The sequence below is a fragment of the Vibrio sp. Vb0888 genome (genome assembly GCF_033338835.1).
In the GTDB taxonomy this organism is placed as follows: Bacteria; Pseudomonadota; Gammaproteobacteria; order Enterobacterales; family Vibrionaceae; genus Vibrio; species Vibrio alginolyticus.
In genome coordinates, this window is sequence record NZ_JAWOTL010000001.1 from 674,308 (window position 1) to 731,978 (window position 57,671).

Here is a 57,671-nt window from a genome sequence, read left to right on the forward strand (position 1 = left end):
CAGGTGAGATGTGGTCGGTGAAATGCCCGGTTTAGGTTCGAGATCGGCAATCTGCTTCATTCCGAGCCAATCGTACAAATAACGATACGTCGCGTGATAACCGACAACTTGCTTACCCTTTAAAGCAGCCCCTTTCTCATTCCATTCTTTAAGCTTTTTACGCCAATGAGCACGAAACTTCATACCATTCACTTGGTAACTTTGTGCGTTGTCGGGATCAATCGCTTTTAGGCGCTCCGTGACTTTACGAGATAATGGAATCATGTCATTTGCCGCAAATTGAACATGTGGGTTACCGTGAGCGTGTATATCTCCCATGCTACGGTCAACGTGAGCATGAGTATCTAACATGCGCACGAAGTCCGTCGCGTAGATCATGCTCGGCGCACCATTTTGCACCGCCGCATTGCTGCTACGAACTTGCAGCATAGGTAACCACCCCACCTCTAGCTCTGCGCCCGAACACATTGCCATGTCCGCTTGGCGCATCTTCGCAATCAAAGAAGGACGAGCTTGTACGTAATGTGGGTCTTGCTTAGCCGTTGTCGCTGAATAAATACTGGCATCTGGCGCGTGGCTTTCAAGAAAGGCTTTCCATTCTGGCTCACAAACGAAAATGTTTAGAGCCGAAGCAGGCGAAGCAATGATGGCAGCTCCTGCCGCCATCATCACCAAACTGCATTTATTTAATGTCAGCTTAGAACGCATGAGCACCGTGCGCTCCAAATGTCATCACGTATTGCAGAGTGAACACGTTGTCTGTCTCACTGTCTTGGTTATCAATGCGAGTGTATTGCGCACGGATAGTACCGAAGTGAGAAGAATCCCATGCGATCATCGCATCCATTTCTTTATCATTCAGCTCAGTAAAATGCATGTGGTCGCCATGTGCATGACCATCGTAGCTTTCTGCTTCGCCGTAACGTAGACCTGCTGACCAGCTTGGGTTGAAGCGATAAACACCCGAAACATAGTAAGCGCTTAAGTTGTTTGGTGACTCTGCATCGTTTTTATATTTGCTATCTACCACACCGTCTAACAGCATGTATTCAGCCGATAGCGTGAAGTTGCTGTATTTGTAATTACCGTCTGGTGCCCATTTCCAAACAAAATCAGCACCGTAAAGGTTCGCACCTGTCACTGCTGCGCCATGATGGTGATCGTGCTCATGCTCTTCTTCATGACCGTGGTCGTGATCTTCGAATTCTTTAACCTTGCCGTTTTCGTTACGCAGGTAACTTAAACCAAACTGCCAACTTGAAGATTCGGAGAAGTCACTACCAAGCTTCAGCGTCGTGGTGTACACGCCAACTTCAGAACCATCTTCGACAGAAGACATTTTGCTACCACTGAGCGCTTCTACACCAAGTTTTACATAAAGGTCGGTTGGCAACACGATGTTTGCACGTACACCATCATCGTAGTAGTGCGAGCCAAGGAAAGTACGATAAGCAATTGGACGCTCAACAAAGCTATCGGTGTGCATGTGTTGGTTGTTCAGGTAACCAAAGTCAGATAGGAATCGGCCAGCGCGCACGTTTACACCATATGGCAATGCCAAAGTTTCGATGAATGCCTCTTCAAGCTCTAATTCTGTCTCATCACCATGACTTTCAAGAACCGCGGTCAATGCGCCGTAAAACTTGTCGTCGATATTTGATGAGAAGTTTAATTCCGTATGGCCTAGACCAAAGCCTTCTTCGCGCTCAGAATTATGACGTTGGCCATCTTGGTAGTAGCCATCAACAACAACACCAATCTGTGGGTTCGATAGTGTGTCGGCAAAAACAGGGGATGCAAAAATGCTACCGATCACGAGAGACACCAATTTCTTATTCACTACTTTTTCCTTTTTGTTATGTTATAACATTTAATTTTGCGATGTTATAATATAACAATTCTCATTACACAAGCAGAAATTTAAATTAGGTTCCGATTTCCTGTTCGTACTCAATCCATGAATTGGGCTATCAACAAATGAATCAATTGATGTTTTTTATACGTATACTAATGAGAATTAGTAATTAAATAAGTAACGGAATTTCAATATGTTGAATATGGATTTTTCAAAAAGAATCGTGATAGATACTGCTCAACAGGAATGGATAGCCAGCCCTTCCAAAGGTGTGTGGCGCAAACCTTTGGAACGAGAAGCCAAAGAATCAGGGCATACCACCAGCGTCGTTAAGTACGAGCCAAATTCGCAGTTTTCGACTCATCCTCACCCTCAAGGAGAAGAAATATTGGTGCTCGAGGGGGTATTCTCTGACGAATACGGTGACTACCCTGCCGGCACTTACCTTCGTAACCCTCCAGGAAGTCAACACGCACCATTTAGCGAAGAAGGCTGTGTGATTTTAGTTAAACTAAATCAGTTCGAATCTGAGGATCTTGAAACAGTTCGCATTAATACAAACCAAGCGAGCTGGCAGAGTGGTGTCGGTGGGTTGCAAGTCATGCCGCTGCATAATTTTGAGCACGAACATGTCGCGTTGGTTAAATGGCCAAAAGGTGAGAAGTTTCAACCACACCGTCACTTTGGTGGTGAAGAAATTTTCGTATTGTCAGGAGAGTTTAGAGACGAGCTCGGTACCTATCCCGCTCTCTCTTGGATCCGAAGCCCACATATGAGTGAGCATTTTCCTTTTGTAGAGCAAGAAACGATCATTTGGGTAAAAACAGGCCACCTGCCACTCCAAGCTCCTGCTCAGCAATCCTAATGTTTGCACACTGGCATCGTCCATTGGAACTAAAATCGGCCCGCAATTTACGAGCCGATGATCATTTCGTCACTAAGAACCCATTATTCGCGAGTGGAGCCAGTCTTTGAGCTCAGCCCGGTTATGTTTTAACACGTTCATTTCGTGATCATCAATCGGGCTTCCTTGAAGTTCTAGTACGCGGATTTCCTTATCTAAAGCATTGTAGTTTTTAACGGTTTCAGCAAATGATGCATCGTTTTCGGTAAGCTGAGTAATGGTATCCAAATGTTCTGGGAATTCATGAGTTAATGAGTGATTTTCACCTAACATAGAGACCTCTTGGCTATTATTTGAGTACAAACTAGTGCCTAATTTTCGAGCACCACATGTATAACCGTAGCATCTAATGAGACGTTAATTCGTCGCACCGCCCACAAAAAGAACAACAAAGTTATTTTCAATTTTTCCTAGAAAGTGTTTTCTTTTTAGTCTCAATAGTCGAATGCAATAGATGCCACTATGATCGTTCTATAATAACCCTCAACAATGAGAGCGATCATGCGAAAGACAATTCTAGTTACTGGATCTACTGACGGTATTGGTTTAGAAACCGCGAAAATGTTAATTAACCGTGAACAACACGTAATAATCCATGGCCGGAATATAGAGAAAGTTCAACAAGTTGAGCAAAGTTTGAGGGAGATGAAAAGTGGTAAAGTTGAAAGCCTTGTTGCTGATTTATCCTCTCCCAATGCGGTAAAACAGATAGTGATGGAGATAACAGAACGGTTCAATCATTTAGACGTCATCATTAACAATGCTGGTGTGTACGCAACACCAAATCCAAGAACTAAAGAGGGTCTTGATGTACGCTTCGCAGTCAACACCATTGCTCCCTACTTACTCACTAGAGAGCTATTGCCGTTGCTCGGAGATACGGGTCGTGTGGTTAATTTGTCTTCAGCTGCACAAACAACAGTGAACACTAGCGCTTTAGTCGGTAATAAACCATTGTCAGATGGCGAAGCATATGCCCAAAGCAAATTGGCATTAACGATGTGGTCACGAGCAATCGGACTAAAGCTTAAGAACACTGGCCCTATGTTGGTATCAGTAAACCCAAAATCATTCCTAGGTAGTAAGATGGTTAAAGATGCTTATGGGGTTGCTGGTGGTGATATCCGCTTAGGGGCAGATATTCTAACTCGCGCTGCGCTATCAGAAGAGTTTGCTCAAGCGCATGGTATGTACTTCGATAATGACATTGAAGCATTCGCGCCCCCACACCCTGATGCATTAGATCAAAGCAAAACACAGCAGATAATTGATACTATTGAATTAATCTTAAGCAAACTCTATTAATAACAATTAAGAATTATCTTGAGGTTCGTTTTTATTCGGACCTTAAAAACAATGTATTCGATAAGTGAAACTTGTTATCACTTTTCCGCAAACTCCCAATAAGGTGGCGTGCCATAGTATTCAGCAAAGTAATCAATAAAGGCACGCACCTTAGGCGCAATTAAACGAGAGCTTGGGTACACAGCCCAAATCCCAGCATCCATCGCTAAAGGGTGATCTTCGAGTACTTCCACTAGCTGACCACTTTGTAATTCTTGATAAACACTCCAAACCGAGTTGATAGAAATACCTAACCCGTTTACCGTCGCGTCTCTCATCGCATCACCATTATCGGTTTTAAAACGACCAGAAGTTCTTACATTGAACATTCCATCTTTTGTATTGAATGACCAATTATTCATTCCAACTAAGTTAATACACTCATGATTCGTCAAGTCTTGGGGCTTGTTGGGTCTCCCAAATTGTTCAATATAATCTGGTGATGCAACGATAATACGACGATCTGGCGCAAGCTTTCTTGCGACCAATGAAGAATCTTTCAACTCAGCGACACGAATGGCGACATCAAAACCTCCCTCAACCAGATCCATAATGGAATCAGAAAATCGGCAGTCCACGGTTAACCCTGGGTAACGCGCCATAAAACCTTTTAATGCGGGCACAATATGCAAGCGACCAAAAGTTGCAGAGGCGGTTATACGTAATACTCCCGTTGGCGCGCTCTGCCCTGAGCCAACAGCTCCCCTTGCTGCCTCCACTGTTGCAAGGACCTCCTCCGCGTGAGGTAAAAATGCCTGCCCCTCTTCAGTTAAGGAAACTTTGCGTGTGGTGCGATGAACTAAACGAACTCCTAAGCTGTCCTCAAGTTTATTGATGTGTGCGCTAGCGACAGCAGGAGAAAGTCCAAGCTCCTGACCAGCCATGCTGATGTTGTGTGTCGAAGCCAAACGGACAAATAGCTTTACATGATCGATGTTCATTTAATTTTCAATTATTTGTAAAAAATCACCATATAGAGCTTAGCATTTTCTTCCTTACGGATAGTAAATAAATACTCCAGTTAGAAAAAGCTGATGGGCAGATAGAAGTCCAGCTCAAACGCCTCATCATGGCTGAGGAAATGGTTTTTATGATAGTGAACATAAGCGGGAGTAGAACGCTGCTTAAAGCCTGAATTCGGCAACCACTTTTCTAACACCATACTCAATTGAGGAAGAAGCTCTCCATATACCCCTGTTAAGCGAAAAACAGCATGCAAACCACCCGGAATCGTCATTTGATTCACGACACCGCGTACTTTAAGCGGCTTATCAATCGCCATACAAGCCACATAGCGACACTTATCGAGCTCAACCCAAGCGGGGTTGGAGTGATGCAAACCGTATTGAACCGAAAAGTCCCGATTCTCAGAGCTTGCCCACGCCTTCAAAATCAGCCACGCATTGCGAATAGAACGGCTATAACCCTCATGTCGCACATAAGCCGCAAAGCGTTGTGGAACCTCCATAATTTTAGGTTCTGGCAACTCGCGTTTAGCAACCCGATGATAACCCGCAGCCACTTCCGGATCTTTTAGATACGGCTTTTCTGCGACTTGTAAATCATGCTTTCGCCACGCGCCAGGAGACATAGCGAACGTTGCTTTAAATGCTCGGCTAAAAGAAGATACCGAGCTAAAGCCGCACTTGTTAGCAATGTCTAACACCGACGAGCTGGTATCAAACATCAGTTGATTGGCGGCGTATTCCATTCTTGTGCGACGGATATATTGATGGACAGACTCCCCTACCACATCTTTAAAAATACGATGGAAGTGCTGTTCAGAATAGGCTGCTACATCTGCTAGCTCTTTAGCCGATAAATCTCTGCTAATGTCCTGGTGAATGTAAAACAGCACGTCATTGATCCTAGAAACTTGTTGGTGGCTCACGGAGTAAATTTTCGCTTAAATAGCATAAATGGACATGTTTAACAGCATAAATGGACACACCAAGCTTGGCAATTTACCTATACTATTTCTGACATAAAAAAGACAATTACGAGAAGCACAGCACATGGAAATCGCACAGTCATTACAACAAACTAAGTCATCCTACATCCGAGAAATCCTCGCAGCAGCGAGCGATAAGAACGTCATTTCTCTTGCAGGTGGCTTACCGGACGAAAAAACCTTCCCGATCGACTTAATGAAACCGACGCTCGAAAACCTCGCTAATATGCCAGAGGTGTTTCAATACGGCGCAACAGCAGGCTACGCCCCGCTACTTAACTTTTTTACCGATTATTACCAGCTGCCAGAATCTCATTTGGCGATGATCACAACGGGCTCTCAGCAAGGGCTAGATTTGATTGCGCGTGCGTACGTGAATCCGGGCGATAAAGTGGTGATGGAAGCACCGAGCTACCTTGGTGCTATGCAAGTATTCGGTCTAGTGCAAGCCAACATCGTGACCGTTTCACAAACCGAGTGTGGCCCAAACCTTGAAGAACTCGAACAATGCTTTGCCACGCAGCAACCAAAAATGTTCTACGCCGTACCCGATTTTCACAACCCAACGGGCGTATGCTGGGCGCTAGAGACTCGCCAAAAAGTTGCCGAGCTTTGTATACAATACGACGTGGCGTTCATTGAAGACGCACCATACCGCGAGCTGCGTTTTTCTGGTGAAGCGCTTCCACTGGTTTCGGACTTCTGCCCACAGCACTCCATCGTATTGCGCTCTTTCTCCAAAATAGCTTCACCAGGCTTGCGTATTGGTGTAGTTACGGGCAAAAGCAGCTACCTTGAGCCACTTATCAAAATTAAACAAGGTGCCGATCTGCACTCTAGTATTCCTATGCAAGCTTTGCTGTATGGCCTGCTGCAACATGACAACTTCGAAACGCACATTTCAACCATCTGTGCGCTTTACAAATCACGTTACGATGTCATGTTTGCTGAGCTGCAAAAACAGCTGCCAGAAAGTTGCGTAGTCAAACCCGTCGATGGTGGCATGTTCGTTTGGGTCGAGATTCCAGAATGCGACACCTTCGAACTGGCGAAAAACCTTCTCGCAAACAGGGTTGCTGTAGTGCCGAGCCCGGTCTTTTATCCAGAAGGTTCAAAGGTAAAAGCCGCTCTGCGTCTTAACTTTACCAATGCCACACCAGAAGAACTGACGACAGCTGTCTCTCGACTCGCGGATGTCCTCAACACGTTGTAATTGAACGCGAGTGTAAGAACCTGCCTTTGAGATTCGAAAAAGTCTCAAAGGCAGCATCAAAAAAGTTCCCCAAAAAATTTATATTTTTCCTTCAAATCAACTCTCTACAGTAAGTGCCTGTTTTCTCTTGAACCTCTCACTCATATAAAAATGAGAACTCAATCACGTATTTGATGGTTAGAAAAGTTACGTCTATCTTTCAGTCAAAGACATCAACTTCGCAGCGTTAATGCTCTCAATTTCAGACACTTTATCAATCGTGGCTTAGCGGTTGATAAACGACTAAAAAAGCATCTGTGGGCAGACCCACTACGAAGGGTTGACCAGAACCATTCTGAATGTCGCGAGCCAATCTTTTGATTGGCAATTACGTCAGTGAATCGCACCAAATGACAGAGGGGTTATCAGGATGAATACTCGAACCACGACAGGACTCGTCACCATCGGCTGGTCCGTTACACTTTCACTTTTTACCGCATTCGCCGTGTATGCCAATACGTCGCCAAACTGTAGTGACGTATTAGCGGGCAACACAACCGCCGCATCGCAAAAAATGATGGTTTTATTGGGCGAAGACATCACCAAATCCAACCGTATAACTACGGTGATTCCAGCCGAAAACAATCCATTTGTGACCGAAGAACTGGTTTCGGTTTCTAACGACGTATCGCCAAACGGTCGTCTTTCACAAAAGAGTTTGGAAGAGATTCGGAAAGTCCGCTCAAATCTAGAGAAAGCAGCACAGGAAGTAAGCCGATTACAAGGCACTTTTGAAGTGGCTTTCATCAGTTTGATTGATGGTTACTGCCAATTTTCTAATCATAAACGTACTCAACATGCCAAAATCGACTTTGACCATTTGGAAGGCCTCACTTTGTATTCAATCCCCGCTTTAATAGCAATGGTCGATCAGTCGTACTACATGGCAAAGAATCGAATCGCTAATGAGCAGAAACAGTTAAGCGACATTGAAAAAGAGAAACAGCGGCAGAAACAACAAGCAACTGCGGCAGCAGCCGCTCGTTACCAAGACGGTAACGTACTCGTAAGAGTCGAGAACTTTGATGGCGCTAATGTGACATTTTCCGTTACTAACATTGGATCACAAGGATCGTTACAACCAAATTTCAACACGTTTAATGCATATCGCACAGAAAGTGGAGAATTAATCTACAAGTCAGAATCTTTATTACACCTGGCGGATACTGCAGGTAACACACTTGAAACAATGGGTATCGCTGAGCTCTCATCACAAGGTGGAAGTGACATATCGATCTCTCCTGGAGAAACCCGAAAATTCGTTACTAGCATTGCTTCAGAAGTCGCGCCACATACGCAGTTGAGCTTAGAGTTTCCAGCCAAAGTGCTTAATACCGAACGAGACTTTACATTGTCGTTTTCTGATACATCAGCGGTGGCGACAGCAAACGTCAATTAACGCAAAGTCTCCAGTATTTGTAGAGCGCATCAAAGACAGGCGAGCAGCGCCTGTCTTTCAATTATGATCAAGCCAATAGCTACTGTTTGCACTTGTAAGCATTTGCAAACATCGTCACTGACGTAGAAAAGCTCAACGGTTGATATAAGTACAAGGTATCTGCGCCTAAATCTGCCGCCTTGAGGCGCATTTGGTTTAACGTACCCCAAACCATGTCTTTATCGGCGTGAAGCCAATAGTCGTAAAAGTGTCCTTCTGAGCCGATCACGGTACCCATTAGTTCACAGTTTTCAATCGCATTCACATTGTCCCAAAGCACCTGTACTTGCTCAGATTCTTGAGTTGGGAACGTCACACATCCCGTTAATGATGCCGCTAACGCGAGAGTCATCACTCGCTTTTTCATACTTATATCGCCAAAAATTTTCATAGATGGCAGATTTTATGAATGGCTGATGTGATGACTAGCAAAAACTTTTTATCGCGTGTTCAAGCAGAATTAATGGACAACGGAAAAGATCCAAAAGGTGATCATGCAGCTAGCGAGCAAAAGCCTAATCACTCAGACCTAGCAATAAAGCTGTATCTGAGATACAACAGTAACGATTAAATAGCCGCGAGGGATAGAGTTTGGTTGCTAAAAATAAGCTAATTCGCTACACAGCTACGGAAGTCGCTGATGCATTTGACAAAGAAGATGAGCTCATTAAACAAGTTCAGTCCAACCAACTCTCGCAAGTGCTATTGCTTTGGCAAGTAAAAAGTCCAACGCTCGTGCTTCCCGCGGGTAAGAAATGGCCAGTGTCTAATGAGTTAGAACATGCGTTAAATACGTCTGGCTGGAAGCTCTTTTCTCGTAAAACCGGTGGTGCCCCAGTCCCTCAGGTGCCAGGTATTATCAATCTATCCCACATTTACCACTGGCCAGAAGGCGAGCCTTACAACATCAAAAAAGCGTATCTCGATTTATGTGCAATATTAACGGTTTTCTTTAAACAGCTCGGCGTGAAAGTGGATGTTCATGCTACGCCTTATTCCTACTGCGATGGCGAGTACAACCTCAACATTGGCGGGCAAAAAGTCGTGGGAACCGCGCAGCGTGTTTTACTTAAAAAAGGCGGCGGACAAGTGGTATTGTCACAAGCATGCATTCTGATTGATGCCGACGTCGAGAAGATTGTCGAACCAGTACGAATGTGTAATCAGCTTTGCGGTCACAGCGATGATATTCGTGGTGATGTCCACACACCGCTCTTCCATCATGTATCCGACCGCCCATCGGTAGATTCGCTCTTTCAGCAATTGACGAGTGCGTTTTTAACGCATGCAAAAGCGGAGTAATGAAAGGAGCAAGCCTCCCCCACACTCCGAACAGCATTTGATAAACTAAAACTGCATACCGTGATAGCGATGTAAGAATGGGCATCGCCAACGTAAAACCATTCAATCGATCGACCAAACCAGTTATCAGTTTTGCCTGCCAAAAAGAAATGAGATCCAGTTCAAATATTTATCCATGACGGAATTAGTTGAAGCCTGCGCGTAAAAGCCTCAGAATGTCGCACTTTTCGCACCGATTTGTTTTCGGCGCGTTGTTATCTAACTCTACAATTGAGAATCATACATATGGGTTTTACCTCGTTAGGTCTATCTGCTCCAATCCTTAAAGCTATTCAAGAGAAAGGCTACGACACCCCTTCGCCAATTCAGGCAAAAGCAATTCCTGCTATTTTGGAAGGGAAAGACGTAATGGCAGCAGCGCAGACTGGTACAGGTAAAACTGCAGGCTTTACGCTACCGATTCTTGAGCGTTTATCGAACGGCCCTCGCGTTCGTGCTAACCAAGTTCGTGCACTTATCCTGACGCCAACGCGTGAACTTGCGGCTCAGGTGCAAGAAAACGTGTTTATGTACGGCCGTCATCTTCCACTAAGCAGTGCGGTTGTTTTTGGTGGTGTGAAGATCAACCCGCAAATGCTGCGTCTTCGCAAAGGTGCGGATGTGTTGGTAGCAACACCAGGCCGCCTGATGGATTTGTACAACCAAAATGCGGTGAAGTTCGACCAACTAGAAGTACTGGTACTGGACGAAGCAGACCGCATGCTGGACATGGGCTTTATCCGCGATATTCGCAAAATCCTAGCCCTGCTACCAAAACAGCGTCAGAACCTACTTTTCTCGGCGACTTTCTCGGATGAAATCCGCGACCTTGCGAAAGGCTTGGTGAACAACCCGGTTGAGATTTCAGTGAACCCGGCGAACTCGACAGCGAGAACGGTTGAGCAAAGCATCTACCCAGCAGACGTGAAGAAGAAAGCACCGATGTTGGTTAAACTGATCAAAGACGGCGATTGGAAGCAAGTGCTGGTGTTTACGAAAACGAAACACGGCGCAAACCGTCTGGCGAAGTTCCTGATCGAACAAAATCTACCGGCTGCTGCCATCCACGGCAACAAGAGCCAAGGCGCACGTACCAAAGCACTGGCGGATTTCAAATCGGGTGAAATTCGTGTGTTGGTCGCGACGGACATTGCTGCGCGCGGTATCGATATTCCTCAATTGCCGCAAGTGGTGAACTTTGAGCTACCTAAAGTGGCGGAAGACTACGTTCACCGTATTGGTCGTACTGGCCGCGCGGGCGAAGTAGGTAAAGCGATTTCACTCGTGTGTGCGCTAGAAGCATCTGAGTTGTTTGCGATTGAACGTTTGATTCAAGAAGTACTACCACGTAAAGAGCTGGAAGGTTTTGCGCCAACCAATGTGGTGCCAGAATCTAAACTGGATACGCGCCCAATCAAACCGAAAAAACCTAAGAAGCCGAAAAAACCAAAAGCGCCAAATGCTGCGGGTGAAAACGCTCCAGCAACCGAAAAGAAAGCAGGCAATGGTGCAAACAAACCTAAACGTCGCTTCAACGGTGGTAACAACGGCAACAAAAACAGCACCAACCAAGGCGGTGCGGGTAAGCCTAAAGGCAACCGTGAAGGCCAAGGTCGCGCAAACAGCAAACCAGATGACCGTAAACCTAACGGCAATAAACCGAATGGAAATAAACCAAACGGTAATAAGAGTGGCAACGCTGGTAAACCGTCTGGTAACCGCAAGCCAAACAATGCTAAGCCAGCAGGAAACAAACCATCAGGTCAGCGCCGTAAACCTCGTCCGCAGGCGGCAAACTAATCTGTAAACGGCCCCGATAGCAAATACAACAAAGCCGCTGATAATCTCAGCGGCTTTGTTTTTCTTAGAACACAGTTTTTTAGAACACAGCTTTATTAAAACAGCCTACATTATAGGTGTGATTCGAATATCTGCGATTTGCGCTTCGTTCTTTTCACCCTCAATACCACCAGCGTAGATGTAGGTTTCATTCGATGTGAGGTAACTCATATTGAAATGATCCTTCAGCGCGATCTGATAGGTTTTCCCCTGCTCCAACGCCACTTCAATTGGCGTTGAGTAACGCATACCTTGGTTTTCACCAATATGGCCCATCTGCAAGTAACCTTGACCAACCACTTTACCTGCATCATCCAATACCTCTAACAATTTCACGGTGTTCGTGATGCCAGTATTAAGTTGCCCTAGGTTATTGTTGTACCAAGCATCGAACTGGTAAGTGCCCGTTACAGGAGCTGTAAACGACTCTGCACCTTTTACGATACCACTGTCTTTGCTCACCGTAACCACTGAGACATTGTCTTTGAGTGGCTGATATTCGCCATCAAGTTTGATGCGGATCTCTTCACCGACACAAACCGGTTGGCTTGGGTTAGAACGGAAGCCTTTATCGTTAATGCTTTCAGCCAAATAACAAGCAAAACCAGTTGGCGTATCGGAATAAGATTGAGCAATCACGTTCTTTTGAATCAGCTCGCCATTGCGATACAAGTTCACGTTGTACTTGCTCGTCACGTCAATCGAAACCGAATTATCAACGCTTTTTACTACCAGTTTTGGCTCTTGCGGAGAATAAACGCGGCTGTCTTCACTCACATACGGTTTCACACCAGAAACTAAAGTAATGCTGCTATCTACATTCACAAGCGCGCCCAGTGTCACGTGGAAATGCCCCTCTTCGTCCATCGTGACATTTTCAACTGGGTAGTAGCCTGTTTCATCTTTGCTTACTTCAGGCAAGTCAATCGTTACCGAGTAGTTCTTTCCTTTGAAGGCAAAGTTTTCCAACGTGATTTGTTCAGACTGAGCCAACAAGTTATTGCGCACCCAACTTGTGATAAATGGCTTCACTTCCAACTTACCTGTTTCGGTATGGATGCCAAATAGGGTCTCTACCACCATGTTCAAGTAGCCACCCACAGACCAAAGCTGACGCTGAGAGTTAATCACTGGGCCATCCAAGCTCGGATCTTCGCCATGATCACTATGGATGATGAATGACTTACCAGAAAGCCACTCTAAGTTTTCCATGTTGGATAAATTGGTCGCTGTACCACGAACCAACGATTGAATGGCATTGTTCGCCGCAGCCACGTTTTGTGTTTGATGCGCGGCGCGCAAGCTGTACGCGGTAACAAATGGCCAAATTGCGCGGTTATGGTACACAGGCACATCCGGTTGTTGAGGGAAGTAAACCGGCACGCCAAACTCACTGTGTGGGTAATTGGCCATGATTTGTTTCGCCTGCGCATCACTTGCCACGCCACTGATGATCGCCAACGCTTCACCCAACATGTCGTATTTGTCGACCGCGATGTCTTTGCCATTGTCAAACAAATAGCTTACGTACATACCGCGTTCGGCATTCCAAAACTGGTCGTTGATAGCGGTTTTTAACTGCTCAGCCCACTCGGTGTATTTGACCGCGTTGGTTGAATCGAACTTCTCTGCCAACTTAGCCGCGAGCTGAATCGCGCGGTAGTGAACCACGTTTGTCGATAACGCTTTGCTGCTACCAATCGCATTGACATCGTTTGGCGTCCACGTTGAGTAAGTTTGCTCACGCCAATCGAGGAATGATTGCTCACCAGTGTATAAACCGGATTTCGCATCAAAAGCCGCCAGGCGATCGGCTTCAAGTGTATTACTGATAGCGTTATATGCGCGCTCAGCAAACTGGTTGTACTCTTCTCCATCCAATGCCGAAAGTAAGCGTTCTGCACCAAGCGCCCAAGTCGTGCGGTCGGTACTGATTGGCCAGCTGCCGCCAGTGCCCGTGTCTTGCACAATCTGCTCGCCATCGTATTGCTGATCGGTCGTGTCGCGGAAAGCGGACAATTTGAAATTCAAACCATTTTGCACGCGAGTTGGATTCATCAATGCAAGCGAAAGGTCTGCTGCGTACGCCAAATCACGCGTCCATACGTAATGCCACTTCGCGCCCGTCTCAAAAACTTCCGCTTTGATTGGGTTGTTGTAGTTGTAATTGCCGTCTTTGATTTCAGAAACAGCAAGCTGGTCTAGCTCTTTCATCGTCAACGCAAACAACGCGTCAAACGCGACATCACCCGATACCACTCGCGGCCCTGTTTGTTCATTAATCACTAAGCCTTGGTCGAGCGCATCACGCAATTCTGTCGTCGTTGAAATACCAAATTCACGCAGCTCAGCTTTAGGATCTTTCACCGAGAAAATCACGGTATCACTCGAGTCATCGTAATTGGCGAACAGTTTCACTTCTTTACTCTGATGCCCTTGATGCACCATTGCAGGGTCGAGAATCGCATCAGAGTAGTATTTTTCCGCTTCTTCTTGCGTTGCTTTCGTCACAGTCATTGTCGCGCGACTTTCATCGGCAAAGCTCACAGAAAACTTGTAATACCCTTTGTCTTCAAACGTGATCTCAGAGTTGCAATCATCGTTCATACACGCTTCATTCGTGTCCGGTTTTGGCAGGTACTCTTGAGCTTTATCGAACGCCGCGGGCTCCTCAAAATAGGTGTATTGGATCTGCCACCCCGGATCAGCAATCTTGAACTGATTGCTACCTCGAGCGACGCGCAGTACGGTTTCGTACTCGTTATTACCCAAATAGTTTAGCTTGGCATGCTCTGCCGTGCCCCAATCCCCATTTAAACCACGTAAATATAAGTCGGCTGAAATAATTGGTTTGTCGACCGGCACTGGCGCATCAGAAGAATCTGACCCACATCCAGCAAGACCAATACAAGACGCGACAGCAAGCGCAATAAAACTCGGTTTCATGTTCATCCCTTAGATTGTTGTTTTGGCGACAGTCTAAAGAACACCCTTTTGAGGGGAAAATAGGAAGTCAGGAGCGAGCTATAGATAACATCTATACGTCAAACCCCAACAGTGATGTAGATCTATGAAATGCGCATAATTTCAATCAAATGAGATTACAGATTTGTGATTTATAAATGAAATTGTGCAAAATACCCCTCGTTCTTAGAGGGGAAAGAAAATGGACAAATCTCTGCAGCAATTTTTACTGGTTGCACGCTGCCAAAGCATCAGTGCTGCGGCAAGAATGGCAGGGTTAAGCCAGCCAACGGTAACAAGCAATTTAAAGAAGCTGGAAGAGAATCTCGGCGTGACGCTGTTTGAACGTCATCCTAATGGCATGGTGTTGACCGAATACGGACGCATCCTCTATCGCCATAGCAACGCGATGCAGCATGAATACAACCAAATGATGCAAAGCATTGATGAACGGAAACAGTATCAAGTCGGAAAAATTAAAATGGGTACTGGCGATGCGTGGTGGCCGCTGTTCGTCAAACAAGCACTCAATGAACATCTGACCAAGCAGCCATCGGCATCTACACACGTCGAATTTGGCAACCACTTAGGCTTGATGGATTCATTAATCAACGAACAGATTGAATTCTTCATCGGCCACGAGATTGTCGGCTTGTCGTCTAAATGCGATGTTACGTTTATTCCGTTATTTCAAACGGTTGATGCCTATTTTGTTTCCCCAAATCATCCACTGCTAGGTAAAACCGTCACCGAAGAGATGCTGCACGAATACCCCGCTCTTTCGGTCACTTATGACGCTAAGAAATTCGCTCACGTCATCGATAACCCAATCCCGAAACAAAATGAACGCGAAAGGCAGCAACTGGATGACAGACCGACTTACGAAGTGGATTCTCTGCTCGCCAGCATTGATGTACTGAAAGAAAGCGTCGCGGTGATGTCTTATACTCGCCATCTGCAACCGTATTTGGAATCCTTTGGCTTACGATGCTTAACCATGGAAAAAGAACCAAACCCTGGCACCGTCGGGATTTATCGCCACCGCCGAGAAACCTCTGAATCGCATCTAGAGCTGATTGCTGGCATCACTCAGCGCGCTAAATTGCTCAACTAGAAAGTCCAAAAACAGGCGAACTCTTTTCGGTTGATATTGACGGCTCTGATAAATGACATGCAGATCCGCTTCAGCGCCTTGCGAGAAGGCGCTGAAGTTTTTCATATACCCATCCAAAACCGTTACTAAACGTTGTTGTTTGAGGTCTTGCTGAATATCTAAAATCGATTTCAACGCAATCCCCGCACCGTCCAACGCCCATTGTCGAATCACTTCACCATCATCAGAAAAGCGCTTCGGCGTGACCGTGATCGTTTGGTGAGACTCTTCATCTTTAAAGTGCCACGTTTTTAATTCTTCATTGCTGCGCACCATGGCTAAGCAGCGATGAACCGCGAGATCTTGTGGGCAGTTTGGGACACCTTGCTTCGCCAAGTAATCAGGTGACGCGCACAGCACGCGTTGACTCGACGCCAGCTTGCGCGAAATGAGATTACTGTCCGCTAACTCACCGTAACGAATCACTAAATCGAGCCCCGATTCAGCCAAGTTCGATAAATTGTCATTAAGATAAAGATAAGGCGTCACATCCGGATATTGCTCAGAAAAAGCCGATACCATCGGCGAAATAATTTGTTTGCCAATATCTCGTGGAGCTGAAATTTTCAACGTTCCGCGCACTTCCGAAATACCCGTTTGCAGTAAGTTTTCCGTCTCTTTCACGCTATCAATGATGTTCAGACAAGCTTGATGGTACATTGCCCCTGCGTCCGTGAGTGATACGTGGCGTGTGCTTCGGTTGAGCAGCTTTACGCCATAGCGTTCTTCTATCGCTTGCAGTCTTGCCGTTACCGTAGCCGGAGATAAACCTAACTCCCTTCCCGCCGCTGCCAGACCTTGATGTTTAACGATGCTAACAAACAACGTCATATCCGAAAACTTATCCACCTTCGTGCCCTTATTATTTGGAAAAACTGAATAATCAATTCAGATATAACCCAATTATCAAATTAAGTCGAATCCATATACTGACCCTATCGACATTGTTTAGACCCAGAACGTTATGTGACAGGGTAAAGTTAAACGCCGTAACGCTGTTCAACGCACAACAACACGCCCTACCCAGCCAAGAGATAGGAAACAAAAAATGAAACTGTACATTTATGAACATTGCCCCTTTAGCGCACGCGTCCGTTTTGTTGCAGGCATACTGAATATTCAGCTCGACGTCATCAACATTGCTTATGACGACGAGAGCACCACCACAAACATCATCGGCGCAAAACAAGTTCCTCTTTTGATCAAAGACGATGGTGAAGCGATGGCGGAAAGCTTAGACATCATCAACTACTTCCTTGAATTGGCATCTTCAAATGAAAGCAGCCAACCCTCAGCACCGGTTTTAGACTGGCAAAAACAAGCGTTTTTACCGCTACAAAAAGTCGGATATCCGCGTTGGTCAAACATGACGTTACCGGAATTTACAACAGAAACCGCTAAACAAGCATGGCGTGCAAAAAAAGAAACCGAAGCGTTAAATTTTGAAGCCTTGATTAACGATACACCTGCGATTGCGAAAGAAGTCGCCGCTTTGATAGAACAAACCAAACCCTTGCTCAACCTAAGTTCAGAAAAGCAAACGTCACTGGTTGATCAAGCCATTATGTTTTCCATTCTACGCGGCTTTTTCAGTGCGCCCGAAGTGCAATGGGATCCAGCCGTACTTCACTGGATGGCAACCGCTCGTAAAGCGACCAACGTGCCTGTACTTATCTGAGGAGCGCAACATGCAACAAAGAACAAATAAGCTGTTTGAACCAGCTCAACTAAAAGCGTTGTCACTACAAAACCGTATTGTCATGGCACCAATGACTCGCGCACGCACCACTCAGCCGGGCAACATCCCGAATGAGATGATGGCAACGTATTATCAACAGCGCGCTTCTGCCGGGCTGATCATTTCCGAAGCCACGCAAATTTCGGACGATTCTCAAGGCTATTCGTTCACCCCTGGCGTTTACACCGATGCGCAAGTGGCGGGCTGGCAAGGTGTGACCCAAGCGGTCAAATCACAAGGCGCAGCGATGTTTTGTCAGCTATGGCATGTGGGCAGAGTGTCTCACCCAACATTCCAAAATGGTGAACAGCCTATCGCACCATCTGCGCTCGCTCCGGTAGAGACGCAAGTTTGGATTGCAGATGAACAAGGCAACGGCAATATGGTCGATTGTGTTGAGCCTCGCGCCATGACACAAGCGGATATCAACCGAGTTGTCGGTGATTTCGCGAACGCAGCCAAACGCGCCATTGAATCGGGTTTTGATGGTGTAGAAATCCACGGCGGGAATGGGTATCTGATCGATCAGTTCTTAAGAACTAATTCAAACCACCGAACAGACAACTACGGCGGTTCACGAGAAAATCGTATCCGTTTTCTTATCGAAGTAGTGGAGGCAGTTATCGCCGCTGTTGGTGCGCATCGAGTTGGAGTGAGATTGGCACCATTTATTACGTTTAAAGATATGGACTGCCCAGATATCGTGCCAACAATCTTGGAAGCATCAAAACAACTGCAGGATCGTGACATCGCCTACTTGCACTTGTCCGAGGCTGATTGGGCCGATGCACCAACGATTCCAGAGACGTTCCGAATCGAACTTAGAAAGCGCTTTCGCAACGCTATCATTGTCGCAGGTCGCTACGATCCTCAACGAGCAAACGAAGTGTTAGAGAAAGGCTACGCGGATCTTGTCGCATTCGGACGGCCATTCGTAGCAAACCCAGACTTAGTCTCTCGCTTACAACATCACCATCCGTTGGCAGAACTCGATGGCTCAACGTTGTTTGGCGGAAACGAACGAGGCTACACCGATTACCCTGCTCTGCAACGGGAATGCGCAGAACAAGCCTAACAAAAAAAGCCCCAACCTAGCTGCTACGGTTGGGGCTGTCACCAAACTAAAATTGGTTTTAGCTAGCTTAATCTGGCTAAGAGTTAAATCACTTCTAACGCGCCGCAGCGCCAAGGTTCAATAACGACTTTGATGTGGTCATTTGGCGTCATTAACTGTGTAAATGCGTCTTCGACACCGTCGATTCCCACTTTGGCGGTGAGCATTTTCTGCCAAGGCAACTTATGTTCGGCAATCGCTTGTAGGCATTGCTCAAACTCGTGCGGTTGGTAGTAGTAAGAGAATCTCAAGTCGAGCTCTTTTACCGTCGCGTACGCGTAGTTAATGATTGCGGGTGTCGTATGGATACCCGAGATGACGATTCGCGCTCGGGCAGGGGCGCGGCGCATAAAATCGTCAATCAAGGTATGCTTGCCCACACATTCATAAATGACCAGACGTGAGTTCATCGCGTACTGCTCACCAACGGCGATCTCGTCTTCCTTGGTCGGGTTGATCAATCGATTTGCGCCAAACTCGCTGGCAAGTTGCAGCTTTTCTTCCTGAAGATCGACCGCAAGAATATTGCTGACGCCACGTTGTTTCAGTGCAGCAATCACAGCCAGCCCTATAGGACCGCAACCGACAACCAGCGCTGTTTCTTCCGTCTCGATTTCACTGCGATTGACCGCGTGCAAACCGACCGCCAGTGGTTCAGTCAGTGCCGCCGCCTCAGATGGCATTCCGTCTGGGACAGGTAGCAATAACGCTTCATCAAGCAGGAAGTACTCAGAGTAAGCGCCATAAGTACCCGGAGTAACACCAACGCCCGCGCCATTTTGGCTGAGCAACATCGGCACTGAGGTGACTCGGCTACCAACGGACAACGTTTGCTGCGTATCGGCACCGTATTCGATAATTTCCGCGCAGAACTCATGCCCCAACATCACTTGAGCGTGCTCACCGGCTTCATCAGGCATCAACCCGAGCTGGTGGAATACATCAAATACCTCATCCGCGTGTCGAGTAATGTGAAGGTCGGAGCCACAAATGCCACAGGCGAGACTACGAACCAACACTTGTCCCGCTGCAGGTTGAGGGATTGCGACTTGCTTCAGGCGGACACTACCATCCTGCATTATGATACTGTTCATCTGTTGCATGGGGTTACTCCGCTAGCTCATCGCTTAGGCCAGCAATCGCACCCGGTTTGATGTAGCGCGCAGTGAAGCCTTGTGCTTTCGCTGTTGCAATAACAACTTGCTCAATCCAACCTGCATCCATGATGTTGATGAAGTTACCCTCGTCGTCAAAGTTAATGTTCGCACCTTGGATCACCATAAAGCCATCTGCACCACCCGACTCTTCTGGACAGTGAAAGGTATGAATCGAACCACCTGGCTCATACAAATAACTACCAGCGGTTTGGACTTGTTTTGGGTATTCAATGTAGTGCCAAGCGCCACTCAGTGTATAGAAATGCACCACACCAGTGTGGAAGTGCTTAGGTAAAGTCACGCCCGGTTTGAACTTGGCGCGAATCACCCAAGTCCCGTTTTCTGGATCAAGAAACAGGGGATAAACATCCACACCCGGTAATGCGTCTTTGATGATCGACTCTTCATTGGTATTAAGAGTTAATAAGAAATCTTGGTGCTGAATAACTTCTGGTAATGACATAACTTACATCCTCGCTATTGCTGTAATGTGGCGTACTCGCCTATCCCATAAGTGGGTACTTAAAATTCTCGAAACCGTCAGATGCGCTGATGGTACAACCGTTGATACAGTTGGCTTTCTCGCTGACCAGAAACGCCACCACATCAGCAATCTCTTCTGGTTGTGTGAAGTTTTGACGCATCTGTTCTTTGCGGATGTGGTCCCACAGGCCAATCTCTTCGTATTGCCTTAACATCTGAGTATCAACGCGTCCCGGAGCGACAGCGCAAACACGAATACCCAATGGTGCGAGTTCTAATGCGGCGCATTTGGTCATCATATCGACTGCGGCTTTACTGACGTTGTAGGTAAAGGTCATCTCAGACGCCATTCGTGCGTAAACAGAAGAAGTATTGAGGATCACGCCCGGCGTGCCTTGCGCTTGGAATTGTCTTCCAGAGGCAAGAATGCCGTAGTAGACGCCATTTTGGTTGACCTTAGAGATCGGCTCAAAATCGGCAATTGGGTCGTGGTCAAGCAGAGGTTTCGGCGCGCCAATGCCTGCGTTGTTGACCATGATGTCAAGCGAGCCAAACTGTTCGACCGCGCACTTCACCATAGCTTCAACTTGTTGGTAATCGGTGACGTCCGCGACAAAGGTTCCCAACTGCTTTGGGTCAAAACTTGTGTACATTTGCAGTGATTGTTCCGAAATATCGACAGCAAGCACTTTGGCTCCTTGCTCTCTCAGCTTTGCAATGATGGCTTGGCCAATTCCACCAGCCGCCCCAGTCACAATGGCCGTTTTATTGATAAGTTCCATACTGCTTCTCATCCATGCGTTGTTGTTATCAAAATGTAACTTAAATCAACTCACTGACACTCACTTGACCTTTTGCGAAGTAAATTTGATATATTGCGATTTACAACTTGTTAACATTTAAAAATCGAGACATGCATATCGTAAGAAGTGGCGCCGCCGATAAATTTGATAGCTTGGTTTCCGAACTAGGGCAGAATCCGGTTGAGATTATGGCTGCCGTCGGGCTGTCTGCGGCGCAATTTCGCGATCCCGATACCTATCTCGCTTATCCAAGGTTGGCTGAATTGCTGGAGGAAGCGGCTGCTCGTTGTCAGCAACCGTTGTTTGGTGCGTTACTCGCCGAGCGCCAAAACCTGCAAAGTTTGGGCGATTTGCCGATGTTGGTTTCTCGCGCAGAAACGGTTGGTGATGCCTTGGCGCGGGTGAATGATTTTCTCTATCTGCATTCGTCAGGGGTCACTCTCAACATGACGCCACAAGATGATTGGGTACGGTTGTCGCTCAATATTGATGTGCACAGCGAACGAGGTATCGCACAGCTGATGCAGCTCAGTGTGTCGCATCTGGCGATGTTTATTGCCAGTCTGCTTGATATTGAAGCGAGCCACTTCTCTTTACACCTGACCCAACACGCAAGCTTCGAGGCAGAACAGAGCGAATTTGCCCAGCAGAACAAACTGCGTTTCGGTGATAAATTTGACGGTATCCTACTTAAAGCGAGTCTACTTAACGCTAAGAACCACCAAGATGAAGACGCACTAGAGCGACATTTTCAACAGCACCTCAAAGAGCTTCAAACCCGTTACCCCAACAATCTCAGTGACCAAGCGGCAAACATGATTGGTCGTTTGCTATCGACTGGAGAATGCAGCGTTGAGCGCGTTGCAAGAGCATTGGACCTGCATCCGAGAATGCTGCAAAACAAGCTGAAACAACAGGGCACAAATTATCGGCAGCTTTTACAACAAGTGCGTCAGGATTTCGCCGAACAGCGATTGCATGAGAATACTCAGAGTATTACCGATATCGCGTTGCAACTGGGCTATGCAGAAACTGCGGTCTTCAGCCGCCACTTTCGCCGTTGGACGGGGAAATCGCCGAGACAATGGCGACAAGAAAAAACTCAGTTACAAACGTTTAAGCCCATCAGATAAAAGCATAGATAACCTATCGCTCAGACCAAAAAGTGTGAGGTGGGAGGGTTGGTATCGAGAATTTCAGCAATCACAGATAACCCGTGTTTGATGTAGCCTCGGTTTGTTTCTGCTCCCAAGCTGATTCGCACGTAAGGCATTGGCTGATTTGTATCGAGAACAAACGGTTTATATCCAGTGATCTGCACCCCTGAACGCTTAGCCGAAGCAACCAGATCATCGCTATTCCACTGCTCGGGTAGTCTCAACCAAATGTGCTGTCCATTCGGGTGCGAGCTATAAACATGCCCTTCTAAAGCGGCTTTTGCTATTCGCTGTCGCTTGGCAAACTCATTGACTTGAAAGCGAATAAGTCGATTTAACATACCGTTCTCGATCCACAAATGAGCAACTTCAAATGGTAATGGAGTCGCAGACCAACTCGTTGCGGCTAAACGACCAATCGCGTGCTGCAAAAAATGACGTGGGACCGTCAGATAGCCAGTGCGCATGCCTGGCGCTACAACTTTGGTTAAACTGGTTACATAGAAAGCTTGTTCGGGTAACAATGTGGCAAGGGGTGGGACACGGTTAGGTTCTAGTGCTCCATACACGTCATCTTCAATGACATAGATGTCGTATTGCTGCGCAATATTCGCTATCGCCTCTCGGCGTGCAAGATCCATATGCGCACTAGTCGGGTTAGCCATGCTAGGTGTGCAACACAATACCTTGATTGGTTTGTGTTTACATGCCCATTCAAATGCATCCGGCGTTATACCAAACTCATCCATTTCAAGTGGTTGCAACTTAAATCCAAGCATTCTCGAGCGAGAGATCAAGCCATGATCAACCAAGTGACCACAAGCAACTAAATCACCGTGTTCAACAACTGTGCTTAAAGCCAACGTTAAACCATGGCATGCTCCATTTGTGAGTAATATTTGATCGGCACCCACATCCAGCCCTTGGCTACTTAGAAATCGTGCTCCTGACTCAATATGATGAGGCTGACCTGTTACCGGCTTTGCTTTACTGATCAAACCACGATTGTTTGTTTGCCCAGCAATCTCCATTAACGCCTGATTAAAAAGCGTAATGTGGCGGTCGGTCACCACTGGATGTGCAATCGACATATCAATTTCATCCGGCGTTTCTTTCATCTCTTGTGTCAGCATGAACTCCGTGTCCGTACTTTCATCCACAAAACCTGATTTGACAAAAGTACCATTCCCAACCCAAGACTCGATCGCCCCTTTTTTCTCTGCATAACCATATGCATGGCTCACCGTTTGTACGCTGACGCCAATTTGCTCTGCAAACTCACGATGTGTGGGTAATCGAGTCCCCGGTTTTAGATAACCACTGCGGACACATTCGACAAGATAGTTACCAATGGAGATATATTTAGCGGTGCCTGGCCGAATGATCGGGTTCAAAGAAATTGTCATGACACAATATTTTAATTGATTCATTTTTAACGCTCATTGTAACTTCCATTTAACAAATGGCGAACTTTAACTCACAAAACGAGGTGAAATGCACAAAAATAAACCACAATTGTAATGATTGACATGAAATGTATGGGTTAAACAAACATGTTAAACAGCATCGTTCAATCCAAATACAACCCCAGAGGTAAATTGCAATCATTTTTAACGCAGATCTGGCTAGCTGGTAGAAGGTAGAAATACCTCAGCGTCTCCGAAGGCCCATAAGGCGTCGGATTTCTAACAAGGAGAAAATATGAGAGGCGTTGCTTTGCATTTTACACTGGATGAGTTCCAGGATCGGTTAACGAAAGTTCGGCAATCGATGGAAGAAAGAGAATTGGATGTCCTTATCATTCATGACCCTTCTAACATGGCGTGGCTGACAGGCTATGATGGGTGGTCTTTTTACGTGCCACAATGTGCCGTTGTTGGTCCATCTGATGAACCCGTTTGGTTTGGACGCTGCCAAGATGCCAACGGAGCATACAGGACTGCGTATATGTCGGCAGAAAACATCACCTACTATCCAGACCATTATGTAATGAATCCGCCGCTACACCCGATGGATTTCCTGGTCGAAGCCGTACTGGCTCCGCGCCTTTGGGATCGTGGTCGTATCGGTGTAGAAAAAGATAACTATTACTTTAGCGCCACCGCTTACGAATCACTCACTACGCACCTACCGAATGCTCAACTTCTCGATGCAACTGGACTAGTCAACTGGTGCCGCGCCGTTAAATCCGATCAAGAACTGGCATACATGTACCGTGCCGCTCGCATTGTTGAAAACATGCACCGTGTCGCGTTCGACATGATTGAACCAGGATTACCGAAACACCACCTTGTTGCCGAGATTAACCGCCAAGCCGTGCTCGGGCACGAAGACCACTTTGGCGATTACACCGCGATTGTGCCGCTTTTGCCATCAGGTTCTGATGCTTCCGCACCTCACCTGACTTGGGATGACAGACCCTTCAAGAAAGGCGAAGGGACGTTTTTTGAAATCGCAGGGGCGCACCGCCGTTACCATTGCCCACTCTCACGCACTATTTTTCTTGGCGAGCCTGACGACAAGTTTAAACGAGCCGACGAAGCCCTAACTCTAGGACTTGAAGCGGGCTTGAAAGTGGCAAAGCCCGGAAATACCTGCGCCGACATCGCCAATGCACTAAACCAGGTTCTCGATAAAGCGGGATTCTCACGCGAAGGTGCCCGTTGTGGCTACCCAATAGGTTTGAGCTACCCACCAGATTGGGGGGAACGAACCATGAGTTTGCGAGACACCGATAAAACCATCTTGAGAGAAGGCATGACATTCCATTTTATGCCGGGGCTGTGGTTCAAAGATTGGGGGTTAGAAACAACGGAAAGTATCGTCATTACCCATGATGGAGCAAAAACATTGTGTGATTTTCCACGCCACTTATTTGTTAAACACTAATTTTTCAAACCTTAAGCTCTGTTGAGCCAGGTCTGAGAACTAAAAGGACTTGATATGCAAAAAAGCTCGATCACAGCCACCATAGACTTTGACCGAGAAGGTGTACAGCACGGCTTTTTAACGCTGCCCTATTCACATGACGACTCCGCTTGGGGCAGTATTATGATACCTATCACCGTGATCAAAAATGGTCACGGACCAACCGCACTGCTTACTGGCGGTAATCACGGAGACGAATACGAAGGCATCACCAGCCTGCTAAAATTGGCAAACTCGCTGCAAGCAGAGCAAATACAAGGTCGCGTCATTATTGTGCCAATGATGAACTTACCTGCGGTACAAAATGCCTCACGTACGTCGTTTATCGATAAAGGGAATTTAAATCGCAGCTTTCCCGGCAATCCCATAGGCACAGTGACTGAGAAAATTGCGGATTATTTTACTCGTTACCTAGTTCCTAAGTGCGATTTTGCGTTAGACATTCACTCAGGTGGTAAAACGTTAGATATCGTGCCGTTCGCCGCTGCCCATCGTCTCGACAATCTCGATCAAGAAGAAGCCTGCATATTAGGTGCAAAACTGTTTGGCGCACCTTACACCATGATCTTGCTCGAAATGGACGCCACCAGCCTGTATGACACTGCCGTGGAGTCTCAGGGAAAAATCTTTGTTACCACCGAACTAAGAGGAGGCGGAACCAGCACTCCAGAAACCATCGCTTATTCCGACCGTGGCATTCGCAACTTCTTACGCTTCTCAGGCAACTTGCCCGGTGACTACGAACAACCAACCCAACCAACTAAGTTATTAGATATGCCTGATGCAAGTTGTTATGTGCAAAGCCAACACCACGGCATCACAGAATACTTATTTGATCTTGGCGATACCGTCAAAAAGGGCGATGTATTAGTGAGAATCTTCTCGACCGAGCGCACAGGTACCGCCCCCGTTGAGTACAAGTCACAGCTCAATGGTATTTTCGCGGCGCGTCGTTTTCCTGCTATGGTGAATATCGGTGACACTATCGCAGTTATAGCCGAAGACTGCGGCGAGATAGGCTGATTGAAAAGCCAACTAAAGAAATCAAAACAAATGGCATACCAGAAGCAAACTGGAAAGCACCTTATAACAGCGACCAGTCATCAGCCTTTATGAAATGATTAGTATTCAACAGGGAGACTCATAATGCGCCTCGATCGCTACGACGTAAAAATTCTACAAATACTTCATGATAATGGTCGTATCACCAAATCTCACCTTGCCGAGGCCATCAACCTATCCGTGAGCCCTTGCTGGGAGCGCGTCAAAAAACTGGAAGAAGCAGGCATCATTGAAGGTTACGGAGCAAAAGTAAATACCGATATTTTGTTCAAACGAACGTCGGTTATGGTTGAAGTTACGCTCAAAGAACACAACGCCCAAGCGTTCAAACGCTTCGAGCAACTGGTTCAACATTCACCAGAAGTCACTGATTGCTATGCCACGGGCGGTGGTATCGATTACATCCTTAAAATTCAGTCAGAAGATATCGACCAATATCAGCGGCTTATCGACAACTGGTTAGACTCAGATGTGGGCATTGAGCGCTACTTTACTTACATTGTGACAAAAACAATCAAACGTGATGCGAGCACATTCGAAGTAAACCAAAACGCTTTGTTATAAAAGGGAAAATGCGTATCAGGCGTGAACAGAAAAAACACCATATTTAACGGCACTAAAAAGAAAGTTCTGACGTTTTAAACCTCGGTATCAGAAATTACTTCGGTCACTTCTCCATTACAGTTTCATTATGGACAACGATGCTGGGAGAAGGACTCATGACAGCACTGCACAGCTTACACGCTGAAGAATTAAAAGCCTCGCACGACATGATGGCGATAATGAAAGACGTACGTTTGGTGAGAGGTTTAGCGTACGTGAATGGCAAATGGGTAAGTGGTGATCAATTTCATCCGGTGGATAATCCAGCAGATGGCACGGTCATCGGTTACATCACTAAGCTATCTCAGCAACAACTCTATCAAGCGATTGATGAAGCCGACCAAGCCTTTCGTCAATGGCGAAAAATGCAAGCAGAAGAGCGCGCTGAAATTCTCATGCGTTGGCACGACCTGATTCTAGAATCAAAGCAAGACCTTGCTCATTTGATGGTGATGGAGCAAGGAAAAACACTAGGTGATGCTGTAGGTGAGATTGACTACGGCGCATCCTTTGTTCGTTGGTTTGCCGAAGAAGCACGCCGCTGTTATGGCGAAACCATCCCAAGTCATATTCCGAATGCGCAGCTATCAACGGTGCGCGAGCCAATTGGTGTCGCAGCACTGATTACGCCATGGAACTTTCCTAATGCCATGATCACACGCAAAGCCGCAGCCGCACTAGCAATAGGCTGTCCGGTGCTCATTAAGCCAGCCAGTGAAACGCCTTTTTCTGCGTTAGCGTTGGCAGAGTTAGCAGATCGAGCTGGCTTTCCACCTGGTGTGTTTAACGTGATCACTGGCGATGCGGTGATGGTGTCACAAACCTTGTGTCACTCCGATAAAGTCAAAGCGCTCTCGTTCACAGGCTCAACTCGAGTAGGCAAACTATTGCTACGCGACGCGGCACAAACCGTGAAGAAGTGCAGTATGGAACTCGGTGGTAACGCCCCTTTCATCGTGCTGCCAGATATGGATGTCGAGCAAGCAGCCAAAGCCGCCGTGGATGCGAAGTTTCAAACCGCAGGACAAGACTGCTTGGCCGCAAACCGTATTTTCGTCCCTGACGATAAGTACGAAGCGTTTTTGGAAGCGTTTGCCAAAGAAATGAGCCACATCGTTTTGGGCAATGGCTTAGACGAAAAAACCACCATGGGACCACTTATTAATCGCACTGCGGTGGATAAAGCGCATGATTTGGTGCGTGACGCGCTCGACAAAGGCGCGCGATTGGTAGCGGGATACCACCAGCCCGTACCAGGCGAAAACTTCTTCGCGCCGACATTGCTAGCCGATGTAACCCCTGAAATGGCGGTGTATCGCGAAGAGAATTTTTGTCCTGTGGCAGGCGTATTGCCTTACCAAGACTTAGATACCGTGATTGAAATGAGCAACGACACTGAGTACGGCTTAGCTGCCTATGCTTATGGTCACGATATTCACCAAATTTGGCACTGCATGCGCGGTTTGGAGTTTGGCATGGTGAGCGTGAACTCCGTCAAAATGACAGGGCACCCTATCCCATTCGGCGGTGTGAAACAGTCTGGTCTTGGACGAGAAGGAAGCCGTCACGGATTTGAAGAATACAGCGAAATCAAATACTGCTGCTTAGGCGCTTTACCAACCGTCAGTGGCAGTTGAGACACGAAATATGGATATCCAATTATTCGAGGAGAAGGATCATGAGTAACAAAACCCAACAACTTTTAGAGATCGATCGTCAGAGAGTATTTCATGCCTCAACCCACCTGAAGCAGTATGCGGCCGGGGAGCTTCCGGGAAGAATTATCTCGAGCGGAAGCGGAATACGCATCACCGATTCAGAAGGCATCGAGCTGATAGACGGCTTTGCCGGGTTGTATTGTGTAAACATTGGCTATGGCAGGACCGAAATGGCCGATGCGATTTATGAGCAAGCCAAAGAACTGGCGTACTACCACACGTACGTCGGTCATACGAACGAAGCGCTCGTGACACTGTCAGATCGCATCATCAAAATGGCGCCTGAAGGCATGAGCAAAGTTTACTACGGCATGTCAGGCAGCGACGCGAACGAAACTCAACTTAAGTTGGTATGGTATTACAACAATGCTCGTGGTCTACCAGAGAAGAAAAAAATCATTTCGCGTGACCGCGGCTACCATGGTTCAAGTATCGCGTCCGGTTCAATGACAGGTTTGCCGCTGTTCCACGCCCATTTTGATTTACCACTTGAGCGTATCAAACACACCATCGCGCCATATTATTATCGCCGTGAAGACGAGAGTATGTCTGAGCTCGAATTCTCTCAATATTGCGCAGATCAACTCGAAGCGATGATCTTGGAAGAAGGCCCAGAAACGATAGCAGCAATGATTGCAGAACCAGTGCTCGGTACTGGCGGTATTGTGCCACCACCAGCAGGGTACTGGCAGGCGATTCGCAAAGTGCTCGACAAATACGATGTACTCTTGATTGCGGATGAAGTGGTGTGTGGCTTTGGTCGCCTCGGCTCCGATTTTGGCTCACTGCACTACGACATGAAACCAGATCTCATCACGGTAGCGAAAGGGTTAACCTCAGCGTATCAACCGCTGTCTGGCGTGATCGTCGGTGAACGAGTTTGGAGTGTGCTAGAAAACGGCACCGACCAATGGGGCGCTATCGGACACGGTTATACCTACTCTGGTCACCCAATGGGAGCGGCAGCCGCGAACTGCAACCTCGATATCATTGAACGTGAAGGCTTGGTAAAAAACGCGGCCGAAGTCGGCGCTTACTTGCAGCAACGCATGGCGGAGACGTTTAGCGATCATCCATTGGTCGGTGATACTCGTGGCGTTGGCTTGTTGCATGCGTTGGAGTTTTCTTCAGACAAGCTCCGCCGTGCACACTTTGATCCAAACTTGAAAGTAGGCCCGCAAATCGCGGCGGCCTGTTTAGAGCAAGGCTTAATCGCTCGCGCTATGCCACATGGTGACATCCTCGGTTTTGCTCCACCGCTTATCGCGAATCGTAACGATATAGACACCATTGTCGACAAAGCGCATCAAGCGGTAAACAAAGTGATGGATAACCTCGTCACATCTAAACAGTGGCAGCCATAACCCACCTAGATTTCAGTAATGCTCGCGGGCTTTGGAGAAGGCCCGCTTTGCACTTTCCATTAAAGAGACAACAAGCCAACCAAACATTTTAGACCCATAGAAAGCACTATTATTTACTACAAGTGGCAATAGTGGGTAAAATGCCCAAAATTGCGCACTAACTGGATGAAACATGGCAAAACTTACCCTTCAAGAACAAATGCTGAAAGCTGGCTTAGTTAATGAAAAGAAACTAAAGAAAGCGAAGAAAGGCTCAAAAAAATCACGCGTTCAAGCACGCGAAGTAAAAGCGGCGGTTGAAGAGAATAAACGCCAACAGTTAGAGCGTGATAAACAATTGAGCGAGCAGCAAAATGCTGAGCGATTAAACAAAGAGATCAAAGCGCAGATCAATCAATTGATTGAGATGAACAAGATCGACTTAAAAGATGGCGACATCAAATACAACTTCACTCACGGTACGCTAGTGAAATCACTTTATGTAGATTCACTTATCCGCGAGCAGTTGATCAAAGGTATTTTGGCAATCGCAATTTTTGGTGAAAGCTATGTTGTCATTCCACGTGGAGTAGCGAATAAAATTGCTCAACGTGATGAGTCCGTCATCATCGAACAAAAAGAACCTGAATCGGACATTCCAGCAGAAGACGATCCATACGCAGATTTCGTCGTGCCTGACGATTTGATGTGGTAACAATAAATAATCGATGCATCAACGAAAAGAGCCGCTGATGTAACATCAGCGGCTCTTTTTATAGAAAAATAATCTACGGAGATGATGTGTTGTTATTGCTTACTTAGTAGCAAATTCGCACCTGATGCGGCTAAAAACAACGAACATCCGCGATTGAAACGTTTCGCCATTTTTGGATTTGAAAACCAGTGCCTCAAGTACAAACCAAAGATGGCATAGATTGAAATGGCGACCATTTCTAATATCAAAAACGTCGAGCCAAGGGCAAAAAACTGCTCTTGAACGTTGGCATTGGCATCAACAAATTGCGGCAAGAATGCAGTAAAAATAAGTATCGCTTTCGGGTTGCCAGCAGCAAGCGTAAATTCTTGCTTCGCAAGTCCTGCGTAATTGCGCGAATTGTCCAAGTCAGAGATCGGGCTGGACTCTGAACGCCAAAGGTTAAACGCAATCCACAGTAGATACAGCGCTCCTACCAACTTTATTGCCAAAAATAGCATTTCTGACGTATACAAAATCACAGCCAGACCTGATGCAGACAACGCAATCATCGCTGAAAAAGCAGCAATTCTGCCTAAACTGGCCGTAAACGCGGCCCTAAAGCCGTAACAACGCGCATTATTCATTGCCAATAAATTGTTTGGGCCTGGAGCCATATTTAGAGCGAAGCAAGCAGGAATAAAAAGGAGAAGCTGCCAAATATCCATAATAAAATGGTCTTAGTGAGTGATTTTGATCGGTACCCTAACATCTGTTAATAAAGTGAGTAAACCACAAACCGATCTTAAAGCAACTCAGCACCAAATCGTACCGTGCGAGCTTGAACTAACGTGCAGTTCGTTTCAGCCATCAGCTCCGCTAGGGTGATGTTTGGGTTTTGTCTCACCAAACGTATCAACTTCACGTCCAAAGGTTCCAATTTGTCTTGGTGAGCAAGTAGAGCTTGTTCGATCTTGTTGATCGCAAATCGCATCGTCTCTGCTTCTTCGTTTTTGAGATCCTCTAAAAACGCTTTTACATCCAAAGCCTCGCCCGAGATTTGCCAGTGACGAGATCGTCTAATTCGCTTAAGATCGCACTGTTTTTCTGCTGCGAGTGTTTTCGCTCGCTTGGCATGGTCGCCCCCAATACGGTGAATCAAGGATGGGAGCGAAATCGTAATCTTCGTCTCTTTCATGGCCTTTTCTTTCATCGCCTTAGCCCTCAACCACCGACACATTCTCGCCAACCCAAGCCAACAACTGTTTTGCCGCTTTGGATAACACCTGATTTTGACGCACGATGTAGCCGAAATCAGTGTTTGGAAAACTTGGCAAAGGCGTAACTTCTCGAGAAAGCTTTAATCTCGGATCGAGCGAAAAATCCGGCACAATAGCAGTCCCAAACCCCGCTTCCGCCCAGTCGATTTGTGCTTCCACACTGCCCACTTCCATCACGCGATGCTTAGGCAGATTTAGTTCAGGTAAAGACGCATCAATCAGCTCTCGGGTTCGAGTATCGTGCCCTAGCAGGATCAGCGTCTGGCTCTCTTTTCGATTGTCTTGCCACTCAAAAATGTTATCGCCAAACGCACACCAGTGAATTTGCGTGAGAGGCGTAAAATGCAGCGGTTGACTCTCTTTTTGTGCGATAACAAAGCCGATATCGGCACGCGCACTTTTCACCAAATCCACCGCTTGAGAAGATGTGGTATTGAACAATGCCAAGTCGATCCCCGGATATTCACTTTTGAACTGCTGAAATGGTTTGATAAGCAGTAAACGTGAAACAATATCGCTCGCCGCAATAGAAAGCGTCCCCTGCGTAAGATCGTTGATGGCATTGAGATCCGACTGACAAATTTGCAGCTCATTAAGCATCCGCTGCGCCGTAGCTAACAAACGCTTCCCCGCTTGCGTCAACTGCACGGGATTTCGCTCAATCAATTTCGTGCGCGTGGCTTGCTCCAACTGCTTGATATGCAAACTTACGTTCGGCTGCGTCATGTGCAGTTCCGTCGCTGTTTTACCAAAGTGTTTTACCTCTGCAAGAGTTACGAAGGTTCGCAGCCAGTTCAAATCTAACATTGCCAATTCCGATATGAAATTCTTATCAAGTTAATGAGTATAATTAATTTCTCTTATTATGGCGAACACCTTAAGATTTTTGCATCTGTTTTTGGAGATTAAATTATGTCGTCTATCGTTGTTGTGGGTGCAAACTGGGGTGATGAAGGCAAAGGCCGCATCGTTGACTTTTTGGCAGAGCAAGCTTCTGCGAGCATTCGTTTCCAAGGTGGTAACAACGCGGGTCACACCGTGGTTAACGATCTAGGTACGTTCAAGCTGCACCAGCTTCCAAGTGGCGTATTCAACCCTGACTGTTTGGCAGTGTTAGGTCCGGGTATGGTTATCAGCCCTGCGTTGCTGTCTCAGGAGATTGCGGAAGTTGAAGAAGCGGGCGTAAAAGTGAATATGTGCATCTCTGATCGCGCAACACTGTGTCTACCTCTACACGCACTAGAAGATACGCTAGAAGAACAACGTTTAGGCGACAAAGCATACGGTTCAACTCGTCAAGGTATTGCACCTGCTTACGGTGACCGCGTAATGAAGAAAGGCATCCTAGTTGGTTGGTTGAAGCAACCAGAAGTATTGGTTGAACGCCTTCAATTCATGATGGATTGGAAACTGCCGCAACTGCGTGCACTTTACCCGACGTTCGAGTTTGAACAAACCGCTGAAGAACTGGCGAACTGGCTGCTAGAAGTGTCTGCACCTTGGCGCGATTCAATTTGCAACGTAACGCTTCCTCTAAAAGAACTACAAGCGAAAGACAAAACTCTCTTGTTCGAAGCGCAGCTTGGCGCGGGTCGTGACCTTGTTTACGGTGAGTACCCTTGGACAACATCTTCTAATGTTGTATCAATGTACGCGGGTATCGGTAGTGGCCTTCCGGCACTTCGTCCTGAACGCGTTATTGCGGTTGCAAAAGCCTTCAGCTCATCAGTGGGTACTGGTACGTTGATCACTGCAATGGAAGAGCAAGACGCTTTCCGCGAACTTGCTGGCGAGTTCGGTGCAACTACGGGTCGTCCACGCGATATGGGCTACTTTGACGCAGTCGCTACGAAGAATGGCGTTGAACTGCAAGCCGCAACTGAAATTGCACTAACGAAAGTAGACTGTTTGACTGGCCTTAACGATCTGAAAATCTGTGTTGGCTACGAAGGCGACCACAGCGAAAACCCAATCTGGCCTCAAACTGCCTCTCTTGCGCCAATCTACGAGAAGATGGAAAGCTGGAGCGAGGACATCACAGGTTGTCGTAAGTTTGAAGAGCTTCCAGTAGCAGCACAGAAATACGTTCTACGCATTGAGGAACTGATGGGCGTACCAGTAAAAATGGTGTCTGTGGGTCCTGGTCGTGAACAAATGATTATGCGATAAGATGTGAATTAACACATCATTGGCAAGCGGCTTTTATCTGTTCCGGGGTAAAGCCGCTTTTTTTACACTGTAAACTTTGGAAAATTGCACGGCTAAATTCATGTTTAATAACCTCATCACGAGACTCCTACCTCCTTTATTTATAAATCAATAAATTATAGGACTTAACACGTTGTGCACGTTACTAGCACATCTCACTTGTTAAAGAAGCACGTTAATTAGGTTAACTGGTTGATTTGATATTCTTTAAGTGATTAGTTGATCACGATTTTCATATGCAATTTGTTGATCTTGTGCTCAAAAATTCTCCCGTTCTGTTTTTAGGATAGAGGTTGTTCCCCAACCAACATCTAACCTAAAAGCAGGTGATTCCCATGACAAAAAATCTTTTCCGCCTCAGTACGATAACCCTCGGTTTATGCATCAGTTCGTTCTCTTTTGCGCAATCCGATCTTCCGAACATTAAAATTCTTGCCACTGGTGGCACCATAGCAGGCGCAGGTCAATCTGCAACAGAATCAAACTACACAGCAGGTAAAGTCGGCGTTGAATCATTGATTTCTGCGGTGCCGAGTATGACCAAGATTGCCGATATTTCTGGAGAGCAAGTGGTCAGTATCGGTTCACAAGATATGAATGATGAAGTGTGGCTAAAATTATCGAAAAGAGTTAATGAGCTACTCGATCAAGATGATGTTGACGGCATCGTCATTACTCATGGTACGGATACGTTAGAGGAAACCGCTTACTTCCTTGATCTGACCGTCAAGAGCAAAAAGCCTGTCGTGATCGTCGGTGCAATGCGTCCTTCCACCGCAATGAGTGCTGATGGACCAGTCAACTTATACAATGCAGTCGTAACAGCCACCGATGAAGATTCAGAAGGACGTGGCGTGCTAGTCGCAATGAATGACACGATTTTCGATGCGCGAGATGTGACAAAAACCAATACAACCTCCGTCAGCACTTTCCAGTCACCCAACTTTGGTGCTATCGGCTACATTCATAATAGCGATGCCAAATATCAACGAAGCCCAGAACGTAAACATACGACAGAAACCCCATTCGATGTATCAAAGCTTACTAAGTTGCCTAAGGTCGGTATTGTTTATAACTATGCAAATGCCTCCAGTTTGCCGGTGAAAGCCTTTGTGGATGCGAAGTTTGACGGCATCGTAAGTGCTGGTGTCGGTAATGGTAACTTGTACCACACTGTGTTTGATGAGCTAGAGAAAGCGAGTAAAGATGGCGTTGTTGTTGTAAGAAGCTCCCGAACGCCTAGCGGCTCAACGACTTTGGATGCTGAAATTGATGACGACAAATATGGCTTTGTTGCCGCAGGTACATTGAACCCACAAAAAGCACGTATCTTACTGATGCTGTCACTGACTCAGACGAAAAACTATCAAGACATCCAAAAGATGTTCCAATACTATTAATTCTGTCTAAGGCTCATTCGATAGAGGAGGTACACACCTTACCTCCTCTTACACATAGCGACATGAGCGTCTCTTGTTAGCCAAACAAGCGACGCTTCATTCCTGCTTTTTCCAGAATACGCGTAGTAATTTCCTCAACAGACAGAGAGGACGTATTGATATATGGGATCGCCTCTCTTCTAAACAACGCCTCAACAGTGTCTAGCTCCAGCTTGCACTGCTCTGTGCTAGCGTAATCACTTCCAGACAAACGATTTTCACGGATTTCAGTCAAGCGCTCGGGATCGATCGTCAGCCCAAACAACTTATGACGATGGATCTCAAACTCAGGCAACAAACGCATCATCTTCACATCTTCCGCAATGAACGGATAGTTCACAACACGTAAACCAAATTGCATCGCCATGTACAAGCTAGTCGGCGTTTTTCCGCTGCGCGATACTCCCAGCAGGATAATATCGGCTTGTTCCAACCCTTTTAGCGTGATGCCATCATCATGCGCCAATGTGTATTCAATAGCCGCAATACGGTCAAAATAGGTGTCGGAATCTTTCCCCACGCTGCGAGAACGCTGCAACTTAGGCTTTGGTGCCATCTGAATGTCGTCTTGCACTTTCTGCACAATACTCTCCAACACATCGTAACTGTATGCCGGCGCTTCAAGCAGCATTTCACGTACTTCTGGAACGACAATTGAGAAAAAGACCAGAGGTTTGACGCCATTGCGCTGGTAGGAAGTTTCAATTTCTTTGACTACGTCAGTAGCTTTGTCCTGGCTTTCTACAAACGGAAAGGTTTTTTCGTTAGGAATGAACGGAAATTGACCGAGAACAACATGCCCTAATGTCTCACATGTTATCGCCGTACCGTCAGAAACATAGAACACATCACGACTTTGGTTATTTATTTGCATTTCTGTTTAATTTTTCAAAATCTTTTGAGTAGGATGGTACACATAATATTAATAAATCAGTTTGGCTTTCAGTTAGGTTCACCACAGCTTTAAAAATTCTTTTGAATTTTTTTCAGCCAGAACGTAATCGTTTGCCTTTGATATCAATCTAAATGAAGCAATGTATGGTCAACGTGTAATAACAGCCAACATGCGATTGTTTAGATCGATTTAAGTCCCCCTACTAAGCTGCAATGTTTCTGGAGAAAGACATGCAAAAGAACACCCTCTGGTTCAATGGCCTATCCATGGATGATGTCGACAAAGTCGGCGGTAAGAATGCTTCACTTGGCGAAATGGTTTCTAACCTAGCAAACGCAGGCGTTTCTGTACCAAATGGTTTTGCGACAACCTCATACGCGTTTAACCAATTCCTTGACCACGAAGGTTTGGATGAGCGTATTCACCAATTACTCGATGAACTAGACGTTGAAGATGTAGAAGCTCTGCGTAAGACAGGTGCAAACATTCGTCAATGGGTATTAGAGGCCCCTTTCCCTGCGGACCTTGAACAAGAAATTCGTGAAAATTACCAAGAACTGATCGAAGGCAATCCTGAGCTTTCAGTCGCAGTTCGTTCATCTGCTACGGCAGAAGACCTACCTGATGCTTCTTTTGCTGGTCAGCAAGAAACGTTTTTGAACGTGAAAGGCATCGACGCAGTACTAGAAGCAACTAAGCACGTTTACGCTTCTCTATTTAACGACCGTGCGATTTCTTACCGCGTTCACCAAGGGTTCGACCACCGTGGCATCTCGCTATCTGCGGGTATCCAACGTATGGTGCGTTCAGATAAAGCCTCGTCGGGTGTTATGTTTACACTAGACACTGAATCGGGTTTCGACCAAGTTGTCTTCATCACCTCTTCATGGGGTCTAGGCGAGATGGTCGTTCAAGGTGCAGTAAACCCTGACGAGTTCTACGTTCACAAGCCAATGCTTGAAGCAGGCGAACACCCAATCGTTAAGAAAACATTTGGTTCTAAGTTGATCAAAATGATCTACTCAGATAACCAAGAAATCGGCAAACAAGTTGATATCGTTGATACTTCTGATGAAGAGCGCAACACGTTCTCATTGAACGACGACGAGATCAAAGAGCTCGCAAAACAAGCAATGATCATCGAAAAGCACTATCAGCGTCCAATGGACATTGAATGGGCAAAAGATGGCATTGATGGCAAGCTGTACATTGTTCAAGCGCGTCCTGAAACCGTATGTTCACAAACGGAACAAAACGTGATTGAGCGCTACGAGCTACAAAACAAAGCGGATGTTTTGGTTGAAGGTCGTGCAATCGGTCAGCGCATCGGTAAAGGCGTGGTTCGCTTGGTTGACTCTCTGGACCAAATGTCTTTAGTCCAAGAAGGTGACGTGCTAGTTACAGACATGACTGACCCAGATTGGGAACCAGTGATGAAAAAAGCATCTGCAATCGTAACCAACCGTGGTGGCCGTACTTGCCACGCTGCCATCATCGCTCGTGAGCTTGGTATTCCTGCAATCGTTGGCTGTGGCGATGCGACAAGCAAGTTAACCGATGGCGCAACCGTGACCGTATCTTGTTCAGAAGGTGAAACGGGCTACGTTTACCAAGGTGAACTTGAGTTTGACGTAAAACGCTCTTCTGTTGATGAACTGCCACTGCTACCAACAAAAGTGATGATGAACGTGGGTAACCCTGATCGCGCGTTTGACTTCGCACAAATTCCAAATGAAGGTGTTGGTCTTGCTCGTCTTGAATTCATCATCAATAAGATGATTGGTATCCACCCGAAAGCATTACTTAACTTTGATGCACAAAGCGATGAGCTAAAAGCAGAAATCACTCAGCGTATTCGTGGTTACAAAGATCCTATCGATTTCTACGTAAGCAAGCTGACAGAAGGTATCGCAACCATTGCTGCGGCATTTTGGCCGAAACGCGTTATTGTTCGTATGTCTGACTTTAAGTCTAACGAATACAGCAACTTGGTTGGCGGTAAAGCATACGAACCGCATGAAGAAAACCCAATGCTTGGCTTCCGTGGCGCGTCTCGTTACATTTCTCCAGTGTTTGAAGACTGCTTCGAGCTAGAAACTCAAGCAATCAAACGCGTTCGTAACGAAATGGGTCTGAAAAACGTTGAAATCATGATCCCATTTGTTCGTACACCAAGCGAAGCAGCATCAGTGATTGATTTGCTAGCGAAGTTTGATCTGCGCCGTGGCGATCAGGGTCTTAAAGTCATCATGATGTGCGAACTGCCATCCAACGCGGTCCTTGCCGATGAGTTCTTGAAGTACTTTGATGGCTTCTCGATTGGCTCAAACGACATGACTCAGCTAACGCTTGGTCTTGACCGTGACTCTGGCGATGTCGCACATCTATTTGATGAGCGCAACCCAGCGGTTAAGGTGATGCTTCAAATGGCGATTGATGCGGCAACAAAAGCAGGCAAATACGTTGGTATTTGTGGTCAAGGCCCATCAGACCACGACGACTTAGCGGAATGGCTAATGGATCAAGGTATTAGCTCTGTATCACTAAACCCAGATACGGTTATCGATACTTGGTTAAAACTCGGTAAAGTTAGCAGCAAGTAACACACGATAAACTCTAGCCCTCACACTCCCCTTGTGAGGGCTTTGTTATTCACACGTCATTTCACAATCAGTTCGTGATTCCTCTCTCAAGTTCGTCATTTAGTCAATTTCATTATCAAAGTCTGATGACCTAAAATGAATGGTATATCGATAACTCCAGAGAGAATTTGATGAAAAAGCCTATCGCACTCCTTACTACATTGATGCTCCTGGCATCCCCTGCTTATGCCGATTGGGATGAAATTTCCAATAAAATGTCTGAGCTTGGCGACGCAGTTTCTGATACTGCACAAGATGCTTGGGACGACACCAAAGCGTTTTCAAAACAAGCGTGGCAAGATTTCACGAACTGGTCCGAGGAAGCGATCAATACCGCAGGCGAATGGACGGAAGCCAGCATCGAGAAAAGCAAAGAATGGATAGATGCTGCCGACAAAAAAATTGATGAGCTGATGGAAGGCGATACGCCAGAAGAAGCTCGCCAAGCCGTGGACTTAATGGCAGATAGCGCTTTGCTCAAGTTATTTAATGAAAAGCCGGAGGCAAAAGCTATTTACGACAACGCGTACGGCTACGCGGTCTTTGATTCTCGTAAATTATCTTTGCTGTTTCACACCAACTCAGGGTCAGGAGTCGCAGTGAATAAGGAAACAGAAGAACGCACTTATATGAATATGTTTGGTTTGGGCGTTGCACTTGGGGCTGGCGGCAAATTTTACCAACAAGTGGTTCTGTTTGAGAGCAAAGAAGACTTTGATACGTTCGTCAACGAAGGATGGGAGGCCACAAGTGAAGCCTCTGCTGTTGCGGGCGAAGATTCAGAGCAACTTTCAAAACAATTTAACAGCGGCGTCGCCGTCTATCAGTTGAACGCTAAAGGTTTGCTCATCGATGCTAACGTGTCTGGTTCTAAATATTGGGTTAACGAAGAGCTCACTAACTCGCAGTAATGCATAGCAACTAATCGCTTAAATAAAACCGTTGTTATGCACCCTTATCAATAAGTTAACGGGGATATGATTCCTCAAAACTGAGCACTTACGCAACTTTCTCTATGGAAGTCACCAGAAGATGGCGACTTCCCTTTCTCGTTGGATTGCTTTTGGTTATGCTTGCGCAAAACCACCTGCAATTCGGTATCCCATGCCTGACAATAACTTTAATAATCTGCTAGCAGAAGCAATTTCTGCTCTTAACACGCCTAACTTTACTCCTAAACTTATGCGTGTCATTCGCACTCTTTTTCATTTTGATTGCGCAGTTATTTTAGGTTACCGAGAAGGTAAACATCCTATTTATCTCTACGACTCAATTGAGAACGAGCGAGAGTTACTTTTTCAACGCTACCTTACTGACTCATTTCAAAATGACCCTTTTTTTCTCAAACTAAACGAGACAAAGCAACAAGGCGTATTTACGCTCAAAGACGTGGCGCGTAAAGGCGTTGACTTCACCTCATACTGCGAGCAGTTCTATCATCAAACAGGGTGGAAAGACGAGCTTAGCATGCTAGTCGAAGTTGAATCTGGCCGTTGGGTCATGCTGTACTTCGGATATATGACTGATGGAAAATACTTTTCTCAGCCACAAATCAATAAGCTAAAGCCCTATTTCCCGATAATTCAGTCGCTTTGTCAGCAGCATTGGAAACAAACGGAATTTACCTTTTCTGAGCCTGTTTTTGCACAGAGTGCTTATTCTGGCAGTATGCGATTAGCCATTGAGCAAGCTTTAGCAACGTTTGGCGTAGAATCACTCACCCGTCGCGAACAAGAGGTGGCTTCGCTTCTCGCTCAAGGGTTTGACACCAAAGAAATTGCCGCGCGGTTACACTTAGTTCAAGGCACGGTCAAAAATCATCGAAAGCGAATTTACTCGCAATTAAATGTGTCTTCATTGAGTGAGTTATTCCAGCTTTTCCTCAATCACCTCATTCTCCATTCAAGATAAAAAACTGTCCCTTAAGGGATATATCGAGAAAAGGTGTCGCGTTTTAGTCTGAATGTAACAACCACTAAAACAGACAAAAAGAATGACAACACCATTACTGCAAGATTTACAAGATCGTGGCTTGATTGCACAAGCCAGCGATTTGGAAGAAATTCAGACACTTCTCTCACAGCCACAAACCGTTTACTGCGGCTTCGATCCTACAGCTGGCAGCTTGCATATCGGCCACCTCGTGCCTTTGATTATGCTTAAGCGCTTTCAAGATGCCGGACACCAAGCTGTTGCCTTGATTGGCGGTGCAACGGGCATGATTGGCGACCCAAGCTTTAAAGCGACTGAGCGCAGTCTGAACTCAGAGGAAATCGTCTCAGGCTGGGTTAACGATCTTTCTAATCAAATTCAGCAGTTGATGAACCTCCAACTGACCAAGCCGATGATCATGGTGAACAACGCTGACTGGATGAAAGCGATCAATGTGATCGACTTCTTCCGCGATGTGGGTAAGCACTTCTCGATCAATACTATGGTCAACCGAGACTCGGTAAAACAACGCCTGCAACGACCTGACCAAGGTATCTCCTTCACCGAATTTAGCTACGCCCTACTGCAATCGTACGATTTTGCCGAGCTAAACCGTCGATACGGTTGCCGTTTGCAAATCGGTGGCAATGACCAATGGGGAAACATCGTCAGCGGGATCGATTTAACTCGCCGTCAAAATGGTGAGCAAGTATTTGGCTTAACTCTGCCGCTGATCACCAAATCCGATGGTACCAAATTTGGCAAAACCGAAGGCGGCGCAGTATGGCTAGATCCTAGCAAAACCTCTCCTTACGCGTTCTACCAGTTCTGGCTTGGCGCAGAAGACGCCGACGTTTACCACTTCCTGCGTTACTACACGTTCTTGAGCTGCGAAGAAATTGCCAGCATTGAGGCGCAAGACCAAACAAGCCAAGGTAAACCGCAAGCACAACGTATTCTCGCTGAGGAAATGACGCGATTTGTTCATGGCGAAGAAGGCCTAGCTAGCGCCGAGCGCATCACTCAAGCTTTATTCAGCGGTAATGTGCAACAACTGAGTTTGGGTGAATTAAAACAATTGGAGTTGGATGGTTTACCAAGCATTGAGAGCGCACAACAAGATTTGGTTGAGCTGTTGGTTGAGTCGGGTTTAGCAAGTTCGAAGCGTGTTGCACGCGAACACATCAGCAACAACGCCATTAGTGTAAACGGTGAAAAAGTGTCGGCTGATAACCCAAGTTTGAGCTTCCCACTGTTCGATCAATACTGGTTACTGCAACGCGGTAAAAAGCACTTCTGCCTCGTAAAGCGTGCCGCGTAGTAACACTCGCAGTACAAAGCCTGTAAAAAATTCTCCTCACCACTTTCGTGATGAGGGGAATCCAAATTTGAACGATTTTAAGCCTAAAAATAGGTAAAGACGTCGCTTATTGCGTTCTTAAACGTTGCCAGTACTTTTCGTAAATCGCTAACGTTTCTGCGCCAACATCATTAATGAACTCGCCTTTTTTCATGTCTTCTGATGAAGGGAAAATAGTACGGTTGTTTTTCAACTCTTCTGGCAATTTGTCACGCCCAGCGTTTGTTGCCGACGCATAACCCAAACTGGTCACGATTTCCGCTTGGTTCTCTGATTGGTACATAAAGTTAATAAATTTATGCGCCAATGCTTTGTTTTTACTGCCAGACGGAATAGTGAAGTTGTCCATCCACAATACCGCGCCCTCTTCCGGCATCACGAACTTCAGCTCAGGCATTTCAACCTGCCCTTGGAATGCGTTGCCGTTCCATTGCATGCCGACCGATGTTTCACCGGACACGTAAGGGACTTGAGGTGCATCTGAGTTGTACAGCAATACGTTATTTTTCAGTGCCACTAAAGAATCGAAAGCCTGTTTGATTTCTGCTTCGTCTTTGGTGTTCACACTATGGCCATTTTTCTTCAGCGCCATACCGAACACATCGCGAACGTCATCAATCAGCATGACTTGTTGTTCGTATTGTGACTCCCATAAGTCAGCCCATTTTGTCACTGGTTGCTCAACCATGGATTCATTGTAGCTGATCCCGGTAATGCCCCAAATATAAGGCAATGAGTAATCATTTTTCGGATCGTGCGCTTGGCCAAGTAAGCCGTCCATTGTGTCTTGCATGTTTGGCACTTGAGCGTGATCTATTTTCGAAAGCAGTCCTTCTCGACCCATTTTTTCAATGAAGTACGCAGAAGCAAAAACCACATCGTAACCAGAACCTTTTAGCAATTTTAGCTTGGTATACATTGATTCATTATTCTCAAAGGTCGAATAATTAATCGTAACGCCTTCTTGTTTTTCAAACGCTTTTAACGATGCTTCCGGCAAATAGCCACCCCATGCATAAACGTTCAACGTTTTGCTATCTGCATGAGCAAACATGCTGAGCACAAGAGCACTCAGCCCCAATCCTTTGATGATTAATTTCATGGTATGCAATCCAACCAGTCCAGCGACGCGCTGGGATTCGGGTGCATAATTAGGTAATTGTTACCCAATTGAAAGAAAATTTAATTAATCTTTAACAGCAAAAATATTTATCGAATTTATAAAATTAACGCATGTTTTTAATAGCGACTGTGCATACCAAAATGATGAGACATTCCATCTTCCATTCGACCTCCTTTCCAGCCACCAGAGCCGAGTAAATTAAACACATCTTGAGCGGTATAATCGACACCAGCGAAGAAGTCATGCGCTACATCAGAGCGGATGGCTTGCAACTCTGGTTGATTTTCCAAATCAAGATCTTGCGGATTCGCATACAACGCCAACGCAATTTTTTGTTGGCACGCGCTTAACTCGCTGGTGCTCGTCTTTACCTGACCAACCGAAAAGTACTCACGACTGCCGTATCCCACCACCAATCTGGTACTCATTAGTTTAATCACTTTCTTAATGCGGCGACGTTGTATAAATCTCAACATGTTTTGTTATTCCTGTATTAAGTTGGCTATGGTCGTATTCTTTTGTTCGAATTAAAACACTCTGTTTTATCCGCGAAATTTCTCTAGCGCTTTTCGCGATGATCGGTTGTATAATACGATCCTGAAATATTTTGTTACGTTACCTCGGTAACCCCTGAGACTGCAACATGAACAACAGCAGATGGGTCGGCTTTATAGGCGGCACGATTGTCTTACTTAGTACCTTTATCCTCTTTGGATCTTCCGTCCACTCTGCTTGGTACCGAATCCCTGCGGAAGCCATTCATGGTATCGCCTTCACTCTGGCTTTTGGTTTAGGGTTAAACAGCCTACTGGCGTACGCGACGGCAATGATTACTCTTGCTGCACTATTCTACATTGGCTTTGTCGTTAGCTATCGGGTCCATCAGAAACTTAAATAGTCTTCTGTCTCAACCTGAGCTTAATAACGGATACTTGGTAACTAAAAAGGGAGCAAACGCTCCCTTTTTAGTTGTCAGCATGTAGATGTTCTATACCCGCTTTAATCATTAAGGTGGTATACCCTCAACGACTGCTGCATACCTGAAACATCATCACCTAAATACTCAACCGTCATTGGAACGTTGACCAACAGAGTAAAACTGGAGTCACTGAACCTTCCATCAGCATCACTCTCCAAATGAACAAAAAACGCAGGCTTATCCGCAATCAATGTAATTCGCCTCCCTTCAATAGAGACATCTATATTGGCTTTCGCTATCGGCAAGGTTTTTAGCTCGTGAGTACTAAACCATGTGTTGCTTATTCTGTCTTCACCGATTTGCGCTTCAACATAGAAGAAGCCTGACGTAAGTTCATCCTTCTCGATCAATTCATCCAACTGCCACAAAATCGTATTGCTGTCTGCTATGACTGTTTGTTCTAAGCTCCAACATTGCTTTTCTTCCCCTTGCCAATCTACCCACTTGAGCAATGCGTTGACGCTTGCGGACTCTTTCGCATCATTGAGCAAATGTAGGCTCAACTTGCCTGTATGCTCGGAAAATACCAAATACTGCGGCGCAAAAAAGCGTTTTGCATGGTAGTGCAACTGCTTCCATCGACCACTGTATTCCAAACTAGACCAAGAGCTGACAGGCCAGTTATCGTTGAGTTGCCAGTACAGCATGCCGCGACAAACTGGAGAAATGGCACGCCAATGATCGCATGCAGTTTTGATCGCGATTGCCTGCTGAACTTGACTTAAATACAGCATGCTCTCAAATCCAGAGGGAAAACGAAAATAGCGCGTGAACATCTCTGTGATAATACTATTACCACGCGGGTTCTTCTGATGTTGTTCGAAAGTTGGGGATGTAATATTCCAGTCTTGCTCAGGGACAAACCGCTTAACTTCAGCAAAAGATGGCCAAGATTGAAAACCAAACTCAGAGCAAAAACGAGGATTCACGTCAAGGTAGGCACTGAATGATTTTCCTGAATGCCAAACGTCCCAAAAGTGCATATCGCCTTTACTATCATCATGCCACGCATCACCGAAATCCAGTTCACCATTACATGGGGAACTTGGCCAGAAACGGCGAGTGCTATCTTGCTCGGTAATCTCCTTCTCAATCATGCGGTTGAGGCGATCGTAGTTAACCGTGTATTTGACTTTACTGCGCTTAGATTCGTCATACCAACCAATAGCTCCAATCACTTCATTGTCACCACACCAAAGTGCGATTGATGGGTGCTCCTTGAGCCTCGGGATTTGGAATCTAAGTTCTTCTTCTACCTCTTTTAAAAACTCGTCGTTTGATGGGTACAACGAGCAGGCGAACATCATGTCTTGCCACACCAACAAGCCAAGTTCATCACAAAGGTTATAAAAGATTTCACTCTCGTACTGACCACCGCCCCATACGCGAATCATGTTCATGTTGGCGTCAACCGCACTTTGCAAAAGGTTGCGATAACGTGTTTCGCACTCTCGCCCCGGCATTGCGTCAATAGGGATCCAGTTGGCACCTTTAGCATTAATCGGTACGCCATTGACGATAAATTCCATTGCAGAGCCGTGCTCATCAGCTTGATTATTTAGAGTTAGCTGACGCAAACCAATGTTGTGCGTTAACTTTTGCTCTCTGCAAGAAATGGTAATGGGATAGAGATACGCTTCGCCATAACCCGATGGCCACCAGCGTTGAGGCTCCAAAATGTGGAACTGGCAATGATAGTGACCACTTCCTTTTGTTTGAATACATTGACGCTCACCATTAAATTCAACCATCATTTCATGGCGTTGACTGTCCGTTTCCACTTCAACTACTACATCAAGAAACACACTCCCATCGGCTTGCCATTGCTGCTCTGTCGAGAAGCCTTTGAGCCAAAGCTCATTCACAATGTCGATTTGAATGGGGTCGTAAATACCCGATACCATCAAGCAAATGCCCCAGTCCCATCCGGAATGGCACTGTGTTTTGCGGATCAAGTTCATGTGTGGAATTTGGTTGTTGCCCATTGCCGATGGAATAGGAAATGGCAGTTTTTTTGCTCTTGCGATACCTTCTAAATCCACCCGAGCAAACTCAACCCGAATCGTGTTAGTACCTTGCTTTAAATGCGGTTTAATATCCACACGTTGCTGGGTAAACATGTTGCTGCAAGTTTGTGCTAACTCACCATTAACATAGAAGGTTGCCAATGTATCGACACGAGTTAGCGTCATCCAAATTTGCTTGGCAGACAACGTAAACGCGTCGACGTCAAACTCACGTGAGATATGCCACTCACACTCTTCAATCCATCGAACTTTGTTTTCATTATCGGCAAAATAAGGATCTGGAATCTGCTCTGTTTGTAAAAGCGCCGACACATTATCGCCCGGAATAAACATTGGAATTTCAAGATTGGGACGCTGTGGCGAGGTAAGCATCCACTGCCCGTTAAGTTCGAAGTGAGCCATCGAGTTAAACCTTAGCTTGGGAAAAACATGTTTTCTCAATGTAATCCTGACAATCCCATGCAAAAACAAGGGAAATGTTAATTACATACGAAATGCGGTGCATTTCACGTAAAAACTCTTTCTTTTGATCTCTACCCAAAAATCAGCAACTTGGCTAACCTGTTAAAAATTAATCGAAATCTAAGGTTATATTTGCAACTTCGACATGTTAACATCATCAGCTTTTTGAACATCCTCACACTTTTCGTTGAAACGATGTGAGGGGAAATGCACGGCTTCATAGCCCTAAAAAGCGAAGTAATTATGTCAAATATGACGAATGCCGCCTCCCACACAGCGCCTATTCAGGATGCTGACTATTCTGCTATTCATCCCCCATCTTTACTCAAGCGCCTCGAACTCACCAATCCTGTCTTTTGGTTAAGTGGTAGCTTCCTCACTCTATTCGTTTTACTTGCTCTAACGAATACCGACTCTCTAACCGCAATGGTTAACACCGGCTTCGGCTTTGCTACTAAATATTTCGGAGCTTACTGGCAAGTACTGCTTCTTCTGAATTTCCTAATTGGTTTGGCTCTTGCGTTTGGTCGCACTGGTTATGTGCGCCTAGGTGGTCTAGCGAAACCTGATATTGATAACTTTAAGTGGTTGTCAATCGTACTCTGTACTCTACTTGCAGGTGGTGGTGTGTTCTGGGCCGCAGCTGAGCCTATCGCGCACTTTGTGACTGCTCCGCCTCTATACGGGGAAGCCTCACCGAAAACTGCCGCAATCAATGCCCTATCTCAGTCTTTTATGCACTGGGGCTTCTTAGCTTGGGCGATCCTTGGTGGTCTATCTTCCATTGTCTTAATGCACTTGCATTACGATAAAGGCCTGCCTCTTAAGCCGCGTACTCTGCTTTACCCTGTTTTTGGTGATAAAGCCATTAAAGGCTGGATTGGTGATGTTGCTGACGCATGTAGCATCATTGCAGTAGCAGCAGGAACCATCGGTCCTATCGGCTTCTTAGGTTTACAAATTAGCTACGCGCTAAACTCATTGTTTGGCCTGCCAGATACGTTCGTAACGCAAAGCATGGTTATCATGGCGGCGATCCTGATGTATACCCTTTCCGCACTGAGCGGTTTGAGCAAGGGTATTCAAATCGTCAGTCGTTACAACATCATTTTGTCTGTACTATTAATTGGTTACATCCTGTTCTTCGGGCCGACAAGCTTTATCGTTGATGGCTACGTGCAAGGCGTTGGTCGTATGGTGGATAACTTCTTCCCTATGGCACTTTACCGTGGTGATACAGGCTGGCTAAGTTGGTGGACAGTATTCTTCTGGGGTTGGTTTATCGGTTATGGCCCAATGATGGCGATCTTTATTGCTCGTATCTCTCGTGGTCGTACAATTCGCCAATTAATCATGTCTATTAGCATCGCGGCACCGCTGATTACTTGCTTCTGGTTTAGTATCGTTGGTGGCAGTGGCCTTGCGTTTGAACTTGATAACCCTGGTTTGATTTCATCTGCGTTTGAAGGCTTTAACTTGCCTGCAGCACTGCTAGCGATTACTGGTGAATTACCTTACCCAATGATCATTTCGGTTCTGTTCCTGATCTTAACGACAACATTTATCGTGACGACGGGTGACTCGATGACTTACACAATCAGTGTAGTGATGACGGGCTCAACAGAACCAAACGCAGTGATTCGCTCGTTCTGGGGTCTGATTATGGGTATTGTCGCTATTGCGCTCATCTCAATGGGCTCTGGTGGTATTTCTGCATTGCAGTCTTTCATTGTAATTACTGCCGTACCTGTGTCTTTCATTTTGCTGCCAAGCATTTGGAAAGCACCCGGCATTGCAAGCAGAATGGCGAAAGAGCAAGGCCTCGTTTAAACCGCCTCTCTAACCAATATGCGAAAAAGAGCCCTTCATTGGGCTCTTTTTAATTCTGCGCTTTATCCTACGCTATCAATGCGAATCATCACTGCGTCTGGACGCCAATACTCGAATTCGCAGTCCATTAAATGCCCATCTTGTTTGTAGTTTACCCGCCGAATTTTCAGAACGGGTTGTCCTTCAGCTAGGTTCAACGCCTTAGCGACATGAGCAGGAGCTGACGTGGGAATCACATCAAAACGAGAGCGCTTTGTCTCGTAACCATACTTCTCACGATAAATGCCTGTCAGGGACATGGTGAGGTTCTCAGACAATATACCCTCAAACAGTGCCGCTTTGAGCACGTTCTCAACAAACAATACCGCTCGCCCATCAATAAAACGTAACCGTTCAATTACATAAATTGGGGTAATTCGCTCAACCTCTAACGATTTGGCATACTCACCTGCGGCCATTTCACTTCGCACGTTGAGTAGCTTAGTTTCTGCAATACGATGCTGCTCTCGAATCATCTGATGGAAGTGAGAACGAGACAACGGGTTGTAACAGATACGCTCAGGAGATACATACCAACCCCGGCGCTCTTCTCGATAAATAAGACCTTCCGTTTCCAAAGACACCAACGCATCTTTGATAGTGATTCGAGTCGTAGAAAACAGCTCACTGAGCTCTCTCTCTGACGGCAGTTTTTGTCCTTCCGACATGATGCCGGAAAGAATCTGCTGTTTTAAGCTGCTTCTAATTTTTCCTAATTGGGTACCAAATTGTCCGGTGCCTGTCGCTCTCATTCTGATCTAGTCCAACGATAATTTGACGAATAACATAAGGCGTTTACGTAACAAAAATATGACATTAATCAACAGAACACATACTGAACGTATGAAATATAAGTGCCATATAAAATCAGCAAAACTGTCAAATTACTTGCGCTAAATCGTCACATTCCATCCATAGCATACAAAGCGAACTTACTGACCTAGTCCAGAAGGATGGAGACAATGAAAACTTTGCTAAGTCGTTCAATTACCGCACCAGCGGCAATCATTGCGGTAACGCTCGCTACGCCAACAGTAGCGAAAGAAGCCGATATTGAATCTTTGGTAGCTGCAGCACAAAAAGAAGGGGCGGTTTACAGTGTGGGTATGCCTGACAGTTGGGCAAACTGGAAAGACACTTGGGCTGATTTAAAGTCAAATTACAACCTTAAGCACCAAGACACGGATATGAGCTCGGCTCAAGAAATCGCAAAATTCGAAGCTGAGAAGAAAAACGCGACCGCAGACATTGGTGACGTAGGCTTTGCCTTCGCACGTGTAGCGGTTAAAAAAGGCGTCACTCAGCCATATAAACCAACAACTTGGAATGACATCCCAGATTGGGCAAAAGACGAAGATGGTCATTGGGCACTTGCTTACACTGGCACTATTTCTTTTATCTCCAACAATAACCTCGTAAAAGACGCGCCAAAAACGTGGGATGACCTATTAAAAGGCGACTACAAAGTGACCGTAGGTGACGTAGGCGTAGCAGCACAGGCAAACAACGCGGTTCTCGCCGCAGCGTTCGCCAACGGTGGGGACGAATCCAACCTCAAGCCTGCGCTCAAATTCTTTTCTGAACTCGCGAAGCAAGGTCGTCTTTCATTTACCGATCCGAACATCGCCAACCTAGAAAAAGGCGAAGTGGAAGTGGCGATCATGTGGGACTTCAATGCATTGAACTACCGCGACAAAATTGACCGCGACCGCTTTACAGTGAGCATTCCTCAAGATGGCTCTGTGATTTCTGGTTATACAACCATAATCAATAAATACGCGAAGAACCCTAATGCAGCAAAGCTTGCTCGTGAATACATCTTCAGCGATCAAGGGCAAATCAACTTAGCAGAAGGTTATGCGCGTCCAATCCGCACCAACATCACACTGCCTCAAGCAGTGCAAGACAAGCTAATTGCTAATGACCAATACAGCAATGTTCACCCAGTGACTGACTTCTCAGCTTGGGAAAAGTCCGCACGTAAGCTGCCACGTCAATGGCAAGAAAGTGTCTTAATCCACCAGCAATAAGAGTAAGTCGTTATGAGCAATAAGGTCATCCTTGTTGTTCTAGATGGACTGAACTATCAGGTAGCCCGTGATTGCATGGGCTACCTCAATGGTCTTCTAGAACAAAGTCGTTCCCAACAAGAAACTCGCGCAACGCTTTATCCTGTGCAGTGTGAGCTGCCCTCTATGTCTCGCCCACTTTATGAGTGCATTTTAACGGGCGTTCGCCCTGTAGAAAGCGGCATCGTAAACAACAATATCGTTCGTCTATCCAAACACGATTCCATTTTCAGTTTGGCAAAAGCCCAAGGAAAAGTGACCGCTGCGGCTGCCTACCATTGGGTAAGTGAGCTTTATAATCGCACACCATTTGAACCTGTTCGCGATCGTTTCACGCATGATGAAACCCTGAATATCCAGCATGGCTGCTTTTACCATTGGGATCATTATCCTGATGAAGCCTTGTTCCTGGACGCAGAGTATTTACGTCGCAACTATCAACCTGATTTCTTATTGATCCATCCGATGAATATCGACGATACAGGACATAAGTTTGGCCTAGACTCTCGCCAATACCGCAATTGTGCGCGAGGTGCAGACATTATTCTTTCCAACTACATCGAACAATGGCTTGCTGATGGGTATCAAATCATTGTGACCAGCGATCATGGCATGAACAACGATCTTTCTCACGGTGGGATTTTGCCTGAAGAGCGAGAAGTTCCCCTGTTTGTCATTGGTGATAAGTTTACCCATCAAGATTGCCATATTAAGCAAACTGATATTTGTGGCACCGTTTGTCAATTGCTAAACCTTGACCACACGAAGCCATACACTCAGGAATTGTTAGCACTATGAGCAGTTCAGTCCTCTCTCCAAGCTCTAGCGAATCACGTTCAAATTTGGCAAGTACTTGGTTAAAGCGCTTTAAGCCAGCCATTTGGTTGGCGCCTTTCGCACTGTTTTTCTATCTATTTCAACTCGCACCGATGATTTGGGTACTGTTAAACAGCTTTATCTACGATGGCGAGTTTGCCTTCGATAACTACATTGAAGTGCTCGACTCCGCCTTTATGATGCAGGCGTTTGGCAACAGTTTGTGGTTAGCTGTATGGTCGAGCATTTTTGGCTTAGCCATTGCGACTCTGTTGGTCTCTTCTCTGCGCAGAGTCGATTCTAAAGTCCGCGACGGTGTGATTGCGTTTACGAACATGAGCAGCAACTTTGCAGGCGTACCTCTGTCATTCGCTTTTATCATTATTTTGGGCACCAATGGGGCGATTACCCTTTTGCTCAAGCAGTATGGCTTACTCGGTGATTTCGACCTTTATGGTAAATGGGGTCTGCTGGCCATTTACATCTACTTCCAAATCCCGCTGGCGGTGTTGTTGCTCTACCCTGCGTTCGACGCGTTGAGCGATGATTGGCAAGCAGCTGCTGCGCTACTGGGAGCCAAAACATCACAGTATTGGGCGAAAATCGCTCTGCCAGTGCTCTCACCAGCCTTATTCGGTACCTTTATTATCTTAATAGCCAACGCAATTGGCGCTTATGCGAGTGTTTATGCGCTGACCTCCGGTAACTATAACGTCATCACAATTAGAATTGCGAGTCTGGTATCGGGAGACCTGTTCCTTGAACCTAATCTCGCCGCTGCAATTTCGGTGATTCTAATGGCGTTACTTGCCTTTATCACAGTGATTAACCAATGGCTCATTTCGAAAAGCTATGCAGGTAGGAAGTAGTCATGAACAACGTTAATACTCGATTCCATAAAACGGTGGTTTATTCCATTGTTGGGATCATGCTCATCCCGATTTTAGCGACCTTTGTCTATTCGCTTTCATCACGCTGGGGCGCCACGGTGCTTCCAGATGGTTTCACTTTTGATTGGTACGTTAAATTGCTGACCGACCCACGCTTTTTGCAAGCGTTTGGGCGTTCGCTGTTTATTTGTATTGCTTCGCTAACCCTCAGTGTGATTCTAGTTCTGCCAGCGATATTCGTGGTGTTTTACTACTTTCCAAGGCTCGACAAGCTCATTAACGTATTGATTTTGCTACCATTCGCTGTACCACCAGTGGTGTCCTCCGTCGGCTTGCTTCAACTTTATGCTGACAGTGAAATCTCCCTTATCGGTACTCCTTGGATTCTAGTAGGTACTTACTTCACCATAGCGTTACCGTTCATGTATCGTGCGATTTCTAATAGCTTCGAAGCAATTAACCTTAACGATTTAATGGACGCTGCACACTTGCTAGGAGCAAGCACAACCAAAGCGTTTTTGATGGTCATTTTACCTAACCTCAAAAAAGGACTGATGGCATCGCTTTTCCTTTCATTTTCATTTCTATTGGGAGAGTTTGTGTTCGCCAATATTTTAGTCGGCACACGTTATGAAACCCTGCAAATCTACTTGTATAACATGCGTCAGACGAGCGGCCACTTTACGTCTGCCTTAGTGATGACCTACTTCCTATTTATTTTTTTACTGACTTGGTTGGCAAGTCGTTTCAGCCGAGGAGTCAAACAATGAGCTACGTAACAGCGAAAAATCTGACTAAACGTTTTGGTGATAACACCGTATTTGAGGACATTCACTTTAACATCGAGCAAGGTGAATTCATTACGCTTTTGGGCCCTAGCGGTTGTGGTAAATCGACACTACTTCGCAGCCTTGCTGGGCTTAACCCTGTCGATGGAGGCGAGATTTGGGTAAACGGAGAAGATATCACGCATCAAGTCCCGCAAGAGCGTGGTATTGGGATGGTCTTTCAATCGTATGCGCTGTTTCCCAATATGACCGTCGAAGGCAACATTGCATTTGGCTTAAAAATGAAAAAGCTTGCGAATGATGATATTCGACGTGAAGTGGCTAAAGTCATCAAACTAGTGGATCTGGCAGGTAAAGAAAAACACTGTCCGCATCAACTTTCTGGCGGTCAGCGCCAGCGTGTCGCACTCGCTCGAGCGTTGGTGGTGAAACCTCGCATATTATTGCTTGATGAACCACTTTCTGCGCTTGATGCCAAAATCCGCAAACACCTTCGTCAGCAAATCCGAGATATTCAGAAAGAGATGAATCTCACCACTATCTTCGTAACTCATGACCAAGAAGAGGCGATGATTATGTCTGATCGTATCTTCCTAATGAGTAAAGGAGAAATTGTTCAAGCAGGAACACCTGAAGAAATTTATACTCATCCTGCTAACGAGTTTGTGGCCGGTTTCATGGGGCACTACAACCTTGTAGAGGCCAATAAAGCCAAGCAACTCTTCAACATTGATACCGAATGGAAAGTGGCGATTCGCCCAGAGTCTATATATGTAAAAGAGCAAGGTCGTCAATATGATAGCCACATCTCAGCGCCACAAGTAGGTACGATCACCAACCACCAGCTTCTAGGTAATGTTATTCGCTATCAAGTGAACGTTGAAGAGTGTGAGCTCACTGTTGACTTGCTTAACCGCTCTTCAGAACGCTTACTAGCGAATGGCAGCCAACTAGAGCTACTCTTTAACCTAAACGAAATTCAGCCAGTGAGAGCCTAAACATGTCCAAACCTTTGTATGTTTTTGATATGGATGAAACCCTAATAAACGCTGACTGCGCAATGATTTGGAACGAGTTTATGGTTGAGAGAGACATCGCGACTGATCCTTTATTTATTAAGGAAGATCAGCGTCTAATGGCCTTGTACTCTGAAGGCAAAATGGACATGGAAGATTACCTAGCGTTCTCCATGAAGCCACTAGAAAACATGCCGATTGAAGAAGTAAACGCCTTGGTTGAAGAATGTGTTGAAAGCCATATTTTGCCTAAACAGTTCCCTCAAGCCAAAACCCTGATTGAGCAACTGTCTCGTGATGGTATAGATATGGTTATCATCTCTGCCAGCGTCACTTTTTTGGTGGAAGCCGTTGGTCGCCGTCTTAATATTCCAACCGCACTCGGAATTGATTTAATCGAGAAAAACAACCGTTATACTGCTGAAATCGACGGTATCCCGAGTTATCGTGAAGGCAAAGTCACGCGATTAAAACAGTGGCTAGAAAATCAGCCTGAGCGTTATTCCGAAATCCATTTCTATACCGATTCAATCAACGATTTACCGCTTTGTGAATACGCGAACTACGCTTATCTGGTAAATCCATGCCCACAACTAAAAGAACACGCCAACAGACCGAATTGGAGTGTGTTAAGTTGGGGGTGATCTAGCCTCACAAGACCGTTCTTCCTAAGTAAATACTTTTCTATTTGTTCAAAGAGCAGTTCTTTCTGCTCTTTTTTACTTCTCTTCATCACAAATTAATCACTTGATTAAATACTGATTAATTTTTCACATGTCGCATGAGAAATCAGCGTCTTATAATTAATCAAATGTTTAATATTTTGAGAGAAGATTGTGACGGAAGCGCATCGAAGGGCGGGAAGACCCACAGATAATATCGACGCAAGGGAAAAACTGATTTTCCACGCGCGCGAACTCTTCACCATTATGGCTTATGACAAGGTCTCTACTCGCCTAGTCGCGCAGAAAGCAGGCGTGAACGTGGCGATGATTCGTTACTACTTTGGCAACAAAGAAGGCTTGTTCGAGACCATGTTGCGCGAAACACTGTCACCGATGCAAAAGCAGATGCAGACGTTGGTATCCAACAGTAACGAGCAAAACTTTCTCGATCTAATGCGCACCTACTACCGCGAAATGATCAAGGTACCACAGTTCCCACGCTTAGTTGCCCAAGTTATGAATATGCCCCCATCGGAAACCCAACGCAAACTGCTCGAAAAAGTCTTCGCAGATATCAGTAAGCCAATGCAAGGCGTGATCTTTGATAAGTTGATCGACAGTGGCGTTTTACGAAAAGACGCCGACCCTCAACTTTGTCGCGTCTCTTACATCAGCTTGATGGTATTTCCTTTTATGGCACCACCAGCACTGCTCGCCATTCATGGCATTGAACTTTCTGAAGCCTTCTTGAACCGATTATTCGAACACAACATACAACTGATGAAACATGGATTTTTAGACTCGGGCGACCAATATGAAGATAAATAAAAAGCTGCTGTTCTTTCCTGCTCTTGCGGTGGGGGTCGTCATTCTGTTTTTGGCGATTAGCCTCAAACCAGATTTGCCCGTAAAACCCGCTGGAGATCGTGCACGGTTGGTCGAGACGATTCCACTTGAGCTCAAAGCCATTGCTCCAGTAGCCATAGGGTTTGGCAAGATCGCCCCAAAAGTGGAATGGAAAGCGATAGCCGAAGTGACGGGGAAAGTGGTCTACCGCCATCCGCAGCTGGAAAAAGGACAAGTGTTGCAAGCAGGGACAGAAATCTTGCGAATCGACCCACTCGATTACGAACTGAAACTGGTTCAAGCTCAAGCCGATCTCAAATCTGCTCAAACCTCTCTGGCTAAGCTGAACCAAGAAGAAGCGAATCTCAAAAGCACACTCAAGATAGAAGCCAACCGTCTGGTTATCGCCAACAAAGAGTTAGACCGTAAACAAAACCTACGTAAGAAAGGCTTAACCTCGCAATCGGATGTAGATCAGCAAGAGCAAAGCGCGCTCTCTCAACGTAAGTTAGTGCTGGATATTGAAAATCAAATTGGTTTGATGCCGGATGAGAAACGAGTCGCGGAAGCCCTAGTTAAAGTTAATGCATCAAAAGTGGATGAGGCCGAACGCTCGCTTGATAAAACCATCATCACGCTTCCTTACGATTTGCGTATTGCTGACGTAGAAATTGAGAAAAAGCAAGTGGTTAACCTCCAACAAACCATGGTGACAGGACATGGTATTGATGTCATGGAAGTGGAAGCTCAACTATCCCTTCATGACATGCAAACTTTGGCGGCGAGCATCGGTGAGTTTGTCCGCGATGAATCTGGTATTCCACAACCTGATATGAATGCGATTCATGCCAACATTGAACTCAGCAGCGGTAACCTCTCTGCAAGCTGGCCAGCAAAAGTTGCACGCATCAGTGAAACGGTTGATCCAAGCCAAGCGACTGCCGGTGTGATTCTGGAAATTGAACAAGACTACCGTGCATTAAACCCAACGTCTGCGCCTCCATTGGTGAACGGCATGTTTGTGCGTGCCTTGATTGAGGGACAAGAGAACCCGAGTTGGGTCATCCCAGAGCGTGCGCTTCATGGCGATAAGATTTACCTGATGGGAGATGACAACCGTCTGCAAGTCGTCACGGTTGAAGTGTTATATCGTCGCAATAACCAAGTGGTGATCGATGGTCAACTAGAGCAAGGTCAGAAGCTGATCATCAACGATTTGCTGCCTGCGATTAACGGCATGCTATTGAAAGAGTCACCTGAACAGTCAGAAACGGCTATTGAGGAGTCTGATTCATGATCCGATTCTTCGCCAAGCATCCAACAGCAGCCAACTTGCTGATGCTAACGCTGCTGATATTGGGGATTTCTTCACTTTCCACGATTAAGCGTGAAACTTTTCCTGAGTTTGATCCGCCCTACATCCTAGCTGGTGTGGTTTACCCCGGCGCTTCCCCTCAAGAGGTAGAAGAGAGCATCTGTATCCGAATGGAAGATGCTGTCGATGGCCTTGCCAACATTAAAGAA

At 46.0% G+C, this 57,671-nt stretch carries 53 protein-coding genes and 1 pseudogene (2 of these 54 only partly in view); 33 read left to right on the forward strand and 21 right to left on the reverse strand.

Going from position 1 to position 57,671, the window contains the following annotated elements; genetic code table 11:
- A protein-coding gene (locus R7P72_RS02900; RefSeq protein WP_025767961.1) for a metal ABC transporter solute-binding protein, Zn/Mn family crosses the window boundary here: on the reverse strand, positions 1-708 show its 5' portion. The gene continues 219 nt to the left of window position 1, outside the view; 708 of the gene's 927 nt are visible here — the first part of the coding sequence; it begins with the start codon at positions 706-708; its stop codon lies off the left edge, out of view.
- Positions 698-1,840 carry a hypothetical protein gene (locus tag R7P72_RS02905; RefSeq protein WP_005373731.1) on the reverse strand — a complete coding sequence of 381 codons (1,143 nt, stop codon included), beginning with the start codon at positions 1,838-1,840 and terminating at the stop codon, positions 698-700. The genes R7P72_RS02900 and R7P72_RS02905 overlap by 11 nt, the downstream gene beginning before the upstream one ends.
- Before the next feature lie 208 nt (positions 1,841-2,048).
- Between R7P72_RS02905 and R7P72_RS02910 the strand changes: the two genes are divergently transcribed.
- The gene (locus tag R7P72_RS02910; protein ID WP_005373734.1) at positions 2,049-2,720 is read left to right on the forward strand and encodes a cupin domain-containing protein; all 672 of its coding nucleotides are present in this window, start codon (positions 2,049-2,051) and stop codon (positions 2,718-2,720) included.
- A 72-nt stretch (positions 2,721-2,792) separates the two neighbouring features.
- Here R7P72_RS02910 and R7P72_RS02915 read toward each other — a convergent pair whose 3' ends face one another.
- A complete protein-coding gene (locus R7P72_RS02915; RefSeq protein ID WP_005373737.1) occupies positions 2,793-3,032 on the reverse strand; it encodes a YdcH family protein in 240 nt (79 codons plus the stop codon).
- A gap of 228 nt (positions 3,033-3,260) precedes the next feature.
- Here R7P72_RS02915 and R7P72_RS02920 point away from each other — a divergent pair, with 228 nt between their 5' ends.
- Entirely contained in the window at positions 3,261-4,064 is an 804-nt protein-coding gene (locus R7P72_RS02920) for an SDR family NAD(P)-dependent oxidoreductase (RefSeq protein ID WP_005373739.1), read from the forward strand.
- Between the two features lie 77 nt (positions 4,065-4,141).
- Here the strand turns inward: R7P72_RS02920 and R7P72_RS02925 are convergent, their stop codons facing one another.
- Both R7P72_RS02925 and R7P72_RS02930 read right to left on the reverse strand, forming a co-directional pair.
- A complete protein-coding gene (locus R7P72_RS02925; RefSeq protein WP_005373741.1) occupies positions 4,142-5,044 on the reverse strand; it encodes a LysR family transcriptional regulator in 903 nt (300 codons plus the stop codon).
- 80 nt (positions 5,045-5,124) lie between these two features.
- Positions 5,125-5,994 carry a GyrI-like domain-containing protein gene (locus R7P72_RS02930; RefSeq protein WP_005387011.1) on the reverse strand — a complete coding sequence of 290 codons (870 nt, stop codon included), beginning with the start codon at positions 5,992-5,994 and terminating at the stop codon, positions 5,125-5,127.
- 124 nt (positions 5,995-6,118) lie between these two features.
- Here R7P72_RS02930 and R7P72_RS02935 point away from each other — a divergent pair, with 124 nt between their 5' ends.
- Both R7P72_RS02935 and R7P72_RS02940 read left to right on the forward strand, forming a co-directional pair.
- Positions 6,119-7,267, forward strand: a complete 1,149-nt coding sequence (locus tag R7P72_RS02935) for a PLP-dependent aminotransferase family protein (RefSeq protein WP_005373746.1) — start codon at positions 6,119-6,121, stop codon at positions 7,265-7,267.
- Positions 7,268-7,676: 409 nt separating this feature from the next.
- Positions 7,677-8,705, forward strand: a complete 1,029-nt coding sequence (locus R7P72_RS02940) for a hypothetical protein (protein ID WP_005373748.1) — start codon at positions 7,677-7,679, stop codon at positions 8,703-8,705.
- 79 nt (positions 8,706-8,784) lie between these two features.
- On the opposite strand, the gene R7P72_RS02945 is transcribed toward R7P72_RS02940, so the two are convergent.
- Positions 8,785-9,111, reverse strand: coding sequence for a DUF4156 domain-containing protein (locus tag R7P72_RS02945; RefSeq protein WP_031778841.1), 327 nt, complete (start codon positions 9,109-9,111; stop codon positions 8,785-8,787).
- Between the two features lie 224 nt (positions 9,112-9,335).
- Between R7P72_RS02945 and R7P72_RS02950 the strand changes: the two genes are divergently transcribed.
- Positions 9,336-10,046, forward strand: coding sequence for a biotin/lipoate A/B protein ligase family protein (locus R7P72_RS02950; protein WP_005373753.1), 711 nt, complete (start codon positions 9,336-9,338; stop codon positions 10,044-10,046).
- A gap of 59 nt (positions 10,047-10,105) precedes the next feature.
- Here the strand turns inward: R7P72_RS02950 and R7P72_RS26360 are convergent.
- Positions 10,106-10,183: pseudogene (locus tag R7P72_RS26360) on the reverse strand (VOC family protein); the annotation flags it as partial.
- Between the two features lie 148 nt (positions 10,184-10,331).
- Here R7P72_RS26360 and R7P72_RS02955 point away from each other — a divergent pair.
- Positions 10,332-11,885, forward strand: coding sequence for a DEAD/DEAH box helicase (locus tag R7P72_RS02955; protein ID WP_005373756.1), 1,554 nt, complete (start codon positions 10,332-10,334; stop codon positions 11,883-11,885).
- A 105-nt stretch (positions 11,886-11,990) separates the two neighbouring features.
- On the opposite strand, the gene R7P72_RS02960 is transcribed toward R7P72_RS02955, so the two are convergent.
- Positions 11,991-14,870, reverse strand: coding sequence for an MGH1-like glycoside hydrolase domain-containing protein (locus tag R7P72_RS02960; RefSeq protein ID WP_005373759.1), 2,880 nt, complete (start codon positions 14,868-14,870; stop codon positions 11,991-11,993).
- A gap of 220 nt (positions 14,871-15,090) precedes the next feature.
- On the opposite strand from R7P72_RS02960, the gene R7P72_RS02965 reads away from it, so the two are divergent.
- Positions 15,091-16,002, forward strand: coding sequence for a LysR family transcriptional regulator (locus R7P72_RS02965; protein ID WP_005373761.1), 912 nt, complete (start codon positions 15,091-15,093; stop codon positions 16,000-16,002).
- Here the strand turns inward: R7P72_RS02965 and R7P72_RS02970 are convergent.
- Positions 15,955-16,890 carry a LysR family transcriptional regulator gene (locus R7P72_RS02970; RefSeq protein ID WP_025817374.1) on the reverse strand — a complete coding sequence of 312 codons (936 nt, stop codon included), beginning with the start codon at positions 16,888-16,890 and terminating at the stop codon, positions 15,955-15,957. The two genes, R7P72_RS02965 and R7P72_RS02970, sit on opposite strands and share 48 nt — an antisense overlap.
- A gap of 199 nt (positions 16,891-17,089) precedes the next feature.
- Between R7P72_RS02970 and grxB the strand changes: the two genes are divergently transcribed.
- Together grxB and R7P72_RS02980 are read left to right on the forward strand one after the other, a co-directional pair.
- A complete protein-coding gene (grxB, locus tag R7P72_RS02975; protein ID WP_005373765.1) occupies positions 17,090-17,719 on the forward strand; it encodes a glutaredoxin 2 in 630 nt (209 codons plus the stop codon).
- Between the two features lie 10 nt (positions 17,720-17,729).
- A complete protein-coding gene (locus R7P72_RS02980; RefSeq protein ID WP_005373767.1) occupies positions 17,730-18,854 on the forward strand; it encodes an alkene reductase in 1,125 nt (374 codons plus the stop codon).
- 83 nt (positions 18,855-18,937) lie between these two features.
- Here R7P72_RS02980 and R7P72_RS02985 read toward each other — a convergent pair whose 3' ends face one another.
- The 3 genes from R7P72_RS02985 to R7P72_RS02995 are packed head-to-tail and all read right to left on the reverse strand — an operon-like array spanning position 18,938 to position 21,315.
- On the reverse strand, positions 18,938-19,996 hold the full coding sequence (locus R7P72_RS02985) for a zinc-binding dehydrogenase (RefSeq protein ID WP_005373769.1): 1,059 nt from the start codon (positions 19,994-19,996) through the stop codon (positions 18,938-18,940).
- Positions 19,997-20,000: 4 nt separating this feature from the next.
- Positions 20,001-20,513, reverse strand: a complete 513-nt coding sequence (locus R7P72_RS02990; RefSeq protein WP_005373771.1) for a 2,4'-dihydroxyacetophenone dioxygenase family protein — start codon at positions 20,511-20,513, stop codon at positions 20,001-20,003.
- 40 nt (positions 20,514-20,553) lie between these two features.
- Positions 20,554-21,315, reverse strand: coding sequence for an SDR family NAD(P)-dependent oxidoreductase (locus R7P72_RS02995; protein WP_042523253.1), 762 nt, complete (start codon positions 21,313-21,315; stop codon positions 20,554-20,556).
- Positions 21,316-21,446: 131 nt separating this feature from the next.
- On the opposite strand from R7P72_RS02995, the gene R7P72_RS03000 reads away from it, so the two are divergent.
- On the forward strand, positions 21,447-22,469 hold the full coding sequence (locus tag R7P72_RS03000; protein ID WP_005373776.1) for a helix-turn-helix domain-containing protein: 1,023 nt from the start codon (positions 21,447-21,449) through the stop codon (positions 22,467-22,469).
- 20 nt (positions 22,470-22,489) lie between these two features.
- Here R7P72_RS03000 and R7P72_RS03005 read toward each other — a convergent pair whose 3' ends face one another.
- The gene (locus R7P72_RS03005; RefSeq protein ID WP_005373778.1) at positions 22,490-23,923 is read right to left on the reverse strand and encodes a PLP-dependent aminotransferase family protein; all 1,434 of its coding nucleotides are present in this window, start codon (positions 23,921-23,923) and stop codon (positions 22,490-22,492) included.
- 271 nt (positions 23,924-24,194) lie between these two features.
- Here R7P72_RS03005 and doeA point away from each other — a divergent pair, with 271 nt between their 5' ends.
- The 6 genes from doeA to R7P72_RS03035 all read left to right on the forward strand — a co-directional run bounded on the left by doeA (position 24,195) and on the right by R7P72_RS03035 (position 30,862).
- Positions 24,195-25,382, forward strand: coding sequence for an ectoine hydrolase DoeA (gene doeA / locus R7P72_RS03010; protein WP_005387041.1), 1,188 nt, complete (start codon positions 24,195-24,197; stop codon positions 25,380-25,382).
- A 54-nt stretch (positions 25,383-25,436) separates the two neighbouring features.
- Positions 25,437-26,444: a N(2)-acetyl-L-2,4-diaminobutanoate deacetylase DoeB gene (gene doeB / locus R7P72_RS03015; protein WP_005387043.1), complete on the forward strand. Its 1,008-nt coding sequence runs from the start codon at positions 25,437-25,439 to the stop codon at positions 26,442-26,444.
- A 123-nt stretch (positions 26,445-26,567) separates the two neighbouring features.
- Positions 26,568-27,047 carry an Lrp/AsnC family transcriptional regulator gene (locus R7P72_RS03020; RefSeq protein ID WP_213907145.1) on the forward strand — a complete coding sequence of 160 codons (480 nt, stop codon included), beginning with the start codon at positions 26,568-26,570 and terminating at the stop codon, positions 27,045-27,047.
- Between the two features lie 155 nt (positions 27,048-27,202).
- Entirely contained in the window at positions 27,203-28,723 is a 1,521-nt protein-coding gene (locus tag R7P72_RS03025) for an NAD-dependent succinate-semialdehyde dehydrogenase (RefSeq protein WP_213907144.1), read from the forward strand.
- A 41-nt stretch (positions 28,724-28,764) separates the two neighbouring features.
- Complete coding sequence (locus tag R7P72_RS03030) at positions 28,765-30,168, forward strand: aspartate aminotransferase family protein (protein ID WP_318110374.1); 1,404 nt, start codon at positions 28,765-28,767, stop codon at positions 30,166-30,168.
- Positions 30,169-30,340: 172 nt separating this feature from the next.
- On the forward strand, positions 30,341-30,862 hold the full coding sequence (locus R7P72_RS03035; protein ID WP_033906326.1) for a DUF2058 domain-containing protein: 522 nt from the start codon (positions 30,341-30,343) through the stop codon (positions 30,860-30,862).
- A 92-nt stretch (positions 30,863-30,954) separates the two neighbouring features.
- Here the strand turns inward: R7P72_RS03035 and R7P72_RS03040 are convergent, their stop codons facing one another.
- The 3 genes from R7P72_RS03040 to R7P72_RS03050 all read right to left on the reverse strand — a co-directional run bounded on the left by R7P72_RS03040 (position 30,955) and on the right by R7P72_RS03050 (position 32,928).
- Positions 30,955-31,569 (reverse strand): LysE family translocator, encoded by a 615-nt coding sequence (locus R7P72_RS03040; protein WP_017633575.1) that lies wholly within the window; start codon positions 31,567-31,569, stop codon positions 30,955-30,957.
- 77 nt (positions 31,570-31,646) lie between these two features.
- Positions 31,647-32,039 (reverse strand): ribosome recycling factor family protein, encoded by a 393-nt coding sequence (locus R7P72_RS03045; protein ID WP_213907143.1) that lies wholly within the window; start codon positions 32,037-32,039, stop codon positions 31,647-31,649.
- Between the two features lie 19 nt (positions 32,040-32,058).
- Complete coding sequence (locus R7P72_RS03050) at positions 32,059-32,928, reverse strand: LysR family transcriptional regulator (RefSeq protein ID WP_005373812.1); 870 nt, start codon at positions 32,926-32,928, stop codon at positions 32,059-32,061.
- 105 nt (positions 32,929-33,033) lie between these two features.
- Here R7P72_RS03050 and R7P72_RS03055 point away from each other — a divergent pair, with 105 nt between their 5' ends.
- Both R7P72_RS03055 and ansB read left to right on the forward strand, forming a co-directional pair.
- On the forward strand, positions 33,034-34,290 hold the full coding sequence (locus R7P72_RS03055; protein ID WP_005373814.1) for an adenylosuccinate synthase: 1,257 nt from the start codon (positions 33,034-33,036) through the stop codon (positions 34,288-34,290).
- A 374-nt stretch (positions 34,291-34,664) separates the two neighbouring features.
- The gene (gene ansB / locus R7P72_RS03060; RefSeq protein ID WP_213869136.1) at positions 34,665-35,729 is read left to right on the forward strand and encodes an L-asparaginase 2; all 1,065 of its coding nucleotides are present in this window, start codon (positions 34,665-34,667) and stop codon (positions 35,727-35,729) included.
- Between the two features lie 76 nt (positions 35,730-35,805).
- Here ansB and R7P72_RS03065 read toward each other — a convergent pair whose 3' ends face one another.
- Positions 35,806-36,642, reverse strand: a complete 837-nt coding sequence (locus R7P72_RS03065; protein WP_005373820.1) for a pyruvate, water dikinase regulatory protein — start codon at positions 36,640-36,642, stop codon at positions 35,806-35,808.
- Between the two features lie 251 nt (positions 36,643-36,893).
- On the opposite strand from R7P72_RS03065, the gene ppsA reads away from it, so the two are divergent.
- From ppsA to tyrS, 4 genes are all read left to right on the forward strand, one after another.
- Positions 36,894-39,266: a phosphoenolpyruvate synthase gene (gene ppsA / locus R7P72_RS03070; protein WP_005373822.1), complete on the forward strand. Its 2,373-nt coding sequence runs from the start codon at positions 36,894-36,896 to the stop codon at positions 39,264-39,266.
- A gap of 170 nt (positions 39,267-39,436) precedes the next feature.
- Positions 39,437-40,216 (forward strand): hypothetical protein, encoded by a 780-nt coding sequence (locus R7P72_RS03075; RefSeq protein WP_005373824.1) that lies wholly within the window; start codon positions 39,437-39,439, stop codon positions 40,214-40,216.
- A gap of 193 nt (positions 40,217-40,409) precedes the next feature.
- Positions 40,410-41,216: a response regulator transcription factor gene (locus tag R7P72_RS03080; protein WP_031778843.1), complete on the forward strand. Its 807-nt coding sequence runs from the start codon at positions 40,410-40,412 to the stop codon at positions 41,214-41,216.
- An 82-nt stretch (positions 41,217-41,298) separates the two neighbouring features.
- Positions 41,299-42,558: a tyrosine--tRNA ligase gene (tyrS, locus tag R7P72_RS03085; protein WP_005373828.1), complete on the forward strand. Its 1,260-nt coding sequence runs from the start codon at positions 41,299-41,301 to the stop codon at positions 42,556-42,558.
- Positions 42,559-42,664: 106 nt separating this feature from the next.
- Here the strand turns inward: tyrS and R7P72_RS03090 are convergent, their stop codons facing one another.
- On the reverse strand, positions 42,665-43,699 hold the full coding sequence (locus R7P72_RS03090; RefSeq protein ID WP_005373831.1) for a PotD/PotF family extracellular solute-binding protein: 1,035 nt from the start codon (positions 43,697-43,699) through the stop codon (positions 42,665-42,667).
- 137 nt (positions 43,700-43,836) lie between these two features.
- Positions 43,837-44,196, reverse strand: a complete 360-nt coding sequence (locus tag R7P72_RS03095) for a DUF6559 family protein (RefSeq protein ID WP_213907142.1) — start codon at positions 44,194-44,196, stop codon at positions 43,837-43,839.
- Between the two features lie 167 nt (positions 44,197-44,363).
- Here R7P72_RS03095 and R7P72_RS03100 point away from each other — a divergent pair, with 167 nt between their 5' ends.
- Positions 44,364-44,618, forward strand: coding sequence for a hypothetical protein (locus R7P72_RS03100; protein ID WP_005373837.1), 255 nt, complete (start codon positions 44,364-44,366; stop codon positions 44,616-44,618).
- 101 nt (positions 44,619-44,719) lie between these two features.
- Here the strand turns inward: R7P72_RS03100 and R7P72_RS03105 are convergent, their stop codons facing one another.
- Positions 44,720-47,128 carry a beta-mannosidase gene (locus tag R7P72_RS03105; protein WP_005373839.1) on the reverse strand — a complete coding sequence of 803 codons (2,409 nt, stop codon included), beginning with the start codon at positions 47,126-47,128 and terminating at the stop codon, positions 44,720-44,722.
- Between the two features lie 303 nt (positions 47,129-47,431).
- On the opposite strand from R7P72_RS03105, the gene R7P72_RS03110 reads away from it, so the two are divergent.
- Positions 47,432-49,018: a BCCT family transporter gene (locus R7P72_RS03110; RefSeq protein ID WP_005373846.1), complete on the forward strand. Its 1,587-nt coding sequence runs from the start codon at positions 47,432-47,434 to the stop codon at positions 49,016-49,018.
- A 62-nt stretch (positions 49,019-49,080) separates the two neighbouring features.
- Here the strand turns inward: R7P72_RS03110 and R7P72_RS03115 are convergent, their stop codons facing one another.
- Positions 49,081-49,809, reverse strand: a complete 729-nt coding sequence (locus R7P72_RS03115) for a UTRA domain-containing protein (RefSeq protein ID WP_005387087.1) — start codon at positions 49,807-49,809, stop codon at positions 49,081-49,083.
- 210 nt (positions 49,810-50,019) lie between these two features.
- Between R7P72_RS03115 and R7P72_RS03120 the strand changes: the two genes are divergently transcribed.
- The 9 genes from R7P72_RS03120 to R7P72_RS03160 all read left to right on the forward strand — a co-directional run.
- Positions 50,020-51,087: an ABC transporter substrate-binding protein gene (locus tag R7P72_RS03120; protein ID WP_005373851.1), complete on the forward strand. Its 1,068-nt coding sequence runs from the start codon at positions 50,020-50,022 to the stop codon at positions 51,085-51,087.
- 12 nt (positions 51,088-51,099) lie between these two features.
- Positions 51,100-51,924: an alkaline phosphatase family protein gene (locus R7P72_RS03125; protein WP_213907141.1), complete on the forward strand. Its 825-nt coding sequence runs from the start codon at positions 51,100-51,102 to the stop codon at positions 51,922-51,924.
- Positions 51,921-52,811: an ABC transporter permease gene (locus R7P72_RS03130; RefSeq protein WP_017633568.1), complete on the forward strand. Its 891-nt coding sequence runs from the start codon at positions 51,921-51,923 to the stop codon at positions 52,809-52,811. Before R7P72_RS03125 ends, R7P72_RS03130 begins: the two co-directional genes overlap by 4 nt.
- Positions 52,812-52,813: 2 nt before the next feature.
- Entirely contained in the window at positions 52,814-53,602 is a 789-nt protein-coding gene (locus R7P72_RS03135; RefSeq protein ID WP_213907140.1) for an ABC transporter permease, read from the forward strand.
- Complete coding sequence (locus R7P72_RS03140; RefSeq protein WP_213907139.1) at positions 53,599-54,618, forward strand: ABC transporter ATP-binding protein; 1,020 nt, start codon at positions 53,599-53,601, stop codon at positions 54,616-54,618. Before R7P72_RS03135 ends, R7P72_RS03140 begins: the two co-directional genes overlap by 4 nt.
- A gap of 2 nt (positions 54,619-54,620) precedes the next feature.
- Positions 54,621-55,280, forward strand: a complete 660-nt coding sequence (locus tag R7P72_RS03145; RefSeq protein ID WP_213907138.1) for an HAD family hydrolase — start codon at positions 54,621-54,623, stop codon at positions 55,278-55,280.
- Between the two features lie 192 nt (positions 55,281-55,472).
- Entirely contained in the window at positions 55,473-56,129 is a 657-nt protein-coding gene (locus tag R7P72_RS03150) for a TetR/AcrR family transcriptional regulator (RefSeq protein WP_021707693.1), read from the forward strand.
- Positions 56,116-57,444, forward strand: a complete 1,329-nt coding sequence (locus tag R7P72_RS03155) for an efflux RND transporter periplasmic adaptor subunit (RefSeq protein ID WP_213907137.1) — start codon at positions 56,116-56,118, stop codon at positions 57,442-57,444. The genes R7P72_RS03150 and R7P72_RS03155 overlap by 14 nt, the downstream gene beginning before the upstream one ends.
- On the forward strand, positions 57,441-57,671 hold the beginning of the coding sequence (locus tag R7P72_RS03160) for an efflux RND transporter permease subunit (protein ID WP_206949437.1). 2,871 nt of this gene lie beyond the right edge of the window; the window shows 231 of its 3,102 coding nt (coding positions 1-231); its start codon is at positions 57,441-57,443; its stop codon lies off the right edge, out of view. Before R7P72_RS03155 ends, R7P72_RS03160 begins: the two co-directional genes overlap by 4 nt.

What these genes read in the sequence shown, in the direction of transcription:
- R7P72_RS02940 (WP_005373748.1), top strand. Translation starts at nt 7,677, where the DNA reads ATGAATACTCGAACCACGACAGGACTCGTCACCATCGGCTGGTCCGTT.
- R7P72_RS03030 (WP_318110374.1), top strand. Translation starts at nt 28,765, where the DNA reads ATGAGTAACAAAACCCAACAACTTTTAGAGATCGATCGTCAGAGAGTA.
- R7P72_RS03035 (WP_033906326.1), top strand. Translation starts at nt 30,341, where the DNA reads ATGGCAAAACTTACCCTTCAAGAACAAATGCTGAAAGCTGGCTTAGTT.
- R7P72_RS03140 (WP_213907139.1), top strand. Translation starts at nt 53,599, where the DNA reads ATGAGCTACGTAACAGCGAAAAATCTGACTAAACGTTTTGGTGATAAC.
- R7P72_RS03045 (WP_213907143.1), bottom strand. Translation starts at nt 32,039, where the DNA reads ATGAAAGAGACGAAGATTACGATTTCGCTCCCATCCTTGATTCACCGT.
- R7P72_RS02955 (WP_005373756.1), top strand. Translation starts at nt 10,332, where the DNA reads ATGGGTTTTACCTCGTTAGGTCTATCTGCTCCAATCCTTAAAGCTATT.
- R7P72_RS02945 (WP_031778841.1), bottom strand. Translation starts at nt 9,111, where the DNA reads ATGAAAAAGCGAGTGATGACTCTCGCGTTAGCGGCATCATTAACGGGA.
- R7P72_RS02995 (WP_042523253.1), bottom strand. Translation starts at nt 21,315, where the DNA reads ATGGAACTTATCAATAAAACGGCCATTGTGACTGGGGCGGCTGGTGGA.
- R7P72_RS03025 (WP_213907144.1), top strand. Translation starts at nt 27,203, where the DNA reads ATGACAGCACTGCACAGCTTACACGCTGAAGAATTAAAAGCCTCGCAC.
- R7P72_RS03100 (WP_005373837.1), top strand. Translation starts at nt 44,364, where the DNA reads ATGAACAACAGCAGATGGGTCGGCTTTATAGGCGGCACGATTGTCTTA.
- R7P72_RS03115 (WP_005387087.1), bottom strand. Translation starts at nt 49,809, where the DNA reads ATGAGAGCGACAGGCACCGGACAATTTGGTACCCAATTAGGAAAAATT.
- R7P72_RS02915 (WP_005373737.1), bottom strand. Translation starts at nt 3,032, where the DNA reads ATGTTAGGTGAAAATCACTCATTAACTCATGAATTCCCAGAACATTTG.
- R7P72_RS03040 (WP_017633575.1), bottom strand. Translation starts at nt 31,569, where the DNA reads ATGGATATTTGGCAGCTTCTCCTTTTTATTCCTGCTTGCTTCGCTCTA.
- R7P72_RS03000 (WP_005373776.1), top strand. Translation starts at nt 21,447, where the DNA reads ATGCATATCGTAAGAAGTGGCGCCGCCGATAAATTTGATAGCTTGGTT.
- R7P72_RS02960 (WP_005373759.1), bottom strand. Translation starts at nt 14,870, where the DNA reads ATGAAACCGAGTTTTATTGCGCTTGCTGTCGCGTCTTGTATTGGTCTT.
- R7P72_RS03110 (WP_005373846.1), top strand. Translation starts at nt 47,432, where the DNA reads ATGTCAAATATGACGAATGCCGCCTCCCACACAGCGCCTATTCAGGAT.
- R7P72_RS03135 (WP_213907140.1), top strand. Translation starts at nt 52,814, where the DNA reads ATGAACAACGTTAATACTCGATTCCATAAAACGGTGGTTTATTCCATT.
- doeB (WP_005387043.1), top strand. Translation starts at nt 25,437, where the DNA reads ATGCAAAAAAGCTCGATCACAGCCACCATAGACTTTGACCGAGAAGGT.
- R7P72_RS03065 (WP_005373820.1), bottom strand. Translation starts at nt 36,642, where the DNA reads ATGCAAATAAATAACCAAAGTCGTGATGTGTTCTATGTTTCTGACGGT.
- R7P72_RS03105 (WP_005373839.1), bottom strand. Translation starts at nt 47,128, where the DNA reads ATGGCTCACTTCGAACTTAACGGGCAGTGGATGCTTACCTCGCCACAG.
- doeA (WP_005387041.1), top strand. Translation starts at nt 24,195, where the DNA reads ATGAGAGGCGTTGCTTTGCATTTTACACTGGATGAGTTCCAGGATCGG.
- R7P72_RS03020 (WP_213907145.1), top strand. Translation starts at nt 26,568, where the DNA reads ATGCGCCTCGATCGCTACGACGTAAAAATTCTACAAATACTTCATGAT.
- tyrS (WP_005373828.1), top strand. Translation starts at nt 41,299, where the DNA reads ATGACAACACCATTACTGCAAGATTTACAAGATCGTGGCTTGATTGCA.
- R7P72_RS02980 (WP_005373767.1), top strand. Translation starts at nt 17,730, where the DNA reads ATGCAACAAAGAACAAATAAGCTGTTTGAACCAGCTCAACTAAAAGCG.
- R7P72_RS02910 (WP_005373734.1), top strand. Translation starts at nt 2,049, where the DNA reads ATGTTGAATATGGATTTTTCAAAAAGAATCGTGATAGATACTGCTCAA.
- R7P72_RS02935 (WP_005373746.1), top strand. Translation starts at nt 6,119, where the DNA reads ATGGAAATCGCACAGTCATTACAACAAACTAAGTCATCCTACATCCGA.
- R7P72_RS02920 (WP_005373739.1), top strand. Translation starts at nt 3,261, where the DNA reads ATGCGAAAGACAATTCTAGTTACTGGATCTACTGACGGTATTGGTTTA.
- R7P72_RS03080 (WP_031778843.1), top strand. Translation starts at nt 40,410, where the DNA reads ATGCCTGACAATAACTTTAATAATCTGCTAGCAGAAGCAATTTCTGCT.
- R7P72_RS03145 (WP_213907138.1), top strand. Translation starts at nt 54,621, where the DNA reads ATGTCCAAACCTTTGTATGTTTTTGATATGGATGAAACCCTAATAAAC.
- R7P72_RS02925 (WP_005373741.1), bottom strand. Translation starts at nt 5,044, where the DNA reads ATGAACATCGATCATGTAAAGCTATTTGTCCGTTTGGCTTCGACACAC.
- grxB (WP_005373765.1), top strand. Translation starts at nt 17,090, where the DNA reads ATGAAACTGTACATTTATGAACATTGCCCCTTTAGCGCACGCGTCCGT.
- ansB (WP_213869136.1), top strand. Translation starts at nt 34,665, where the DNA reads ATGACAAAAAATCTTTTCCGCCTCAGTACGATAACCCTCGGTTTATGC.
- ppsA (WP_005373822.1), top strand. Translation starts at nt 36,894, where the DNA reads ATGCAAAAGAACACCCTCTGGTTCAATGGCCTATCCATGGATGATGTC.
- R7P72_RS03090 (WP_005373831.1), bottom strand. Translation starts at nt 43,699, where the DNA reads ATGAAATTAATCATCAAAGGATTGGGGCTGAGTGCTCTTGTGCTCAGC.
- R7P72_RS03125 (WP_213907141.1), top strand. Translation starts at nt 51,100, where the DNA reads ATGAGCAATAAGGTCATCCTTGTTGTTCTAGATGGACTGAACTATCAG.
- R7P72_RS02990 (WP_005373771.1), bottom strand. Translation starts at nt 20,513, where the DNA reads ATGTCATTACCAGAAGTTATTCAGCACCAAGATTTCTTATTAACTCTT.
- R7P72_RS03095 (WP_213907142.1), bottom strand. Translation starts at nt 44,196, where the DNA reads ATGTTGAGATTTATACAACGTCGCCGCATTAAGAAAGTGATTAAACTA.
- R7P72_RS02965 (WP_005373761.1), top strand. Translation starts at nt 15,091, where the DNA reads ATGGACAAATCTCTGCAGCAATTTTTACTGGTTGCACGCTGCCAAAGC.
- R7P72_RS02985 (WP_005373769.1), bottom strand. Translation starts at nt 19,996, where the DNA reads ATGCAACAGATGAACAGTATCATAATGCAGGATGGTAGTGTCCGCCTG.
- R7P72_RS03130 (WP_017633568.1), top strand. Translation starts at nt 51,921, where the DNA reads ATGAGCAGTTCAGTCCTCTCTCCAAGCTCTAGCGAATCACGTTCAAAT.
- R7P72_RS03050 (WP_005373812.1), bottom strand. Translation starts at nt 32,928, where the DNA reads ATGTTAGATTTGAACTGGCTGCGAACCTTCGTAACTCTTGCAGAGGTA.
- R7P72_RS03055 (WP_005373814.1), top strand. Translation starts at nt 33,034, where the DNA reads ATGTCGTCTATCGTTGTTGTGGGTGCAAACTGGGGTGATGAAGGCAAA.
- R7P72_RS03155 (WP_213907137.1), top strand. Translation starts at nt 56,116, where the DNA reads ATGAAGATAAATAAAAAGCTGCTGTTCTTTCCTGCTCTTGCGGTGGGG.
- R7P72_RS03120 (WP_005373851.1), top strand. Translation starts at nt 50,020, where the DNA reads ATGAAAACTTTGCTAAGTCGTTCAATTACCGCACCAGCGGCAATCATT.
- R7P72_RS03075 (WP_005373824.1), top strand. Translation starts at nt 39,437, where the DNA reads ATGAAAAAGCCTATCGCACTCCTTACTACATTGATGCTCCTGGCATCC.
- R7P72_RS03005 (WP_005373778.1), bottom strand. Translation starts at nt 23,923, where the DNA reads ATGAATCAATTAAAATATTGTGTCATGACAATTTCTTTGAACCCGATC.